General features: G+C 66.2%; 41 protein-coding genes and 1 pseudogene. 14 read left to right on the top strand and 28 right to left on the bottom strand.

Annotated features, from left to right (window positions below; genetic code table 11):
* The 3 genes from hpnD to KGM94_RS04060 form a co-directional block, all read right to left on the bottom strand.
* A partial coding sequence (hpnD, locus tag KGM94_RS04070; protein ID WP_300255229.1) for a presqualene diphosphate synthase HpnD occupies nucleotides 1–763 on the bottom strand: 763 nt, incomplete at its 3' end.
* Nucleotides 753–1,637 (bottom strand): squalene synthase HpnC, encoded by an 885-nt coding sequence (gene hpnC / locus KGM94_RS04065; RefSeq protein ID WP_300255228.1) that lies wholly within the window; start codon nucleotides 1,635–1,637, stop codon nucleotides 753–755. The genes hpnC and hpnD, both read right to left, overlap by 11 nt.
* Nucleotides 1,638–1,816: 179 nt before the next feature.
* Nucleotides 1,817–2,053, bottom strand: coding sequence for a hypothetical protein (locus KGM94_RS04060; RefSeq protein ID WP_300255227.1), 237 nt, complete (start codon nucleotides 2,051–2,053; stop codon nucleotides 1,817–1,819).
* 369 nt (nucleotides 2,054–2,422) lie between these two features.
* Here KGM94_RS04060 and KGM94_RS04055 point away from each other — a divergent pair, with 369 nt between their 5' ends.
* The gene (locus KGM94_RS04055; RefSeq protein ID WP_300255226.1) at nucleotides 2,423–2,917 is read left to right on the top strand and encodes a hypothetical protein; all 495 of its coding nucleotides are present in this window, start codon (nucleotides 2,423–2,425) and stop codon (nucleotides 2,915–2,917) included.
* Between the two features lie 99 nt (nucleotides 2,918–3,016).
* Here the strand turns inward: KGM94_RS04055 and KGM94_RS04050 are convergent, their stop codons facing one another.
* The 4 genes from KGM94_RS04050 to KGM94_RS04035 all read right to left on the bottom strand — a co-directional run bounded on the left by KGM94_RS04050 (nucleotide 3,017) and on the right by KGM94_RS04035 (nucleotide 9,526).
* The gene (locus tag KGM94_RS04050; protein ID WP_300255225.1) at nucleotides 3,017–5,383 is read right to left on the bottom strand and encodes an MMPL family transporter; all 2,367 of its coding nucleotides are present in this window, start codon (nucleotides 5,381–5,383) and stop codon (nucleotides 3,017–3,019) included.
* Between the two features lie 213 nt (nucleotides 5,384–5,596).
* Nucleotides 5,597–6,382, bottom strand: coding sequence for an ethanolamine ammonia-lyase subunit EutC (eutC, locus tag KGM94_RS04045; protein WP_300255224.1), 786 nt, complete (start codon nucleotides 6,380–6,382; stop codon nucleotides 5,597–5,599).
* A 7-nt stretch (nucleotides 6,383–6,389) separates the two neighbouring features.
* Complete coding sequence (locus KGM94_RS04040) at nucleotides 6,390–7,976, bottom strand: B12-binding domain-containing radical SAM protein (RefSeq protein WP_300255223.1); 1,587 nt, start codon at nucleotides 7,974–7,976, stop codon at nucleotides 6,390–6,392.
* Nucleotides 7,977–8,143: 167 nt separating this feature from the next.
* A complete protein-coding gene (locus KGM94_RS04035; protein ID WP_300255222.1) occupies nucleotides 8,144–9,526 on the bottom strand; it encodes an ethanolamine ammonia-lyase subunit EutB in 1,383 nt (460 codons plus the stop codon).
* A gap of 298 nt (nucleotides 9,527–9,824) precedes the next feature.
* On the opposite strand from KGM94_RS04035, the gene KGM94_RS04030 reads away from it, so the two are divergent.
* Entirely contained in the window at nucleotides 9,825–11,564 is a 1,740-nt protein-coding gene (locus KGM94_RS04030; RefSeq protein WP_300255221.1) for a methyl-accepting chemotaxis protein, read from the top strand.
* A 7-nt stretch (nucleotides 11,565–11,571) separates the two neighbouring features.
* On the opposite strand, the gene KGM94_RS04025 is transcribed toward KGM94_RS04030, so the two are convergent.
* From KGM94_RS04025 to KGM94_RS03995, 7 genes are all read right to left on the bottom strand, one after another.
* Nucleotides 11,572–12,789, bottom strand: a complete 1,218-nt coding sequence (locus tag KGM94_RS04025) for an acyl-CoA dehydrogenase family protein (RefSeq protein ID WP_300255220.1) — start codon at nucleotides 12,787–12,789, stop codon at nucleotides 11,572–11,574.
* Between the two features lie 134 nt (nucleotides 12,790–12,923).
* A complete protein-coding gene (locus KGM94_RS04020; protein WP_300255219.1) occupies nucleotides 12,924–13,148 on the bottom strand; it encodes a hypothetical protein in 225 nt (74 codons plus the stop codon).
* 64 nt (nucleotides 13,149–13,212) lie between these two features.
* On the bottom strand, nucleotides 13,213–13,788 hold the full coding sequence (locus KGM94_RS04015; RefSeq protein WP_300255218.1) for an HdeD family acid-resistance protein: 576 nt from the start codon (nucleotides 13,786–13,788) through the stop codon (nucleotides 13,213–13,215).
* A gap of 110 nt (nucleotides 13,789–13,898) precedes the next feature.
* Nucleotides 13,899–15,422, bottom strand: a complete 1,524-nt coding sequence (locus tag KGM94_RS04010; RefSeq protein WP_300255217.1) for an FAD-dependent oxidoreductase — start codon at nucleotides 15,420–15,422, stop codon at nucleotides 13,899–13,901.
* A gap of 30 nt (nucleotides 15,423–15,452) precedes the next feature.
* Nucleotides 15,453–16,079 carry a GTP cyclohydrolase I FolE gene (gene folE / locus KGM94_RS04005; protein WP_300255216.1) on the bottom strand — a complete coding sequence of 209 codons (627 nt, stop codon included), beginning with the start codon at nucleotides 16,077–16,079 and terminating at the stop codon, nucleotides 15,453–15,455.
* 119 nt (nucleotides 16,080–16,198) lie between these two features.
* On the bottom strand, nucleotides 16,199–17,092 hold the full coding sequence (locus KGM94_RS04000; protein WP_300255215.1) for an alpha/beta hydrolase: 894 nt from the start codon (nucleotides 17,090–17,092) through the stop codon (nucleotides 16,199–16,201).
* A gap of 13 nt (nucleotides 17,093–17,105) precedes the next feature.
* Nucleotides 17,106–17,933, bottom strand: a complete 828-nt coding sequence (locus tag KGM94_RS03995; protein WP_300255214.1) for an HD domain-containing protein — start codon at nucleotides 17,931–17,933, stop codon at nucleotides 17,106–17,108.
* A 492-nt stretch (nucleotides 17,934–18,425) separates the two neighbouring features.
* On the opposite strand from KGM94_RS03995, the gene KGM94_RS03990 reads away from it, so the two are divergent.
* Nucleotides 18,426–19,841, top strand: a complete 1,416-nt coding sequence (locus KGM94_RS03990; RefSeq protein ID WP_300255213.1) for a hypothetical protein — start codon at nucleotides 18,426–18,428, stop codon at nucleotides 19,839–19,841.
* A 56-nt stretch (nucleotides 19,842–19,897) separates the two neighbouring features.
* On the opposite strand, the gene KGM94_RS03985 is transcribed toward KGM94_RS03990, so the two are convergent.
* The 4 genes from KGM94_RS03985 to hpaR form a co-directional block, all read right to left on the bottom strand.
* Nucleotides 19,898–21,421, bottom strand: coding sequence for an altronate dehydratase family protein (locus KGM94_RS03985; protein ID WP_300255211.1), 1,524 nt, complete (start codon nucleotides 21,419–21,421; stop codon nucleotides 19,898–19,900).
* A gap of 96 nt (nucleotides 21,422–21,517) precedes the next feature.
* On the bottom strand, nucleotides 21,518–22,294 hold the full coding sequence (locus KGM94_RS03980; protein WP_300255209.1) for an aldolase/citrate lyase family protein: 777 nt from the start codon (nucleotides 22,292–22,294) through the stop codon (nucleotides 21,518–21,520).
* A gap of 126 nt (nucleotides 22,295–22,420) precedes the next feature.
* Nucleotides 22,421–23,509 carry a malate/lactate/ureidoglycolate dehydrogenase gene (locus KGM94_RS03975; protein ID WP_300255208.1) on the bottom strand — a complete coding sequence of 363 codons (1,089 nt, stop codon included), beginning with the start codon at nucleotides 23,507–23,509 and terminating at the stop codon, nucleotides 22,421–22,423.
* Nucleotides 23,510–23,635: 126 nt separating this feature from the next.
* On the bottom strand, nucleotides 23,636–24,157 hold the full coding sequence (gene hpaR / locus KGM94_RS03970; RefSeq protein ID WP_300255206.1) for a homoprotocatechuate degradation operon regulator HpaR: 522 nt from the start codon (nucleotides 24,155–24,157) through the stop codon (nucleotides 23,636–23,638).
* 121 nt (nucleotides 24,158–24,278) lie between these two features.
* Here hpaR and hpaH point away from each other — a divergent pair, with 121 nt between their 5' ends.
* The 6 genes from hpaH to KGM94_RS03940 all read left to right on the top strand — a co-directional run bounded on the left by hpaH (nucleotide 24,279) and on the right by KGM94_RS03940 (nucleotide 30,663).
* Nucleotides 24,279–25,085 carry a 2-oxo-hept-4-ene-1,7-dioate hydratase gene (gene hpaH / locus KGM94_RS03965; RefSeq protein ID WP_300255205.1) on the top strand — a complete coding sequence of 269 codons (807 nt, stop codon included), beginning with the start codon at nucleotides 24,279–24,281 and terminating at the stop codon, nucleotides 25,083–25,085.
* 37 nt (nucleotides 25,086–25,122) lie between these two features.
* A complete protein-coding gene (locus KGM94_RS03960) occupies nucleotides 25,123–25,521 on the top strand; it encodes a 5-carboxymethyl-2-hydroxymuconate Delta-isomerase (protein WP_300255203.1) in 399 nt (132 codons plus the stop codon).
* Nucleotides 25,514–27,055, top strand: a complete 1,542-nt coding sequence (hpaE, locus tag KGM94_RS03955) for a 5-carboxymethyl-2-hydroxymuconate semialdehyde dehydrogenase (RefSeq protein WP_300255201.1) — start codon at nucleotides 25,514–25,516, stop codon at nucleotides 27,053–27,055. The genes KGM94_RS03960 and hpaE overlap by 8 nt, the downstream gene beginning before the upstream one ends.
* Nucleotides 27,056–27,150: 95 nt before the next feature.
* The gene (gene hpaD, locus KGM94_RS03950; RefSeq protein ID WP_300255199.1) at nucleotides 27,151–28,134 is read left to right on the top strand and encodes a 3,4-dihydroxyphenylacetate 2,3-dioxygenase; all 984 of its coding nucleotides are present in this window, start codon (nucleotides 27,151–27,153) and stop codon (nucleotides 28,132–28,134) included.
* 5 nt (nucleotides 28,135–28,139) lie between these two features.
* A complete protein-coding gene (locus tag KGM94_RS03945) occupies nucleotides 28,140–29,009 on the top strand; it encodes a fumarylacetoacetate hydrolase family protein (RefSeq protein WP_300255197.1) in 870 nt (289 codons plus the stop codon).
* A 25-nt stretch (nucleotides 29,010–29,034) separates the two neighbouring features.
* Complete coding sequence (locus KGM94_RS03940; protein ID WP_300255195.1) at nucleotides 29,035–30,663, top strand: thiamine pyrophosphate-dependent enzyme; 1,629 nt, start codon at nucleotides 29,035–29,037, stop codon at nucleotides 30,661–30,663.
* A gap of 31 nt (nucleotides 30,664–30,694) precedes the next feature.
* Here KGM94_RS03940 and alkB read toward each other — a convergent pair.
* From alkB to KGM94_RS03920, 4 genes and pseudogenes are all read right to left on the bottom strand, one after another.
* Nucleotides 30,695–31,345: pseudogene (gene alkB, locus KGM94_RS03935) on the bottom strand (DNA oxidative demethylase AlkB).
* 12 nt (nucleotides 31,346–31,357) lie between these two features.
* Nucleotides 31,358–32,104, bottom strand: coding sequence for a 2OG-Fe(II) oxygenase (locus tag KGM94_RS03930; RefSeq protein WP_300255193.1), 747 nt, complete (start codon nucleotides 32,102–32,104; stop codon nucleotides 31,358–31,360).
* Between the two features lie 78 nt (nucleotides 32,105–32,182).
* Nucleotides 32,183–32,869: a DUF2848 domain-containing protein gene (locus KGM94_RS03925; RefSeq protein ID WP_300255191.1), complete on the bottom strand. Its 687-nt coding sequence runs from the start codon at nucleotides 32,867–32,869 to the stop codon at nucleotides 32,183–32,185.
* On the bottom strand, nucleotides 32,862–34,211 hold the full coding sequence (locus KGM94_RS03920) for an amidase (protein ID WP_300255189.1): 1,350 nt from the start codon (nucleotides 34,209–34,211) through the stop codon (nucleotides 32,862–32,864). The genes KGM94_RS03925 and KGM94_RS03920 overlap by 8 nt, the downstream gene beginning before the upstream one ends.
* Nucleotides 34,212–34,407: 196 nt before the next feature.
* Here KGM94_RS03920 and KGM94_RS03915 point away from each other — a divergent pair, with 196 nt between their 5' ends.
* From KGM94_RS03915 to KGM94_RS03905, 3 genes are all read left to right on the top strand, one after another.
* Complete coding sequence (locus KGM94_RS03915; RefSeq protein ID WP_300255187.1) at nucleotides 34,408–34,821, top strand: OB-fold domain-containing protein; 414 nt, start codon at nucleotides 34,408–34,410, stop codon at nucleotides 34,819–34,821.
* Between the two features lie 6 nt (nucleotides 34,822–34,827).
* A complete protein-coding gene (locus KGM94_RS03910; RefSeq protein WP_300255185.1) occupies nucleotides 34,828–35,967 on the top strand; it encodes a thiolase in 1,140 nt (379 codons plus the stop codon).
* A 146-nt stretch (nucleotides 35,968–36,113) separates the two neighbouring features.
* Nucleotides 36,114–37,028 (top strand): SDR family oxidoreductase, encoded by a 915-nt coding sequence (locus tag KGM94_RS03905; RefSeq protein ID WP_300255183.1) that lies wholly within the window; start codon nucleotides 36,114–36,116, stop codon nucleotides 37,026–37,028.
* Between the two features lie 59 nt (nucleotides 37,029–37,087).
* Here the strand turns inward: KGM94_RS03905 and ppc are convergent, their stop codons facing one another.
* The 6 genes from ppc to KGM94_RS03875 form a co-directional block, all read right to left on the bottom strand.
* Nucleotides 37,088–39,880 (bottom strand): phosphoenolpyruvate carboxylase, encoded by a 2,793-nt coding sequence (gene ppc, locus KGM94_RS03900; protein WP_300255181.1) that lies wholly within the window; start codon nucleotides 39,878–39,880, stop codon nucleotides 37,088–37,090.
* A 295-nt stretch (nucleotides 39,881–40,175) separates the two neighbouring features.
* Complete coding sequence (locus tag KGM94_RS03895) at nucleotides 40,176–40,991, bottom strand: enoyl-CoA hydratase-related protein (RefSeq protein WP_300255179.1); 816 nt, start codon at nucleotides 40,989–40,991, stop codon at nucleotides 40,176–40,178.
* Nucleotides 40,992–41,127: 136 nt separating this feature from the next.
* Entirely contained in the window at nucleotides 41,128–42,036 is a 909-nt protein-coding gene (locus KGM94_RS03890; RefSeq protein WP_300255178.1) for an IS3 family transposase, read from the bottom strand.
* The gene (locus tag KGM94_RS03885) at nucleotides 42,033–42,443 is read right to left on the bottom strand and encodes a helix-turn-helix domain-containing protein (RefSeq protein WP_300255176.1); all 411 of its coding nucleotides are present in this window, start codon (nucleotides 42,441–42,443) and stop codon (nucleotides 42,033–42,035) included. The genes KGM94_RS03890 and KGM94_RS03885 overlap by 4 nt, the downstream gene beginning before the upstream one ends.
* A 105-nt stretch (nucleotides 42,444–42,548) precedes the next feature.
* Nucleotides 42,549–44,096, bottom strand: coding sequence for an acyl-CoA synthetase (locus KGM94_RS03880; protein WP_300255174.1), 1,548 nt, complete (start codon nucleotides 44,094–44,096; stop codon nucleotides 42,549–42,551).
* Nucleotides 44,097–44,233: 137 nt separating this feature from the next.
* Nucleotides 44,234–45,046: a crotonase/enoyl-CoA hydratase family protein gene (locus KGM94_RS03875; RefSeq protein WP_300255172.1), complete on the bottom strand. Its 813-nt coding sequence runs from the start codon at nucleotides 45,044–45,046 to the stop codon at nucleotides 44,234–44,236.
* A 116-nt stretch (nucleotides 45,047–45,162) separates the two neighbouring features.
* Between KGM94_RS03875 and KGM94_RS03870 the strand changes: the two genes are divergently transcribed.
* The gene (locus tag KGM94_RS03870; protein WP_300255170.1) at nucleotides 45,163–46,035 is read left to right on the top strand and encodes an SDR family oxidoreductase; all 873 of its coding nucleotides are present in this window, start codon (nucleotides 45,163–45,165) and stop codon (nucleotides 46,033–46,035) included.
* A 210-nt stretch (nucleotides 46,036–46,245) separates the two neighbouring features.
* The coding region (locus KGM94_RS03865) for an AMP-binding protein (protein ID WP_300255168.1) at nucleotides 46,246–46,973 on the top strand (728 nt) is incomplete at its 3' end.

The following is a 46,973-nucleotide window of genomic DNA, read 5'->3' as shown; positions in this document are numbered from 1 at the left end:
AGCCTCGCTCGAGCAGGAGGTCGAGGATCGCGTGGTAGTATCTCGACATGATCCGCGGCGCACGCACGGCGCGGCGCCTGTTGCGGTCCATGATCTCGTTCGCCTTGTCGAAATGCGCCTTCGCCCGCTGCGCGAGCGGCAGGCAGACTTTTGGCAGCGCGCGCTCGGCGGTCACGCGCATCGGATCGCTGCCGGTGATTCCGGCATGCAGCAGGGCCTCGCGCGGCAGATAGAGCCGCCCGAGCGTCGCGTCCTCGTCGATGTCGCGCAGGATGTTGGTGAGCTGCAGCGCCCGGCCGAGATGATGCGCGAGCTGGATGCCGTCGTCTTCGGGCATGCCGAACACCCGCACCGACAGCCGCCCGACGGCGCTGGCGACGCGATCGCAGTAGAGATCGAGCGTCGCCATGTCGGGGGCGCGGATGTCCTGCGGCACGTCCATCTCCATGCCGTCGATGATGGCGAGGAAATCCTCGCGCTTGAGGCCGAAGCTCTTCACCGAGGCGACGTAGTCGGCGAGCCGGGCCGGCGGACGGCCCCGATAGAGCGCGTCGATGTCGTCGCGCCACTGCTGGAGCGCCGCAAGGCGCTCGTCGCGCGGCCCGTTGGAATCGGCGATGTCGTCGACCTGACGGCAGAAGCTGTAGATCTGGAACATCGCCTCGCGCTGGGCGCGCGGCAGGATGCGCATCGCGGCGTAGAAGGAGCTGCCGGATGCGCTGGTGCCGTATGCGGCGCTGGGCGGCGTCGCCTCAAGCGTCATGCGCCGGCCCCGGATTGGAGATCGCCTTGCGCCCGATGGCACGGCGGCCGATTTCGCCGAGCATGCCGGCGAGGCTGAAGGTGGCGAGTTCGAGCTTGTTCAGATGCACCCGCTCGCGCAGGGGATCGCGCACCTTGAGCAGGCGCACGATGCGGTCGGCATAGGCCTGGATCACCGCGATATCGAGGCCGAGGCGAAGATCCCTCACCTCGGCGCTGAGCGACTTGCTCTCCCCGAGCAGCTGCTCGTTGCGTGCGGCGAGGGCCTGCAGGCATTGCAGCATCGCGGGCGGCGACTGGTCGAGCCCGAGCTGCTCGACCGAAGCACCGCTCGCGGCAAGCGCGTCGCGCGGCAGATAGACGCGGTTGAGCGCACGAAAATCCTTGCCGCAGTCCTGCAGGTGATTGTTGATCTGCAGGCCCGCGCAGAGCGCGTCGGAGGCGGCCCAGGTCGCGGTGCTCTCGCCGTGGACGTCGAGCATGAAGCGGCCGACCGGCATCGCCGAATAGCGGCAATAATGGATGACCTCGTCCCAGGTCTCGTAGCGCAGCTTGGTCACGTCCATCCGGAACGCCACCAGCACGTCGAGCGCATGGCGCGGCGCCATGCCGCGCTCGCCGAGCGCGCGCCGCAGGTTGACGGCCTCGGCCTGGGTGTCGCCGCCTCCGAGCAGCTCGCGCTCGAGCAGGTCGAGAAAGGCGAGCTTCTCCGCGGGGCCGAGCGTGGCGTGGTCGGCGATGTCGTCGGCGGTCCGGACGAAATCGTAGAACGCCAGGATCAGCGCCCGATGACGCGGATGAATGATCCACGACGCGACGGGAAAATTCTCGTCACGGTCGGTCTTGCCGGATCGCAATTCGCTCGCAGAGGCCATCGAGGACGGGTCAACAATCGTCTGAACGGGAAAGGTCTTCCGCTTGCACGGGGTCACGCCGGGCAAGGCCGTCGCGGCCCCCATATAGGGGAAGACGGCCGCAAAACCAATCCTGTCTCTGACATCCCCTGCGGGCCGCGCGACGGACGGCGGAGCCGCCGGGCGCCGGCGCGCAAGGCTTATTGATTGTGGGTCTTCAGGACCTGGTCGCACGCCGGCGAGATCTTCGACCGGTTCTCCTTCAGGCACGCCAGAATGGTGAAATCGCCCTGGTCGATGACGGGCCGGCAGAACTTCTGCACGTCGCGGGTGCAGGCCTTCTGCTCTTCGGGGGTGCCGCTGCGCTGTTGCTGGGCAAACGCCGCCGTCGAGAGCGACGCCGACAGCACGGTGAGAGCGAGGAGAAGCTTACGCATGATGGTCCTTCATTCTGACGCCAGAATCCTCCGCTGCCCGACAGCACAGGCGGACGGCCGGAACGGAATGTTCTGATGAGGTGTGCCGCGACACGCGCAGCAACGAGAAGAGCAGAAGCGCCGGAAAATGCGGCCAAATTGGCCCCGAGCCCGGCAAATCGTACCTTTCGCACCCTCCATTTGCCAGATGTAACAGGTTGATACTACAAGATTATCCGGGAACCCCGCGTTTTGCCATTTACCTGTTGCAGTGATGCATCGCTCGCTCTTAATCATTGAACCTGGTGCGGCACGGGGGACACTAAACTTTCGATGCGGCGAGGCGTTCTTGACTGATGGGAACGTCATTCCAAAGCGGGATATTCTGACATGAAGTTCTTTGGGCGATCTGGACAGGCGATCAAGGCAGCCGGCATCGGCGCGGCACTGCTGTTCTCGGTGTCGGCGAGCCATGCTCAGTCCGGGCCCTTTGCCGGCTTCGACGGCGCGTGGTCGGGCACCGGCACGGTATCGCTGTCCGACGGCTCGACCGAGCGCATCCGCTGCAAGGCGGACTACAAGGTCGGCGGCGGCGGCCTCAGCCTGAAGCAGAACCTGCACTGCGCCAGCGACAGCTACAAGTTCGATCTCTCCAGCGACGTGACGAGCCAGGGCGACCGGATTTCCGGCAGGTGGAGCGAAGCCAGCCGCAACGTGTTCGGCGAGCTGCAGGGCACAGCGGGCGGCGGCCAGATCGACGTGTTCGTCGAGGCTGCGGGCTTCGCCGCCAACCTGACGCTGCGCACCAACGGCAGCAAGCAGACGGTGAACATCATCTCCAAGGGCGAGATCCGCGGCGTCAACATCACGATGGTGAAGAGCTGACGCGCTTTCCCCTTCCGACCAGACTGCAAAGAACCCTGGTTGTTCCGAACCAGGGTTTTTTCTCGTCCGCGATCGGAGGCGCGGCTCGCCCCGGATCGCTCAGATCGCGCGCTTGTCGCTGCCCTGAAGCCGCTCATGCAGGTTGATCAGCCACATCGCCGTCGGGCGCAGGATGAAGAGATCGGCGACGAGCGCCGCGACCATCGAGAAGGCCCCGAGCCAGCCGAACAGGCGTAGTGACGGCAGGTCGGAGAACACGGTCACGACGAGGCCGCAGGCGAGCACCACCGTGGTCAGGATCAGCGCCGGCCCGACCAGGACGGTGGCCCGTTCCACGGCGAGCGCCGAAGAGACACCGGGCTTGCCCTCCAGCCGCAGGCGGTTGAGGAAGTGGATGGTCGCGCTCAGCCCCAGGCCGAAGGAGACCGTGAGCGCCACCACGCTTGCGAATTGCAACCCCTCCCCGAGCGCCCACAGTACGGTGCCCGCCAGCACCACCGGGAAGATGCCGGGCAGAATGCAGGCGAACATCACGACCCAGGAGCGGAAAGCGAGCCCGATGAAGATCGCGACCAGCGCGAATTCCACGGTGAGGCCGCGGTTGAGCTTCTCGATCATGTTTGCCGAGTTGCGCGCGGCGATCGCCGACAGGCCGGTGACCGCGATCTCGTAGCCGGGGTGCGCCTTGCGCACGGCGTCGAGTTCGTGGTCGAGCTTCTCGACCATGGGCAGGATCTGGCTGGAGTCGAGGTCCGGCACGCGGCCCGACACCACGACCGCGTCCTGCTCCTTGTCGATGAAGCGGCGCACCAAGTGCTCGGGGAGCACGTCGACATATTCCTTCAGCGTCGCAACGTCGGTCGAGCCGGCCTTTTCGGCGAGCCAGCGCCGCAAGGTCTCCAGCGACCAGACGTTGCCGACGCCGGCCGCCTTCTCCACGATCGAATGCACCTCGGCAATGGTGTCGAGCGTGCTCTTCGAATAGAGCGATTCGCCCTTGGGGAATTCGATCAGCACGTCGATCGGATTGGCGCCGGTGAGCTTCGCATCGAGCCGGCTGGAGGCCGCGACGGCCTGGCGCTTGTCCGGCACCTGGTCGGCGAGCCGGTAGCGCGGCTGGAGATTGGCGTAGACGACGCCGAGGCTGCCGACGAACAGCACCGCGATCAGGCTGAACAGGCCGGGCCGGCCGACCATGCGCACCGCGATCCAGTAGCAGAAGTTGCGCAGCGCCTGCACGCCGGCGTCCGCGCTCTGGAACTTGACCGCGAAGACCCTCTCGTTGCGTACGAACAGCACGCCGAACACCGGCACCAGCGACAGCACCGCGACGAGCGCGATCATGGTCGCGGCCAGCCCCGCCTCGCCGAACTTGCGGATCAGGTCGGAATCGGAGAACTGCAGCGCGATGAAGGAAATGCCGGCGGTGCCGTGCGTCAGCACGCAGGCCGGCCCAACCACCAGCACGGCGTTCCTGAACGCGGTATACTTGTCCTGCCCCGCGATCAGCCGGTCGCGCGCTGCGAAGGTGAGCTGCATCGAGTCGGAGAAGCTGATCACCATGATGAGCGGCGTCATCACGTTCAGGAACATGTTGAGATTGAAATTGGCCCAGCCGAGCCCGCCGAGCGCCAGCAGGATCGCGATCATGGGCGGGAACGCCGCCGCCACCATGAAGGAGATCTTGCGGAAGAAGATGATGGCGATGATGCAGCCGGCGAGAATGCCGAGGATGTTGTAGGTGAGCCCGTCGCGTTCGACCGCGTTGCGGATCTCGAGCTGCATCACCGGCACGCCCGAAAGCTGCACGTTGAGCCCGGTGTCGCCGAGATCGTCCTTCATCAGCTTGCGGATGTCGCCGATGGTCTTGCCGAGATCGTTGCTCGCGACGACCTTGGGATCGAGCGACAGCACGATCAGCGCCAGCGTGCCGTCCTCCGACAACAACTTGCCGCGGATGATCTCGTTGCTCTTGACGGTCGCGATGAACTTGTCGTAGGCGGCGCCCGTCGGCAGCTCCTGTGGGAACAGCGCCGCCGGCAGCCGGCCCGGCGCCGGCGCCTGCCGCGCCGAGAACAGCGACACCAGGCCGCGGGTGCCGTCGACGAGCTGGATGTCGGTGACGAAGTCGCGCAGCTTCTCGAGATTGTCGCGCGCGAGCAGCGTCTTGCCCTCGACCACCACCAGCACGTCGAACTCGGTCGCCGGGAAGCGCTTGGTGACTTCCTCGTACTGGCGGAATTCCTTGGTGTTGGAGCGGAACAGCTGCGACAGCGAATCGTCGATCTTGATGCGTTCGATGCCGAAGATGGCGACGACGATCAGCGCGATCAGCACGAGGCAGGAGACGACCGGCGCCTTGACGGCGATCAGCCCGAGGCGCTCCAGCCCGAAAGCGATGGAGGAAGCCGGTCCCTGCTCGACCTTGTCGACATGAACCTCACTCTCGCTGTGCTTTTCGAGCATGCCTTGTCCAGTTCCTGAAATCGACTCGCCTGTCGAGCTTATCGCGCACCGCTGATGGGCCTGAAAACGCCCTGGAGATGGGAGGCTTGCCCTTTGAAAACACGCGGGAAAACGCCGCACGGGTTTAGCAGGTCCGCCCCTCCCCTCGCAAGCAGGCGGCAGCGCGCCGAAACAGTCAAGATGCCGCGATCCAGGCTCTTGATGCCGGAAGAGTCATTCGGGTGGGTGGGTACCGATTCGACGCGGCGCCCGCTCGCCGCTGTCGTCCTTCAACGCCACGCCGGTGACCTGCCGCGCCAGCCCCTCGCGGATCAGCCAGGCGATCTTGACCGCGGCCTCGTCATGGCTCAGCCCGGCGCCGTGGATATTGGAGACGCAGTTACGTTCGGCGTCGGTGCGTCCGGGCCTCGGCGCGAAGGTCAGGTAGGCGCCGAGGCTGTCGGGGGCCGACAGGCCGGGCCGCTCGCCGATCAGCATCAGCAGCATGCGGGCCCCGAGAATGGCGCCGACCTCGTCGCCCAGCGCGACGCGCGCGCCTGACGCGACAATGATGTGGCCAATCGCGACGGCCTCCGCGCCCGACAACAGCGGCAGCAGGCGCTTCAGCAGCGGCGCCGCGTGCCGATGCACCGCGGTCGGCGACAATCCATCGCCGATCACGATTGCAAGCTCGCAGGACCTCGCCGTCCCTACCGAAAGACAAGCCGCGGAGGCGGCATCGAGTTGCCGGCCGAGATCCGGCCGGCGCAAATAGTCCCGGCGATCGACGGCGCGGCTCCTCGCCGCGGAGACGGGAAGCCCGAACGCGGCGAGATCGTCCACGATCCGCTCCGCCTCGAACGCCGCATGGACGGCATCGCGGGCGCGGGCATGGTCCAGCGTGAAATTCAGCAACGATCCGGTCGGCAGGCTGGCGCCGCAGCGGCCCAGCGCCACGCGCGCGGGCGTCAGCGCCCGCAGGTCCAGGGTCGGGCGGGCCGGGGCTGGCGGGCCGGACATGGCACGGTTACTCGGCAGGAACGGACGCCTCGCGCAGCCGGATCGAGTAGTTCGACGCGTTCTGATGGCCGCGGGACGCCGCGCGGGTGAACGTGATCAGATGGTGTGCGATCATGGTGCAGCCGATCAGCCCCTCGAGGTCTCCCTGCCTGATCCGGCCCAGCGCGAACTTCCAGAACACACGCTTGTAGTCGCCGAGCACGCCGACCTTCCAGAAGATGTTGCGCAGCATGATCAGGGCGCGCTTGGCGTGAGCCCAGGTCTTCATCTCCTCGGGCACCGGCACCTTGACGCGGTTGCGATAGGTGTGGGTGCACTGATATTCGCAGCGCGCGAAGACCTTCGCCGGCGCGTAGGCGATCTCCATGCAGCGCTTCCACGAGGCAACGACATCCTCGTAGGGCAGCAGGAATTCGACGTTGGAATCGCGGCTCTCGTCATGGACGAGCCGCCCCTCGCGCTCCAGCCGGTCCCACAACGGCGTCTTCGGCAATGCCTGGAGCAGGTTGATCGTCAGCAGCGGGATGCGCGACTCCTCGGCGAAATCGATCAGCGCTTCCGCGGTGTTCGGGCCGTCGGTGTCGAGCCCCATGATGATGCCGGACACCACTTCAATGCCGTAGGAATTGATGGTGCGTACGCCCTCCAGGATCGGGACCATCATGTTGTGGTCCTTGTGCATCGCGTGCAGCGCGTCCGGGTCGGGCGTCTCGATGCCGCAGAAGACGGTGACGAAGAAGGCTTCGCGCATCTTCTCCAGGATTTCCGGGCGCTTGGCGATGTTGAGCGTCGCCTCGCAGGCGAGCCTCACCACATAGCCGGTCCGCTTCTGCCATTCGACCAGATGCGGCAACAGGTCCATCGCCGCCTTGCGGTTGCCGATGAAATTGTCGTCGACGAAGTAGATCGTGTCGGTCATGCCGCATTCGCGCTGGCGGTCGAGCTCGGCGATGATCTGCTGCGGCGTCTTGATGCGCGGGTTGCGGCCGTAGAGGCCGGGGATGTCGCAGAACTCGCATTGATAGGGACAGCCGCTGGAATACTGGACGCTGCCGAGGAGATATTTCTTGATCTCGACGAGCTCGTAGGCGGGAATCGGAAACTCCGTCATCGGCACACGGTCGCCGGTCGTCAGCACGACCTGCCGCGGCGGACGCGAGACGTCGCGCGACAGGGTCTCGATCAACTGGTTGGTGGCGTCGCCGAGCTCGCCGACATGGAGATAGTCGAAGGCGGGATAATAGTCCGGGCAGGCGCTGACCGAAGGACCACCGAGGGCGACCGGAAGGTCGAACTCGTGCGCGCGGCGGCAAATGTCGTTCATCTGCTGGCGCTGGATGTGCATGCCGCTGACGAACACCGCCTCGGCCCACTCGAAGTCCTCTTTCGAGGCAGGACGGATGTTCTCGTCGACGAAACGGACCGGCCAATCCTTCGGCAGGTAGGCCGCGATCAGGAGCAGGCCCTGCGGCGGCATGAACGCCTTGACGCCCGCGGTCAGCGGATAGGCGTGTTCGAAGGTGCCGAAGGAGGAGGTGTAACGCGGGAAGACACAGAGAATGTGCCGGATCGTTCCGTTGCTCTGAACTCGCATCGAACTTTCCTCACGCGACGAGCCCGCAGGGGCCGCAGGAACAGACACAGTGTAACGCTGGGCCCGAAATTCCTCAATATTGTGACACGGCCTCAATCCCCGAGAGGTGCCGATGGTTTCCGCGGTTCAGGCCCAAGCCGTGGACTTTCGCGCGCTTTTGTTCCGGATCACGCGATCAGCCGCGAGGCGAAATCCGGCAGCAGCCCGGCGTCGCGAGCCAGGCGGAAATCGCTGCAGGCAATGCCGGTCTGCGCCAGCCAATCGTCGAACTCCGGCGCCCGCCGCAGCCCGAAGACGTCGCGGACATAGAGCGCGTCGTGGAACGAGGTCGACTGGTAGTTCAGCATGACATCGTCGGCGCCCGGAACCCCCATGATGAAGGTGACGCCTGCCGCCGCCAGCAGGGTCAGCAGGTTGTCCATGTCGTCCTGGTCCGCCTCGGCGTGGTTGGTGTAGCAGATGTCGACCCCGAGCGGCAGGCCGAGCAGCTTGCCGCAAAAATGGTCCTCGAGGCCGGCGCGAATGATCTCCTTGCCGTCATAGAGATATTCCGGGCCGATGAATCCGACCACGCTGTTGACCAGCAAGGGATCGAAGACGCGGGCGACCGCATAGGCACGTGCCTCGCAAGTCTGCTGGTCGACGCCGTGATGGGCGTTGGCCGACAGCGCCGAGCCCTGCCCGGTCTCGAAATACATCACGTTCCGCCCGACGGTGCCGCGTCCGAGCGACAGACCCGCCTGCCGGGCCTCCCGAAGCAGCGCGAGATCGACGCCGAAGCTGCGGTTGGCGGCTTCCGTGCCGGCAACCGACTGGAACACCAGATCGACCGGAACCCCCTGCCCGATCAGCGACAGCGTCGTGGTCACGTGAGTGAGCACGCAGCCCTGGGTCGGCATCTTCAGCTTCGCGATGATCTCGTCCAGCAGCCGCAGCAGCTGCGCGATCGTGGCGGGATCGTCGCTCGCCGGATTGATGCCGATGCAAGCGTCGCCCGCGCCGAGCAAGATGCCGTCGAGGATCGAGGCGGTGATGCCGCGAGCGTCGTCGAAGGGATGGTTGGGCTGCAGGCGCGTGCTCATCCGCCCCTTCAGGCCGATGGTGTTGCGGAAGGCGGTGACCACCTCGCATTTGCGCGCCGCCAGGATCAGGTCCTGGTTGCGCATCAGCTTGGACACCGCGGCGGCCATCTCCGGCGTGATGCCGCGCGCGAGCCGTCGCAATGCCTCCTGCGTGGCGGCATCCGAGAGCAGCCAGTCGCGGAAGCCGCCGACGGTCATGGCGGCGACCGGCGCGAAGGCGCGCGCGTCATGGCCGTCGATGACGAGCCGCGTCACCTCGTCGGCCTCGTAGGGGATCACGGCCTCCTGCAAGAACCGCGCGAGCGGCACGTCGGCGAGCGCCATCCGCGCCGCGATCATCTGCTCGGCGCTGTCGGCTGCGATGCCGGCAAGTCGGTCGCCCGCGCGCGGCGGGCTCGCCTTGGCGAGCAAATCCCGCAAATCGGCGAATGTGTGGGTCGTGGCGTCGATCGTATGGCGGTAGGCCAAGAACTGCCCTCCGGATGGGTCGGATAGCGGCGGAGGCCGCAATCTAACCCGGCATCATGCGCCCTTGGCAGTCGTGACGCGGGCCCACCTTCGCAGACTGTCCGAACATGGACATCGATCTCCGAATCTTGTGATTGAATTTAAGTTATTGATATTACGTCATATTTTTATATGAACGCGCAGCCGCGGAGCCTTCTGGCGTTAACGGCGTGTCCATCTTCATCCTGCATGATTTTGCATTAATTCTATTCGATCGCGCCTGCGGCCTCCGCCGAGGCGACTTGGACCCCTGACAGCCATGACAACACGTCGTTCTGGGAATGCCGCTGGCCTGGCAGGCCGTTTCACCCTCGCAACGAGGCTCTATTCGATCTTCGCGCTGTTCGCGCTGCTGACCGCGGCCATCGCGATGCTGTCGGATTACAACAGCCGCAGGGGCGCCGAGTTGACGAGCGCGATCGCAACCGCCAATGCGGCGGCGCTGAACGTCGAGCGCGTCAATTCGCTGGTCTACGCGGTCGTGATGGAGTCCCGCGGCGTCTACATGTCGACCGACCCGGCGGTGGTGAAGAAATACGGCGAAGGGTTGCTCAAGTTCAACGGGCAGATCCTCGAGGTCGTGAAGCGCTGGGAGACCATCGTCAAGGCCGACGACGCCGAGCAGTTCTCGACCTTCAAGAAGCGCATCGAGCAGTTCGTCGAATTCCGCAAGGAGCTGGTCCGCCGCGCCAACGAGGTCAGCCCGGCCGCAGGCCGCGAATGGGGCGACAATGACGCCAACCGCAGCGTGCGCTCGGCCCTGAACAAGGATCTCGAGGCGCTGTCGAAGGTCTATGCCGAGCGCGCGCGTCAGATCGCGCAGCAGACCGAGACCAACCGCCAATTGTCCTTCGTCCTCACCTGCCTCGGTGGCTTGGCGCTGGCGCTGGTCGCGATCGGCATCGTCATCATCGCCCGCTCGATTGCCCGCCCGCTCTCCGTCATTACTGCCACCATCAAGCAGGTCGCCGACGGCGCCGAGAACGTCGAGGTACCCCATGCGGAGCGCGCCGACGAGATCGGTGCGCTGGCGCGCGCGATCCAGATCTTCAAGGACGCGATGGACCGCAACCGCAACCTCGCCTCCCAGGTGTCGCAGGACTCTTCCTCGCGCGAGCAACGCACTCGCCACATCGAAGTGGCGGTCGAGCAGTTCCGCGACGCGATCGGCGCGGTCATGCGCGGTCTCACCGACAATGCCGCCGTCATGCGCGAAACCGCGCAGACCATCAGCCGGGTCACCTCGGACGCCAACAACCGCGCCGGCACGGCGGCCAGCGCCACCGAACAGGCCTCCCACAACGTCTCGGCGGTGGCGAGCGCCGCCGAGGAGCTGTCGGCCTCCGTCGAGGAGATCGGCCGCCAGGTCCGGCAATCGGCCGGCGCGGTCGAGCAGACCGGGCAGCGCACCGAAAAGTCGATTTCGGAAATCGAGAGCCTGGCGGCTGCGACCCAGCGCATCGACGGCGTGCTCAACCTCATCCAGGCCATCGCCGCACAGACCAACCTGCTGGCACTCAACGCCACGATCGAGGCAGCGCGCGCCGGCGACGCCGGCCGCGGCTTCGCGGTCGTTGCCCATGAGGTCAAGGCCCTGGCCGGCCAGACCGCCAAAGCGACCGCCGAGATCGGCGAGAACATCAGCCAGATCCAGACCTCGACCCGCAACGCGGTGGATGCCGTGCGCGACATCGGCGGCGCGGTGCGCGAGATCAACGACGTCACCACCAACATCGCCACCGCCATCAGCCAGCAGGACGCCGCGACCCGCGAAATCTCCTCCAACGCCCAATCGGCGGCGCAGGGCAACGAGACGCTGGTCTCCAACATCGCCTCGCTGCGGGACGCGATCGGGGAGACCGACACGGCGGCCTCCTCCGTGCTGACGGCCGCCAGCAGCCTCACCGCGACCGCGGAGACGCTGTCGCGCGAGGTGGAGAAGTTCTTCCAGAACCTGCGCTCGGGCGCGACGGACGGCCGCGCGGCCAAGGCCGGCTAGACCGGCCTCACGCGGTAGCGATCCCGCCGCGTTTGATCAACTCCTTGCCGACCGCGGCCAGATGCACCTGGTCGGGCCCGTCGCCGATGCGGATGAAGCGGGCATAGACGTAGGCGCGCGCCAGGAACGTGTCCTGCGACACGCCGGCGGCGCCATGGAGCTGGATCGCGCGGTCGATCACGCGAGCCGCCATGCTGGGCACGACGATCTTGGCCGCTGCGATCAAATCGCGCGCCGCCTTGTTGCCCTCGCGGTCCATCTTGTCGGCCGCCTGCAGCGTCAGCAGTCGCGCCTGGGCGATCTCGCAGAAGGAGTGGGCGATGTCCTCCTTGACCGAGCCCTGCTCGGCGAGCGGCTTGCCGAAGGCAACCCGCGACACCGCCCGCTGGCACATCAGCTCCAATGCCCGCTGGGCGCAGCCGATCAGCCGCATGCAGTGATGGATGCGACCCGGCCCGAGCCGCCCCTGCGCGATCTCGAAGCCGCGGCCCTCGCCGAGCAGGATGTTCTCCGCGGGCACCCGGACGTTGTCGTAGACGATCTCGGGATGGCCGGCCGGCGCGTCGTCATAGCCGTAAGTGAGCATGTCGCGCACGATCCGCACGCCCGGCGTCGCCTTCGGCACCAGGATCATCGACTGCTGGCGATGGCGGTCGGGATGATCGGGCGCGGTCTTGCCCATCACGATCAGTATCTCGCAATCCTCATTCATGGCGCCCGAGGTGAACCATTTGCGCCCGTTGATGACGTAGCCGTCGCCGTCGCGCCTGATCTCGCACTGGATGTTGGTGGCATCGCTGGAGGCGACCGCGGGCTCGGTCATCGAGAAACCCGAACGGATGCGCCCCTCCAGCAGCGGCCGCAGCCAGCGTTCCTGCTGCGCCGGCGTACCGTACTGGGCCAGCACCTCCATGTTGCCGACGTCGGGCGCCGAGCAGTTGAAGACCTCCGGCGCCCACAGCACCCGGCCCATGATCTCCTTGACCGGCGCATAGTCGAGATTGCTCAGCCCCGGGCCATGCTCGCCGGCCAGGAACAGGTTCCAGAGGCCCTGCTCGCGCGCCAGGCGCTTGAGGTCCTGCAACACTTGCGGAGTCTTGCAGCGCGCGGCTTCCGGCCTGACCTGCTCGTAATAGAGCTCCTCGACCGGCTCGACATGCTGCCGCATGAACTGGCGGACGCGATCCTGCAACTCCAGCGAACGGTCGGAATGCCTGAAATCCATGGATCCTCCTGTGCGCCGCCATGACGGCGCGCGTCGGCGCGATACGAAGAGACGGTCAAGCACTCACACCAACCGACTCCAGTTTTCCGGTCTTGCGTCGAGCGGCTGAGCCACAGATTGGGGCACCCGGTCGGTCATTGGATGAACCGGCGCGAACCTTCATAGGATCGCCGCAGCAGCGCAAACAGGCTGCCGCCGGTGGCGGCACCGAGCAGGTAGACGACGATGGTCAGCAGCGCGAGCGGCGCACTGATGTCGAGCCTGAAGAACGTGATCGTGACGGTCTCGAAATTCTGCACGGCGAAGACGACGACCGCTGCGGCAAACAGCACGATGACGGCAAGATAGACCCAGCGCATGACGAACTCCTGCGGCCGGGCACCATTGTCCGGCACCTGCGTGATCAGCCCTGTGCCAGCCCGCTTACCGGCGGCGACGCAGGCTCAAGCCCAGCCCGACCCAGCCGCCGCCGGCCATGACCAGATCGATGCCGAGGAAGATGCCAAGGATATAGACGCTGTTGACGGGCCAGCGTGCCAGGATCAACAGGCCGAGCAGCAGCGTGATGACGCCCGACAGCGCCACCCAGACCCAGGGGCTTTCGCGCTTCATGCTGAAGGCCAGGAACAGCCGCACGACGCCGGATACGAGCAGCGAGGCGCCCAGGAACAGGGTCAGCAACACCGCCGCGAACAGCGGATTTTCGAACGTCAGGAAGCCCGCGACGACGTAGAGCACGCCGAGCAAGGCCCAGATCAGGAACTTGCCCCAGCTCTTCATCTGAAAAGCGCCGAACACCTCGGCGACGCCGGCGACGATCATCATCGCGCCGACCACGAGCACGCTCGCCACCGTCGCCAGCACGACGCTGCCGAGCGCGACGAAGCCGGCGATGAGGTAGACGACGCCAAGGGCGACGATCCATCCCCATTTCGCATGCAGCGCCGCGCTGCCCGATCCCAAACCGGAATTTTGTGACGTATCCGAAGCACTCGTCATGACGGCACTCCCAACTGATGCGGGGCACGCGTCAGGATAGCACGGACGGACGCCGTCAGAAATCCCTGCCGGGCGACGCGCAAGGCAGAAGTTGGGGCCGACGGTCGAGGCTACGCGCGTTCGCGCTCCATCGACAGTTCGGCCTCGAGACTGTCGAGGTCGCGATAGATCGAGGCGACCGCAAGCACGCGGCCGCCGCGCCGGTACTGCAGCAGGCAATCCTTGCCGGCAACGCTGCCGTCGAGCCTGATCTCGTCCCATCCCTCGGCGTGGCCGACATAGTTGATCGGCACGTCGTAGTGCTGGCTCCAGAAGAACGGCACGGCCGTATAAGGCTCGCGCCGGCCGAGCATGTTGCGCGCCACGGTCTGGCCCTGCCGTTCGGCGACCACCCAATGCTCGACACGGATGTTGGCCGCCGAATGCCGATCCGGCCAGCGTGCAATGTCGCCGGCGGCGTACACGCCGGGCGCGCTGGTCTCGAGGAAGGCGTTGACGAGGACGCCGCGATCGGTCGCCAGCCCCGCCTGCTCGGCGAGTCCCGTGCGCGGCCTGACGCCGATGCCGACCACGACGAGGTCGGCCTCGATGGCGCCGCCGCCCTTCAGCATGGCGCGCTTGCCGTCGAACCTCTCCACGGTATCCTCGAGATGAAAATTCACACCGTTCTCTTCGTGAAGCGCGCGGACGAAGTCCCCGATGTCGCGGCCGAGGACCCTCTCCATCGGCCGCGCTTCGGGCGCGACGACGTGGACCTCGAGCTTGCGCGCCCGCAGCGAAGCCGCGACTTCCAGACCGATGAAGCTTGCCCCGATCACCAGCGCGCGCTTGGCGCTACCGGCCGCGGCGATGATGGCGCGGCTGTCGGCAAGCGAGCGCAGCGTGTGGACGTGCGGCTGGTCGGCACCTGGAATCTGCAGCCGGACCGGTTCGGCGCCGGTTGCGAGCAGCAGGCGATCGAACGGCAGGACATCGGCATTGCCGAGAGTGACGCTGCGGCTGCGAGGATCGATCGCGGCAACCTTGGTGTTGAGCCTGAGATCGATGCCGGCGTCCCCGTAATACGCCTCGGGCCGCAGCGGCACCCACTCTTCCGGCGCATTGCCGGCCAGATAGTCCTTGGACAGGTTCGGCCGGTCGACCGGCGCGGCGCTGTCGTCGCTCAGCATGGTGACGGCGCCGGAAAATCCTTCGCGCCGAAGCATATCGGCCGCGGCAAAGCCGGCCGCGCCGCCACCGACGATGACGATCCTGTCCGGGTCCGTCGCGATCCGCCGCAGTGCGGGCTTCGCAGGCTCGCGCTTGCCGCGCACGATGATCCTGTCCCGCTCGCGAACCACCTCCCATACCGCCAGCGCAGTCAGCGCCGGTGCAACCAGGGCTTCGCCCGTGCGCAGCGAGAAGCAGGCGTGATGCCAGGGGCAACGGATGGTGTCGTCCACCACCAGCCCTTCAGCCAGCGGACCGTGGTAGTGGCTGCAAAAAGGCTCGATCGCCATGACCTCCGTGCCGAGCTTGACCAGCAGCACGTCGTCATCCCCGACGTGGCCGAGCAGCTTGCCGTCCTTGAAATCGGCAAGCGATACGCCTTGCGTCAGGTCCGGCCCGCTCGGCTGCTTCTTCTCATCGGTCATGGCGTCGCCTCCGTCGCGGAGAACCGCGGATCAATCGTCCGAATTGGCAAGACCCAGCAATTCCTGGCGCGTCAGGGCGTTGTCGCGAAACACGCCCAGCATGCGGCTGGTCACGAGGTCGGTGCCCGGCTTGTGCGCACCGCGCGTCGTCATGCAATGATGCGTCGCCTTGATGATGACGCCGACGCCTTCGGGCTTCAGCACCTCGTTGATCGTGTTGGCGATCTGCGCCGTCATCTTCTCCTGGATCTGCAGGCGCTTGGCATAGATGTCGACGACGCGCGCGAGCTTGCTGATGCCGACCACGCGCCCTTGCGGGATGTAGGCGACCCAGGCGCGCCCGACGATCGGCGCCATGTGGTGCTCGCAATGGCTCTCGAAGCGCACGCCGCGCAGCACGATCATCTCGTCATAGCCTTCGATCTCCTCGAAGGTCTTTTGCAGGATTTCGGCCGGGTCCTGCGCGTAGCCGGCGAAATATTCCTGGAAGGCCCGCGCCACGCGGTCCGGCGTCTCGCGCAGACCGTCGCGCGCGGGATCGTCGCCCGCCCAGCGGATCATGGTTCGCACGGCTTCCGCGACTTCCATGCGGCTCGGCCTCGCGGCGGGTTGTTCGGCGATCGCGACGCGCTCCAGCGCGCGCACCTGTCGGCTCATTGACGTCTCCCTCGAACCAGGCGACGGGATATCGCGTGGCAGAGATTGGACGGCGCCGATCGCAAAAGGTTCCCGGGGTGGCGAAAAATCAGGCCGGCAGGCTCGCCGCGGCCCCGCCGCTAGCCGAGCGCCGCCTTCCGCACGTCCAGCACGGCCTGCGCCCATTCGGCGGGGCGCTCCTGCGGCAGATTGTGGCCGGCATCGCGGAATACGCGCCGCTCGAAATGGCCCTCGAACTTGCGGGCGTGGTGGGCGGTGCCGGGATTGACGCCGTCGGAATCCCCGTCGATCGCAATGGTCGGGACGCGTATCTGCGGCTGCGCGGCGAGCCGCTGCTCGATCGCGGCACAGGCGGGATCGCCGGCGACCAGGCCGTAGCGATGCCGGTAGGAATGGATCACGACGTCGACGAAGTCCGGATTGTCGAAGGCTTCCGCGCTGCGCGCGAAGGTCGCGTCGTCGAACGCCCATTTCGGCGACCACATCGACCAGAGCTGGCGAGCGAAGCCGCGCGGGTTGCGTTCAAGGGCGCGGCGGCCGCGCTCGTTGTGGAACAGGTACTGGTACCAGAGCGCGGCCTCCTCCGGCGGCGAGGCCGGCTCCATCGCGCGGGCGATGTCCTGGATGTTGTAGGAATTGCCGGAGACGAGACCTGTGGCACGCTCGGGATGCAGCGCCGCGACGATGCAGGCGGCACGCCCGCCCCAGTCGTAGCCGCCGAGCACCGCGCGACCGATTCCGAGCGCGTCCATGAAGGCGAGCAGGTCGGCCCCGAGCGCCGCCTGTTCGCCGGAGCGCGGCGTCCTGGCGGAGCGGAAGCGCGTCGGCCCATAGCCGCGCAGCCACGGCACCAGCACGCGCGCGCCGGACTGCGCGAGCACGAGTGCCACTTCGGCATAGGCGTGGACGTCGTAGGGAAAGCCGTGGCCCATGATGCAGGGCCAGCCGTCCGCAGGGCCATATTCGCGATAGGCGACATCGAGGACGCCTGCGGTGACGATCTTCGCCTGCATGCTTGCGAAAGAACTATCTCTGCGGGCCGGACAGCGAGATATCGCGCTCGGCACGGAACACGTTGCTGTAGAGGTTGGCGATCCACTGCCGTCCGATCTCGGTCTTGTTGAGATAGCCGATCTCGGTCTGGATGTGCGGGGCGACGCTGTCCCAATAGAATTGCGGATAGCGGTTCACGATGTCGGCGGGCGAGTCATAGCCGAGCTGCCGGTTCATGCCGACCTCCTCGAACTCGTAGTAGAGCGCGTTGGATTTGCGCAGGTAGTTGGGATCGCCGAGCTGGCCGATCAGATCGGCGGCGCGCAGGATCGAGGCGTCTTCGCCGAAGTCCTGGCCTTCCCTGGCGGGAAACCGCGTCCCTTCGATCGCGCGGGCGATGCGCTCCCGGTCGAGGCCGGGAATGGGCTCCAGCCGCTGCATCACGTACAGCTTCGAACGGTCGACGTGATAGGCCATCAGGCTGGCGTCGGACGCGCCGCGCGACAGCGCAATCTTGGTGCCGGCCTCGTCGATCACAAAGCCGTCCTCGTCGTCCTCCTCGAACAGGCCGCGGACATAGCCGATGTCGTGGGCGAGGCAAGCGATCAGGATATGGGTATAGTCCTCCGCCGAGAGGTGGGCGTGCAGCCCGCGGCCGCGCAGGATGGCCTGTCCGGCCAGCGTCACCAGCATCGTGTGTTCGATGTTGTGATAGAGCGCGTCGCTGTTGCCGATGCATTCCAGTGCCATGCGGGCGCCGATTTCGACCATCTTGGCATGATGCTCGTCGAACCGGCGACGCATGAACGAGCCGAGAAACTCCTCCAGGGCGTCTGCCGCCAGTCCCGGTAACGTCATCATGGATGCAGCCCCGTTGTCGGTCGTATCCCGCGCAACTTCTGACGTCTCGCCGTTCTCGCCGTGGACCATCAACCAGCATAGCCCATCTGGGGTCGGCTGACCAAACCCGCAAAGCCCTCCAAACGCGGATACGCGGTACCATGCTGCAGCCTCCCGTCACGTCTTCGATCATCTGCGCGGCATTTCAGGTGCTTGACGCGATGCAGACCCCTGGGGCGTCAAGCGCAAACGGGCGATCGGCTCCGCCCAACTGACTGCATCACGTGCCGCAAGCCCCATCGCGGGGCGGCGGCCGGATCGCCTTCCGCTCCCGTCTGTGCAGTGCGGCAAGCCGCCAACCAGTCGGGGTACCCCTGCCCCACCCGTGAGGCCCCCCTCGCCGCAACGGCGCGGGTCGCTGACAGTGGAGGATGCGGCTTGGGGAACTTGATCTTGGGCGGGTTCCCAAATAGCAACGGACGGACGGATAGGTCGCGAAGTGAGGAATTCACGATGTGGCTGTTTTTCGTGCTTGTCTGGATAGGCCTTCTGATCGTGATCGCGGCCTTCGCACAGCAGGCCTTCGGTTACGATGTCGCCCACGTCTCCGCCCTGTTCTCCGCGCTGCCCCCGGCGCAGCGATATGCCACCAGCGCCATCCTGAGCATGACGGCGGTGCTGATCGGCGCCTCCGTCTTTCAGGCCTACCGGCTCTCCCGCCAGGACAGGAGCCTGAGGAGCCTGCGCGACCGTCTGAAGAACACCCGCGAGGACGTGGTGGTCGCCCATGCCCTGCAGAACCACCTCGACGCGACCGTGCAGCATCTGATCGAGAGCGACCCGCGGGAAGCCGTCTCCTCGCTCCACGCCAAGCTGGGCGATGTCGAGAAGCGGGCCGTTCTGCAGCAAAGCCGCAACCAGTCCACCGACATGCACGACCAGCTCGCCGAAATCCGGCGCCGGCAACAGGATCTTCGCGAGATGGTCGGCAAGGTTGCCGCCGAGCGGCGTGCGATCGAACCCGTCTTCACCGAGATCAAGGATCGCCAGCACCAGATCGAGCGAGCGCTGGTCGATATCGAGACCGACGACAGGAAGAACAATCTCGGCGATCGTCTCAGGGAATTGGACCGCGACGCCTCGGCGCTGCTTGCGCGGGTCAATACGGTCCAGGAGTCCTTCGCGACGCTGAACCGGTTCAGGGAGGAACTGGTCAAGTCGCAAGCCGAGCTCGTCCCCCTGCGGGCGCCGGAAGCCGGCATCAACGCGCTGGTCGGCGAACTGCGCCTCGGCCGCGACGCGCTCGCCAAGACGCTCGACGAGATCGAATCGAGCGGCGACGATGCGCTGAACGCGAAGGTGGAAGCGCTCTCCAGGAGCAAGCTCGAGATCGAGCAGCGGGTCGCACGCGTCGAGGACAGTTTCAATATCCTGGACGCGATCCGGCTGGATTTCGAGGAGCTGAGGCAGCGCCAGGCGCGCCTGGAGCGCTCACTCGCCGACGTCGAGACCGACGCCGGCGGCAAGAGCCTGATCGATCGCCAGAATGCGCTGAACGAATTCGTCGTTCAGTCCCGCTTGCGTCTCGGAGCATTGCAGGAGTCCTTCGCGACGCTGAACAGGTTCAAGGAAGAGCTCGCCAAATCGCAAGCCGATCTCATCCCCCTGCAGGCGCCGGTGTTCGGCATCGAAGCCCTGATCGCCGAAGTCCACACCGTTCGCGATCTCCTGGTCAAGACGATCGAGGAAATCGAATCGAGCGGCGACAGGGCGCTCGGCGCGCAGGTCGAGACGCTGTCGCGGAGCAAGCGCGAGATCGAGGGCAGACTGAGCCAGATTTTCGAGAATTTCACCACGCTCGACGCGCTGCGAAAGGAGATCGGCGGGATCTTCGCGACCATCCGGAACACGCTCAACCGGATCGGGTGAAGGGATGCAGGCAGGCTGACCGCCGGCGAGCCGAGCGCAGCGCGCGGCCCGTCTTGCTACATCGTCGCGCCGAGCACCCAGGGCGCAAACTCGGCGCCGCCGAAATCGAAGCTTTCGCTCTTGGTCGGCTGACCGGAGGCCGTCTTCAGGATGAGGTCGAAGATGCGCTGGCCGCACTGCTGCACGCTCTCCTCGCCCTCGAGGATGGTGCCGCAATTGACGTCCATGTCGTCTTCCATGCGCTTGTACATCGGCGTATTGGTCGCGAGCTTGATCGACGGCGCCGGCTTGCAGCCGAACACGCTCCCGCGGCCCGTGGTGAAGCAGACGAGGTTGGCGCCGCCCGCGACCTGCCCCGTCGCCGCGACCGGGTCGTAGCCCGGCGTGTCCATGAACACGAACCCCTTCTTGGTGACGGGCTCGGCGTAGTGCAGCACATCCACGAGATTGGTGGTGCCGGCCTTGGCCATCGCGCCGAGCGATTTTTCGAGGATCGTGGTGAGACCGCCGGCCTTGTTGCCGGGGCTCGGATTGGCATTCATCTCGGCGCCTTCGCGCTGCGTGTATTCCTCCCACCAGCGCATGAGATCGACGAGCTTCTCGCCGACCTCGCGGCTGACCGCCCGGCGCGTCAGGAGATGCTCGGCGCCGTAGGTCTCCGGCGTCTCGGACAGGATCACGGTGCCGCCGTGGCGCACGATGAGATCGCTGGCGGCACCCAGCGCGGGGTTGGCGGAAACGCCGGAATAGCCGTCCGAGCCGCCGCATTGCAGCGCCACGGTCAGTTCGCTCGCCGGCACGGTCTCCCGCTTCACCTTGTTGGCATCGGTCAGCGCCTCACGCACGAAGGCGACGCCGGCTTCCACCGTCTTGCGGGTGCCGCCGACCTCCTGGATGTCCATGGCACGCAGCCGGCCCGCGAGCTTCTGCTCCTCCATCAGGCCGCCGATCTGGTTGACCTCGCAGCCGAGCCCGAGCACGATCACGTTGGAGAAATTGACGTGCCGCGCATAGCCGCCGAGCGTGCGGCGAAGCAGCGCCAGCGGCTCGTCCTGCGTCATGCCGCAGCCGGTCTTGTGGGTGAGCGCGACGACGCCGTCGACATTGGGAAAATCGGCCAGCGGATTGTCGCCGGTGAACGGATTCTTCTTGAAGACGTCGGCGACGAGGCCAGCGACGTGCGCGCTGCAGTTCACCGAGGTGAGGATGCCGATGTAGTTGCGCGTGGCGACGCGGCCGTCGGGCCGGCGGATGCCCTCGAAGGTGGCGGGCAGATCGAAATTCGGCGTCGGCTTCACGTCGACGCACCAGGCATAGTCCTTGGCGAAATCGCCCATGCCGCAGTTCTGCGTATGCACGTGCTGGCCCGGCGCGATCGGCTGCGTCGCGAAGCCGATGATCTGGCCGTAGCGCCTGATCGGCTCGCCCACGGCGATCGGCTTGATCGCGACCTTGTGGCCCGAGGGAATCCGCTCGACCGTGCTCACGCCCTCGGCCACCACCGTGCCCGGCGACAAGCTCGCGCGCGCGATCAGCACGCCATCATCGGGATGCAGGCGGATGACGGGAGCCGGGGTCATGGGGTTCTCCTTCGGAGGCGAGTAGCGAATGGGGAGTGGCGAATAGGGAACGCGAGTAGCGCTATTCGCTACTCCCTATTCGCCATTCGCGGCAGCTTACGCCTTGCCGCCGGAATCCTTCCGGGTCTGGTTGACCTGCATCTTGGCGTAGGTCGCCATCAGGCCGACCTCGTTCGACAGCGTCACCAGCTTGAAGCCCATGTTGATGGCGCGCGCCGCGCCTTCGGCGCCGCTGCAATGGATGCCCGGGTTGAGCCCGCGCTTGCCGCACTCCTTGATGATCTTGTCGTAGATCGCGAGGATCTCCGGTTCGGTGCGATCGAGCTTCGGCTCGAGGCCGTAGGAGAAGCCGAGATCGGACGGCCCGATATAGACACCGTCGATGCCCTCGACGTCGAGGATCGCTTCCATGTTTCCGACTGCGGTCTTGGTCTCCATCATCGGCAGCAGCACGATCTCGTCGTTCGCCGTCTTCTGATAGGAGCCGGCGGTGCCGTACATGCCGGCGCGGATCGGTCCGTTGGAGCGCACGCCCTTCGGCGGGTATTTTGAATAAGAGACGAGGTTCTTGGCCTCCTGCGGCGTGTTGACCATTGGGCAGATCACGCCATAGGCGCCGCCATCGAGCACCTTGCCGATGATGCCGGGCTCGTTCCAGGGCACGCGCACCATTGGCGTGATCGGATGCTTGTCCATGGCCTGGAAGCACTGGACCATCGACAGATAGTCCTGCACGCCGTGCTGCATGTCGACGGTGACGCTGTCGAAGCCGCATTGCGCGACCATCTCGGCCGAGAAGCCGGAGGGAATTGCGAGCCACGCGTTGACCACGGCCTTGCCCGACTTCCAGATCTCTTTGACTTTATTCGCCACGTTGCCTTCCTTCCCTGTTGGCTGGTTGCGCTGTCATTGCCGAGCCATAAAAAAGCACCCGAGACCGTCTCCGGAGAGGCAATCTGGATTGCTCCGTTTGCGAACGCTCCTCGCAATGACGAATTCTCATGAAGCCGTGGCCCGCTGGATGCTGACCTCGCTGACGCCGACCTCGCGGGCGGTATTCACTATCGCCGCCCAGGTATCGTCCGGCAAGGGCACGCCGTTCCTGGTGCGCTCGGCCCGCGTTTTTCGCTCGGGATCGCCGGGGATCAACACCTGCTCGACGCCGGCGATCGGTTTCGTCGCCCGGATGAAATCGACGTAGCGAGAGACCTCTGCGTCGAAAATCCTGCTGGTGTCGACGACCTTGGGGTCGACGTAGAAAGCCAGCATGCCGTTGGCGAAGCGGCGGCCCGAAGAGGTCGCGCCCGTTCCGGTGAGCGCGCCGCCCAGAAGTTCGCACATCAGCGCAAGCCCCGAGCCCTTGTGCTCGCCGAAGGCGCGGATGGCGCCCGTTCCCTGGGTGTGATCGCGCGGACCGTCGGGCGTGTGGGGCCCGTAGAGCACGGCCGGATCCTCGCTCAAGCTGCCGTCGGCATCGACCAGCGCGCCCTTGGGCAGCTTCTTGCCGCCGCGGCTTGCGACCAGCACCTTGCCCTCGGCGACGATCGAGGTGGCGAAATCGAGCACGATCGGATCCTGCCCCGGACGCGGAATGCCGACGCAATAGGGCGCGGTCGACAGCCGCTTCTCGACGCCGCCGAACGGCGCGACCAGCAGCGAGCCCGCGGCATTGACGAAATGCACCGATACCAGTCCTTCGGCGGCCGCCATTTCGGCCCAGTCGCCGACGCGGCCGATATGGCCGGCATTGCGCAGCGCGACCGCGGCGAGCCCGGCCTTCCTGCATTTTTCCATGCCGATCCTCACCGCCTGCGGCGTCACCGTCTGGCCGTAGCCGAACTTGCCGTCGACCACCGCGAGCGACGGCGTGTCGAGCACCACCTCGGCGGTCTGGTTCGGCACGACCGAGCCCATCTTCTTCCAGCGGATGTAGACGGGCACGCGGATCACGCCGTGGCTGTCATGGCCGGTGAGATTGGCGGTCGTAAGGTAAGTTGCGATACGCCTGGCTTCCTCCGGCGAGGACTCCGCATGCGCGAAGACGTCGGCGACGAAGTCGATCAGCTTCTGAACCTGGATGGTGACCATAGCGGGTCTATCTGCCTCTACCTTGTTCCCGTCGCCGGTTTTGAACAGACCGGCTTGATCGGCACTTTGAGCGAAAAAAAGCCGCGCTGTCCATGGCCCGCGGCGCGCGCCCGCGCATATCTGCTCTCACTCCTCGGCGCTTGCCTCGTCCGCGCCGCCGAGGCCGGCGAGGCTCTGCTCCAGTTCGCCCAGCATCTCCTGCAGCTCCGCGAGCTTGTGGGCGCCGAAGTGCCGCGTGATCTCGGCATAGATGGCTTCCGAATTCGGCGCCACCGATGCCATCAGCTTCACGCCCTTCTCGGAGATCGAGACCATGCTGCGCCGCTGATCCGCCTTGGCCGTCCTGCGCTCGATCAGGTGGCGCGCCTCGAGATCGCGCAGGATGCGCGAAAGGCTCGGACCCAGCAGAAACGCGGTGCGGGCGAGTTCCGTGACCTCGACGGCATCGATCGCCGCGAGCGCGCGCAGGATTCGCCATTGCTGCTCGGTGAGGCCGTGCTGGCGGAGCGAGGGACGGAACTGCCGCATCACGGCCTCCCGCGCCCGCAACAGCGACATCGGCAACGAGCGGGAGAATTCGCGCATCGGCACCTGCCGGGCGGCCGACGGGTTTCCGTTCGCAGGATCGGCCGGTTGCTTCTTCGCCATCGCCAAACGCCTCGTGCTCTCAAAGCCAAATCCGGTTGCGCTGCAACACGAACAGATTCGGTTTGACGAATTCACTTAACATGTTAATTATCTCGTTACGACCTCAATTTGCAAGCATCCCATGGCGCTGTCCAACGACGATATCCAGAGTTGCGCGAACCGCCTGCATCAGGCGGAGCAGACCCGCACGCAGATCCGCCAGCTCTCGCAGGACTATCCCGCGATCACCATCGCGGATGCCTACGCGATTCAGAAGGCCTGGGTCGATATCAAGCTCGCGGAGGGCCGTATCGTCAAAGGCCACAAGATCGGCCTGACGTCGAAGGCGATGCAGAGCGCGCTCGACATCGACGAGCCGGATTCCGGCGTACTGCTCGACGACATGTTCTTTGCCGATGGCGGGCTGGTGCCGTCGGACCGCTTCATCGCGACCCGCGTCGAGGCCGAGCTTGCCTTCATCATGAACAAGCGGCTCGCGGGGCCCGACTGCACGATGTTCGATGTGCTCGACGCCACCGATTTCGTCGTGCCGGCGTTGGAGATTTTGGACACGCGGGTCGAGCGCGTGGACCAGGAGACCAAGGCGACGCGGAAGATATTTGACACCATCGCCGACAACGCGGCCAATGCCGGCATCGTGCTCGGCGGCCGGCCGATCCGGCCGCTGGACACCGATTTGCGCTGGATCGGCGCCCTATGCTTCAAGAACGGCCAGTTGGAAGAGACCGGCCTTGCCGCCGGCGTGCTCAACCATCCCGCCACTGCCGTGGCCTGGCTCGCCAACAAGATCGCGCCGCTGGGCCTGGCGCTCGAGCCCGGCCAGGTCGTGCTGGCCGGCTCCTTCATCCGCCCGATCGAGACCCGCAAGGGCGACACAATCCAGGCCGACTATGGTGCCTGCGGCTCGGTGAGTTGCTACTTCGCCTGAGCGGCGCGAACGCGAACGATGAGGGAGTGAAACCGCCATGCCGCATTTCACGATCGAATATTCGGCCAATCTCGATGACCGCCTCGACATGGGCGCGGTGTGCGAAATCGTGCGCAAGGCGGCGGCCGAGACCGGCGTCTTTCCGGTCGGCGGCATCCGCGTCCGCGCCATCAAGTGCGAGCATTATGCGATCGCGGATGGGAGAACCGACTACGGCTTTCTCTCCATGCTGCTGCGCCTCGGCGAAGGCCGCGATCTCGCCACCCGTAAGAAGGCCGGCGAGCACGTCTTCCGCGCCCTCTCCGGCCATCTCGATCCCGTCTTTGCCGCGAGCAAGTTCGCGCTGTCGTTCGACATGCAGATCAACGACAAGGAGACGAGCTGGAAGCGCAACAACATCCACGATGCCCTGAAGGCGGAGGCCGCCCATGGATAAGCCCGCGCCGAAGCCGGCCGAAATGTTCCAGGCCAACCGCGACCGCGCGGCACCGCTCCTGAAGAAGCTGCGCGCCGACGGCATCGGTCACAGGATCGACGGCAAGGTCGTGCCGTCGATCTCGGGCGAGACCTTCGAGACGAATTCGCCGGTCGACGGCGCGACGCTCGCAAGCGTCGCCCGCGGCAATGCCGAGGACATCGACCGCGCGGCGACCGCCGCCGCGCTCGCCTTCAAGTCCTGGCGCGACATGGGACCGGCGATGCGGCGCAAGCTCCTGCACCGGGTGGCGGACGCGATCGAGGATAATGCCGACGACATCGCCGTGCTCGAATGCATCGATACCGGGCAGGCCTACCGCTTCATGGCGAAGGCCGCGGTCCGCGCCGCCGAAAACTTCCGCTTCTTCGCCGACAAATGCGCCGAGGCGAGAGACGGCCTCAACACGCCGAGCGACGAGCACTGGAACGTCTCCACCCGCGTGCCGATCGGCCCCGTCGGCGTGATCACGCCGTGGAACACGCCGTTCATGCTCTCGACCTGGAAGATCGCCCCTGCCCTCGCCGCCGGCTGCACCGTGGTGCACAAGCCCGCCGAATGGTCGCCGATCACCGCCGATATCCTGGCAAGGCTCGCCAAGGAGGCAGGCCTCCCTGACGGCGTGCTCAACACCGTGCACGGTCTTGGCGAAGAGGCCGGCAAGGCGCTGACGGAACATCCCGCAATCAAGGCGATCGGCTTCGTCGGCGAAAGCGCGACAGGATCGGCGATCATGAGGCAGGGCGCGCCGACGCTAAAGCGCGTGCATTTCGAGCTCGGCGGCAAGAACCCGGTGATCGTGTTCGACGACGCCGATCTCGACCGCGCGCTCGATGCCGTGGTGTTCATGATCTACTCGCTCAACGGCGAGCGCTGCACCTCCTCCAGCCGCCTCCTGATCCAGCAGAGCATCGCCGACAAGTTCATCGAGAAGCTCGCCGCACGCGTCAAGGCACTGAAGGTCGGTCACCCCCTCGATCCCGCGACCGAGATCGGGCCGCTGATCCACGAGCGGCACCTGGCAAAAGTCTGCTCCTATTTCGACGTCGCGCGTCAGGACGGCGCGGTCATCGCGGTCGGCGGCAAGGCCCATGACGGCCCGGGCGGCGGGCACTATGTGCAGCCGACGCTGGTGACCGGCGCGACGGCCAGGATGCGCGTGGCGCAGGAGGAGGTGTTCGGACCGTTCCTCACGGTGCTCTCCTTCCGCGACGAGAAGGACGCGATCGAGATCGCCAACGACGTGCGCTACGGGCTGACCGGCTATGTCTGGACCAACGACATGGGCCGCGCGCTTCGCGTCGCTGATGCGCTGGAAGCCGGCATGATCTGGCTCAACTCGGAAAACGTCCGCCACCTGCCGACGCCGTTCGGCGGCATGAAGGCCTCGGGCATCGGCCGCGACGGCGGCGACTACTCCTTCGACTTCTACATGGAAACCAAGCACGTCTCGCTGGCACGGGGCACGCACAAGATTCAGAAACTGGGAATTTGAACAACCGTCGTCCCGGGGCGCGCGCAGCGCGAACCCGGGACCTGGAGATTGCGGGTTCGCGCTACGCGCCCCGGAATACCAAGCCGAGGAAACCAATGCCCGTTCCGCAACACGTCTTCGAGCCGCCCTTCAACATCATCCGCTCGAGCCACGCCGTGCTCGACGTGACCGATCTGAAGCTCAGCCGCGAATTCTACGAGACCACGGTCGGCCTGCATGTGGAGGCCGCCGACGACAGCGCGGTGTACCTGCGCGGCTTCGAGGAGCATCAGCATCACTCGCTGGTGCTGCGCAAGGCCGCCGTGCCTGCCTGCAACCGGCTCGGCTTCAAGGTCGGCAACGAGAAGGATCTCGACGAGGCGGCCGCCTTCTTCTCCGAGAACGGCATCGCCCATGCCTTCGTCAAGCAGCCGTTCCAGGGCCGCACCCTGCAATTCACCGATCCTTTCGGCTTCCAGATCGAGCTTTACGCCGCGATGGAGAAGCGGCCGCATCTGTTGCGCCGCTACGATCTCTACAAGGGCTGCCACCCGCAGCGGCTCGACCATTTCAACGCCTTCGCCCCCGAGGTGCAGGACACCGTGGACTTCTACGCCCGCCTCGGCTTCCGGCTGAGCGAATATGCCGAGGAGGACGGCGCCAACGGGCGCATTGCGGCAGCCTGGATGCATCGCAAGGGTAACGTTCACGACTTCGCCTTCACCAACGGCAAGGGACCGCGGCTGCACCATTTCGCCTATTGGGTGCCGACCGCGATGAACATCATCCACCTCTGCGACGTCATGGCCTCCTCCGGCTTCGTCAAGAACATCGAGCGCGGACCGGGGCGCCACGGCATCTCGAACGCCTTCTTCCTCTATGTCAGGGATCCCGACGGCCATCGGCTGGAGCTCTACACCAGCGACTATTTCACCGGCGATCACGACCACGAGCCGCTGCGCTGGTCGCTGCGCGATCCGCGCCGGCAGACGCTGTGGGGCGCGCCCGCGCCGCGCTCCTGGTTCGAGCAGGGCTCGCCGTTCACCGGGCAAGCTGTGCGCGAGCCGCGCTTCGTGGCCGACGTGCTGGTGGCGGATTGAATCTCATGACCTCCCCTCGCCTCGCCACCTACGCCGTCAAGGGCACGACCAGATACGGCGCCGTCGTCGACGGCGGCCTCGTCGATCTCTCGGCGCGCCACGGCAAGGACTATCCGACGCTGCGCGACGTGATCGTCGCAGGCAAATTGCTGAAGTTCGCCGAAGAAGCCGCCGGCTGTGCACCAGATCATGCCGTCGGCGACATCACCTGGCTGCCGCCGGTGCCCGCCCCGGAAAAGATCATCTGCATCGGCGTCAACTATCCCGACCGCAACGCCGAGTACAGGGATGGCCAGGACGCGCCGAAATATCCGAGCATGTTCATGCGCAGCCCGCGCTCCTTCGTCGGCCACGAGACGCCGCTGGTGCGCCCGCGCGCCTCGCACCAGCTCGACTATGAAGGCGAGATCGTGTTGGTGATCGGCAAGGCCGGCCGCCACATCCCGGAGAGCAGCGCGCTCGATCACATCGCGGCCATCACCCTGTGCAACGAGGGTTCGGTGCGCGACTGGCTGCGCCACGCAAAATTCAACGTCACGCAGGGCAAGAATTTCGATTCCAGCGGCAGCCTCGGCCCGTGGCTCGTGCCTTACACGAATGAGGCGCAGATCGCCGACATCCGCCTGACCACGCGGGTCAACGGCGAGTTGCGGCAGGACGATCGCACCAGCCGGCTGATCTTTCCCTTCCGCTATCTCCTGCACTATATCTCGACATTCGCAACGCTGGTGCCCGGCGATATCATCGTCACGGGCACGCCGACCGGCGCCGGTGCGCGCTTCGATCCGCCGCGCTATCTCAAACCCGGCGACGTCGTCGAGGTCGAGACCGACGGCATCGGAACTTTGCACAACGGCGTGGTCGACGAAGCCTGAACAACAACGCGAACGGAATATTGCAATGACTTCCCTCACCGGCGGCGAAGCGATCGTAAGCGGCCTTGTCGCACATGGCGTCGATACCGTGTTCGGTGTGCCCGGCGCACAGATCTACGGCCTGTTCGACGCGTTCCAGCAGGCGCAGCTCAAGGTAATCGGCGCCCGCCACGAGCAAGCCTGCGGCTACATGGCGTTCGGCTTTGCCCGTTCGAGCGGCAAACCCGGCGTGTTCAGCGTGGTGCCGGGCCCCGGCGTGCTCAATGCGAGTGCAGCGCTGCTCACGGCGTTCGGCTGCAACGAGCCGGTGCTCTGCGTCACCGGCCAGGTGCCGACCGCATTCCTGGGCAAGGGCCGCGGCCATCTGCACGAGATGCCGGACCAGCTCGCGACGTTGCGCACCTATGTGAAGTGGGCCGACAGAATAGAATATCCCGGCAATGCGCCCACGGTCGTCGCGCGCGCCTTCCAGGAGATGATGTCGGGACGGCGCGGCCCGGCCTCGGTGGAGATGCCCTGGGACGTGTTCACGCAGCGCGCGGATACGGCGGCGGCCAAGGTGCTCGCACCCCTGCCCGCGCCGCAGCCCGATTCCGACCTGATCAAGCAGGCGGCAGCGCTGGTCAAGGCCAGCAAGGCGCCGATGATTTTCGTCGGCAGCGGCGCGATCGAGGCGCGCGAGGAGATCCTCGAGCTCGCCGAGATGATCGATGCGCCCGTGGTCGCGTTCCGCAGTGGCCGCGGCATCGTCTCCAACGCGCACGAGCTCGGGCTGACGATGGCGGCGGCGTACAGGCTGTGGCCGACAACCGATTTGATGATCGCAATCGGTACCCGCGCGGAGCTGCCGGCATCGGGCTTCCGCTGGCCGTATCAACCGAAGGGGCTGAAGTCCGTTCGGATCGATATCGATCCGGCAGAGATGCGGCGGCTAACCTCCGATACGGCCATTGTGGCCGACGCCAAGGCCGGGACGGCCGATCTCGTCGCAGCGGTGAAGAGGGGCGGCTATGCGAGGACCAGCGGCCGCCGCGCCGCGATCCGCGAGGCGACGGCCGCCGCGCAGCAGGAGATCCAGCGCATCCAGCCGCAGATGGCGTATCTCGACATCCTGCGCGAGGTGCTGCCGGCGAATGCGATCGTGACCGACGAATTATCGCAGGTCGGCTTCGCCTCCTGGTACGGCTTTCCGGTCTACGAGCCGCGCACCTTCATCAGCTCGGGTTATCAGGGCACGCTCGGGTCGGGCTTTCCGAGCGCGCTCGGTGCGAAGGTCGCCAATCCCGACAGGCCGGTGGTGGCGATCACCGGCGACGGCGGCTTCATGTTCGGCGTACAGGAGCTCTCTACCGCCGTGCAATTCAACATCGGCGTGGTGACGCTGGTGTTCAATAACAACGCCTACGGCAACGTTCGCCGCGACCAGCGCGAGCGCTTCGACGGCCGCGTGGTGGCCTCCGATCTCGTCAATCCGGATTTCGTGAAGCTCGCGGAGTCCTTTGGCGTGGCGGCGTCGCGCGTGACCTCGCCGGATCACTTCAAGGCGGCGCTGGAGAAGGCGCTGAGCCACGGCGGCCCGTATCTGATCTCTGTCGAGGTGACCCGGGATTCCGAGGTCAGCCCGTGGGCGTTCATCCACCCGCCGAAGCCGTGAAGCTTGGACCAAGGTAACCGGAGGAAACGCGTCAGCGCGCCCTGCGGAACGTCAGGTTGACGCGTTGCCGACCCAACAGCGGGTGCTCGCCATCGGCAAGCGGCGCGACGCCGTGATAGGCAAGCCGCGACGGTCCGCCCCAGACCACGACGTCGCCATGGGCGAGCCGAAAGCGCCGCGGCTTGTCGGCGCGCCTCAGGCCGCCGAACAGGAAGATCGCGGGAAGCCCGAGCGAGACCGAGACGATCGGCGCGGAAAAATCCCGCTCGTCCCTGTCCTGATGCAGCGACATCCGCGCGCCGGGCTCGTAGCGATTGATGAGACAGGTATCGGGCGCGAAGCCGGCAAAGCCGCCCTCCTCCGCCGATCGCGCCGCAAGCTCACGGAACACATCCGGCATCGCCGGCTAGGCCTTTCCGGATTGCGGATCGGCGGCATCGTAGCGATAGCCGCTGCGATCGGTGACCCAGCCGCAATCGCCGCAACTGGTCATCGCCACCGACATCTGGTGGCCGCCCGGCGTGAACATCCGCCGGAACGGCGCCTGGGCGACGATCGCGCGCAAGGCCGCGAGCAGATCGTTCTCGATCGGCCTGACGAACCCGCGCAGCAGCACCGCGCCATCGGCGATGTCCTCGCGCGGCGGCTGCGTTTCGGCGACGCGATCGAACAGGTCCGTCATCGATGAATGGGTTCACTTGGCGTCATGGAAGATCACACCGAGTGTGTGGCGCCGCCCCGAGCGGATCCGGCTGACGCCATGCCGCAAATTCACACGATAGGTGCCGCGTGTCCCCTGCACCGGGCGGTGATGCACGGCAAACGCCACCGCATCGCCCTGCGCCAGCGGCACGACCTCGGCACGCGACTGCATGCGCGGGCGCTGCTCGGTCAGCACGAACTCACCGCCGGTGAAGTCGCGGCCCGGCTCGGACAAGAGGATCGCGACCTGCAACGGGAAGACGTGCTCGCCGTAGATATCCTGATGCAGGCAGTTGTAGTCGCCGGCCTCGTATTGCAGCAATAGCGGCGTCGGCCGGGTCTGGCCCGCCTCATGGCAGCGCTTCAGGAACGCCGCGTGCGCCGCGGGATAGCGGATGTCGATCCCCATCGCCTCGTTCCAGCGGTTGGCGATGCCTTGCAGATGTGCGTAGAGCACCGGTCGGAGCTCGGCGATCAGCTCCGGCAACGGATCGGAGAAGTACTTGTACTCGCCGCGGCCAAAGCCGTGGCGACCCATGACGACGCGGCTGCGGAAGCGGGAGTCGTCGGGATAGAGCGCGGCGACGGCACAGCATTCGTCGGCCGTGAGCAGGTCTTTCAGGACGGCGCAGCCCTGCGCGTCGAGCTCGCTCGTGATGCTCGTCCAGTCGAGCGCATCGACGCGGGTGGCGGGATTGGCGGCAAGGGATTGAGCTGATTTTCGTGCAGTCGCCGTCATGGCCGAAACCTTCGCAAAACCACACGCACGTCGCCACCCGATTTCCGTCGTCTCCGCCATCATTGCAATGACGACAAATCACCCCAGCACCGGCAGCGCGATCACATCATACCCATGCCGGATCGTGCGCTTCAGCACGGGGTCCTCCAGCTCGAACTCGAAGCGGTCGGCGGGCCGGATGCCGCCCTTGGCGGCGAAGGTGCCGCCAAACATGGCGCAGCCGTCCGGCAGGCGTTTTTCCGCAAAGCCGCGCGCGATCAGTTCGTCCACGGACAGCATCGCGTCCAGCGTACCCTCCTGGTAGAGCACGCGCGCGCCGTCGATCCAGGCATGCGCCCGCAAAATCATCCGGTCCCAGTGGCCGGCGACGTCTTCGAGCTCCCACAGCACCGGCGCCACCACCTTGTCGCACATCTGCTTCGACACCGTCACGTTGTAGGCCTCGACCTTGCGGTCGGTGTGGTCGGAGCCGCAGCCGACGAAGATGCGGCCCTGCCAGCCGATCAGCACGAACTCGACCTCGCCCGAGGAATCGCCGCCGCAGACCTCGATCGCGTCAGCCATGGTCAGCCGCCGCGCCGAGACGCGGTAGTAGATCGGCGTCGTGGCCGGCCGTGCGATGCCGACCGCCTCCAGTTCCGCAATGTGCCTGTCGCGGGCGACGGGATCGCGCCCGGTCCAGCCGGCGATGACGGCCCGATCGATGGCAAGCGTCAGCGGCGTCGTCGTCCCCTTCGCGTCGACGGTGAACGTCAGGTCAAACACGGATCACCGCCTCCATGCCGGCGGCGAGCTCGAAGATGCGCCGGTCCGATCCGCCGGCGCCCGCGAGCATCAGACCAACCGGCATCTCGCCCTCGCGGTGCGCAGGCAGCGAGATCGCGCAGCCGTCGATCATGTTGATCAGGGTGCAGTTGCGCAAGGAACGCAGATTTGCCGTGGTGAACGCCTTGTCGTCGGCGAGATCGGCGATCCTCGGCGGCGTGTTGGCCGTGGTCGGCAGCACCAGCGCATCGTAGGGCGCAAGCCGCGCGTTGACCCGCGCGATCAGCGACCGGCGCTCGTTGATGAGATCGATATAGTCGGCCGCGCTCTGTGCTTCGCCGCGCATGATGCGCACCGCGACGCGCGGATCGTAGACCTGCCCCTTGCTGGTGATGAGATAGCGGTGCCAGGCAAAGCTCTCGGCGGCGGCGAAGCCGCCCTTGGCGTTCATCGGCCCGATGTCGTGGAGCTCCGCCATCTCGATGCGTTCGATGAAGGCGCCGTGGCTCGACAGCGATTTCAGCGCGCGTTCGAACGTTGCGGCGACCTCGGCGTCGAGATCGTCGAGCGCGATCGTGGTCGGCAGCGCAAGCCGCATGCCCTGCACGGGACGAGGTCTTGGCGCGACGATCGGCTCGTTGGCCAGCACCGCATCGAGCACGGCGCAGCAGCCGACCGAGCGCGCCAGCGGCCCGATGCTGTCGAGCGAAAACGACAGCGGCACCGCGCCGTCCAGCGGCACGCGGCGCTGCGTCGGCTTGTAGCCGACGATGCCGTTATAGGCCGCCGGAATCCGGCAGGAACCGCCGGTGTCGGTGCCGAGCGCGCCATGCGCCATGCCGTCCAGCACCGATACCGCGGCGCCCGAGGAGGAGCCGCCGGGAACGTGGCCCGCGGCGCGGTTCCACCCTCCCTTGGGCGTACCGAAATGCGGATTGATGCCGATGCCCGAATAGGCGAACTCGGTCATGTTGGTGCGGCCGATCAGCACGAAACCGGCCGCGCGCAGCCGCGCCACCGTGGCCGCATCGTGTTCCGCCGGCGGGGAATCGTCGAGCGCCCGGGAGCCGGCGCGCGTCACCTGGCCCTTGATGTCGAAGAGGTCCTTGATCGAGATCGGAATGCCGGCATAGCGCGACGGCGCCGCGTTGACCTTGCGCAGGCCGTCCATGGCCTCGGCCGCGGCAAGCGCTGCCCCCTTGTCGACATGGACGAAGGCGCGCCGCCCCTCGCCGGCAGGATCGGCGATCCGGGCAAGGCATTCCTCTACCAGCTTGCGGGATGTCGTACGGCCGCTGTCGAGGTCGGCGGCCAGCGTGGCCAGCGTCGGATGATTGGGCATGTCTGTCTCGCGGAATATTTGGTGTCGGCAATCTATCGCGCTTCCGGCGCGATACAAGCTTGGCCGCCTCGATTATGCGCGTCAGGGATGCATCCATGCGCGCGCCTTGCTGGACCGTTGACGGAGAATGGTCAATTGTCGCATCAAGACCGGAACGAGCGGGCGATCGGTCCGCACCTTTGGAGGACCCGCCGAGATGGCCGAACCGCAGCGCGCGCGACCGAAACCGACGCCGGAAACACAGCACTTCTGGGACGGCACGAAAGCCAGCGAACTGCGCCTGCAGCGCTGCGACGCCTGCGCCCATGTCTATTTCCCGCCGCGCCCGTTCTGCCCGTCCTGCGCGCACCGCAAGGTCACCACCTTCAAGGCCAGCGGCAAGGGCACGCTCTACAGCTACGTCATCAATCATCGCCCCGCTGCGCCCGGCTTCACCGCGCCTTATGCGATCGCCGTGGTCGAACTCGAGGAAGGGCCGCGCATGATGAGCAACATCATCGACTGCCCGCAGACGCCGGAGGCGCTCGCGCTCGACATGAAGCTCGAGGTCGCCTTCGAGCAGCTCGACGACAAGATCACCCTCCCCGTGTTCCGTCCGGCGAAGGGGTAAGCGGCGATGCGCAGGAACCAGGTCGCCGTCGTCGGCGCGGCCGAAACCACCGAGCTCGGCGTCATCCCCAACATGTCGCAGATCCAGCTTCACGCGGATGCGGCGCTGAATGCCATTGCCGATGCCGGGCTGAAACTGTCCGACATCGACGGTTTTGCCACCGCGGTCGAGAGCCCGCAGCAGGTCTGCCACTATCTCGGCATCAAGCCGACCTGGGTCGACGGCACCTCGGTCGGCGGCTGCTCGTTCATGCTTCATGTCCGCCATGCCGCGGCGGCGATCGAGGCGGGCCTGTGCAAGACCGTGCTGATCACGCACGCCGAGAGCGGCAAGTCGATGATCGGCAAGCTGCCGCGCTCGATCCCGGCCGACAGCCTGCAGGGCCAGTTCGAGGCGCCGTTCGGCGTCTACGGCCCGCCCAGCATGTTCCCGATCCCCGTGCTGCGCTTTATGAAGACCTACGGCATCACCCATGAGCAGCTCTCCATGGTCGCCGTGGTGCAGCGGGAATGGGCGGCGAAGAACCCGCGCGCCATGATGAAGGACCCGATCACGGTCGCCGACGTGCTCAACTCGCGCATGATCGCCTATCCGTTCCGGCTCCTGCAGTGCTGCCTCGTCACCGACGGCGGCGGCGCGCTGATCCTGACCTCGGCCGACCGCGCCAAGGACTTTCCGAGGAAGCCGGTCTACATCATGGGTACCGGCGAGAGCGTCGAGACCCCGATGGTCAGCCAGATGGAGACCTTCAACTCCTCGCGCGCCTTCAAGGTGGCGGGCCCGCTCGCCTTCAAGGAGGCCGGCATCGCCCACAAGGACGTCGATCATCTCATGATCTACGACGCGTTTGCGCACCTGCCGCTGTTCGGGCTCGGCGATCTCGGCTTCATGCCCCATGAGGAGACCGGCAAGTTCATCGCGGACGGCAACACGCGGCCGGGCGGCAAGTTGCCGCTCAACACCAATGGCGGCGGGCTCTCCTACATGCATTCGGGCATGTACGGCATGTACGCGCTGCAGGAGAGCGTGCGGCAGATGCGCGGCATCGCGCCGGCGCAGGTGCCGAACGCGAAGATTTCGGTGTGTCACGGCGTCGGCGGCATGTTCGCCGCCTCCGGCACGATCATCTTTACGAACGAGAGGTGAGCGGCATGAGCAACGCACAACCGTCATTGCCGGGCTTGACCCGGCAATCCATCCTCTTCTGAAGGTGGATGGATGCGCGGGTCAAGCCCGCGCATGACGGGAGGTGCTTGGCTCTGCCGCGAGGAACAACAACACAAGAGGGTATCATGGCAAAATCACTGCAGGACAAGGTCATCATCGTCACCGGCGCGGGCCGCGGCATCGGGCGCGAGATCGCGCTGCTCTGCGCGGCCGAGGGCGCCAAGGTGGTGGTCAACGATCCCGGCGGCGCGGCGGACGGCGCCGGTTCGTCGGCCACTCCCGCCGAGGAGGTGGTCGAGGAGATCAAGAGGCGCGGCGGGACGGCCGTGCCGAACTTCGAGTCGGTGGCCGAGGCCATTCCCGCGAGCAAGATCGTCAAGACCGCGACCGATCATTTCGGCCGGCTCGACGGCGTGGTCAACAATGCCGGCATTTTGCGCGACATGATCTTCCACAAGATGAGCGTGGAAGCCTTCGAGGCCGTCATCAAGGTGCACCTGATGGGCTCGTTCTACGTCAGCCACGCGGCGGCGCGGATCTTCCGCGAGCAGGAGAGCGGCTCCTTCGTGCATTTCACCTCGACCTCGGGCCTGATCGGCAACTTCGGCCAGGCGAACTACGCCGCCGCCAAGCTCGGCATCGTCGGGCTCTCCAAGTCGATCGCGCTCGACATGGGCCGCTTCAACGTGCGCTCCAACTGCGTATCTCCCTTCGCCTGGACCCGCATGATCGGCACCATCCCGACCGAGACGGACGCCCAGAAGGCGCGCGTCGAGAAGATCAAGCAGATGGGCCCGGAAAAGATCGCGCCGGTCTGCGCCTATCTGCTCGGCGATCACGCCAAGGACGTCACCGGGCAGATCTTCGGCGTGCGCATGAACGAGATCTTCCTGTTCAGCCAGAACCGTCCGCTGCGCTCGGTGCACCGCGGCGAAGGCTGGACGCCGCAGAGCATCGCCGAGCACGGCATGCCGGCGCTCAAGGACTCCTTCTACAAGCTCGACCGGTCGGGCGACATCTTCTCCTGGGATCCCGTCTGAGCGCGAGCAGCGAGTGGCGAATGGCGAGCGATTCCATTCGCTGCTCGCCATTCGCCTGGCTACCCCGTATTCCGCAAGCCCGCCGAGATGCCGTTGATGGTGAGTTGAATGCCACGCAGCACGGCCTCATCAGGGCTTTGCGCGCGATGCTCCTTCAGGAGCTCGACCTGCACGTGGTTGAGCGGATCGAGATAGGGGAAGCGGTGGCGCACCGAACGCTCCAGGAGCGGGTTGCCCTGCAGCAGCCGGTCGTGGCCCATGATGGCCAGCAGCGTCTCGATCGCCGAATGCCATTCGCGGCGGATGCGGCCGAAAATCTTCTCGCGCAGGGCTTCGTCCGGCACGAGTTCGGCATAGCGCGAGGCGATGGCGATCGAGCTCTTGGCGAGCACCATGTCCATGTTCGACAACAGCATGCGGAAGAACGGCCAGTCGCGGTAGAGCTCTTTCAGGAACGGCATGCCCTTGTCGGGGTGCGCGGCGATCCAGGCCTCGACCGCGCTGCCAAAGCCGTACCAGCCCGGCAGCATCAGGCGGCATTGCGCCCATGAGAACACCCAGGGAATGGCGCGCAGATCCTCGATGGCCCGGGTCTTCTTCCGCGAGGCCGGGCGGCTGCCGATGTTGAGCGTCGCGATCTCGTTGATGACCGTCGACGACCAGAAATAGTCCACGAAGCCCTCGGTCTCGTAGACGAGGCCGCGATAGGCCCTGAAGGCGAGTCTCGACAGTTCGTCCATCGCGGTCAGATACTCGCGGCGCGGCGCGCTCTGGCGCGGATGCAGCAGGCTCGCTTCCAGCGTGGCGGCGGCGAGGACCTCCAGATTGCTGCGCCCGACCTCGGCATTGGAATATTTCGACGAGATGATCTCACCCTGTTCGGTGATGCGGATCTGGCCGTTTACGGCCCCGCCGGGCTGCGCGATGATCGCGTCATAGCTCGGCCCGCCGCCGCGGCCGACCGAGCCGCCGCGACCGTGGAACAGGCGCAGGCGCACGCCATGGCGCCCGAACGCCTCGACGAGGTTGATTTCGGCCTTGTAGAGCTCCCAGCCCGAGGTGACGAAGCCACCGTCCTTGTTGCTGTCGGAATAGCCGAGCATCACCTCCTGCACCGCGCCGCGGCTGTCGACGAGGCGCCGGTAGTCGTGCAGCGACAGCATGCGGTCCATGATCGCCGATGAGGCCTGCAGGTCCTCGATGGTCTCGAACAGCGGCACGATGTTGATGGCGCTGCGCCCGGAGGGATGGATCAGACCCACCTCCTTCAGCAGCACCGCCACCTCCAGCATGTCGGACATGCCCTTGCACATGGAGATGATGCATTGGGGGATCACGTCCGAGCCGAACGTGGCGTGCGCTTCCGCCGCCGCGTGGAACACCGCGAGCTCGCCGAGCGTCTCCTCGCTGTACTTGACGAAGGGCGACACCAGCGAACGGGGGCTGCGCAACTCGCCGGACAACAGCGCAATGCGCGCCTCCTCGCCGAGCGCGAGATAGGACATGCCGGGATTGGCGGAATCGACTAGCTCGGCGATGGTGCGCTCGTGCACCGCCGAATTCTGACGGATGTCGAGCCGCGCCAGATGGAAGCCGAAGCAATCCACCGCGCGCCGCAACAGCCGCAGCCGGCCGCGGGCGATGACGCGGGCGTTGTTGGAGATCAGCGAGCGGTGCAGCACGTCGAGATCGGCCTGCAGCTCCTTGACGCTCGCGTACGGCGTCCCCTGCCCCACGGGCCTGCGCGTGATCTCGACCTGGAGCTTCTCGGCAGTCGCGGTGAGGCGCGCATAGATGCCCGACACCGCGAGACGATAGGGCTCGTCGCTCCGGTGCGGCGAGGTATCGGGCGAGCGTTCGGCGAGCGCGCGCAGCTCCTCTGAGACGTCGGCAAGGTGCGCGGCAATCGACAGCTCCGAGCCGAGCACGTGCAGCTCCTCGAGATACAACTGCATCACCCGGCTCGACTGCAGCCGCAGCGTGCCGCGCATGACGTCGGCTGTGACGAAGGGGTTGCCGTCGCGGTCGCCGCCGATCCAGCTTCCCATGCGCAGGAACGAGGCGAGCTCGCCCGCCGCCTCGCTGCCCTCCTCAAGCCGATCCTCCAGCGCGTTGATCAGCCGCGGCACCTCGTGCAGGAAGGTGTAGTCGTAGAACGACAGCCCGTTGGCGACCTCGTCGAGCACGTTCAGCTTGGTCCGGCGCAGGAGGTTGGTCTGCCACAGCGTCAGCACCTCGCGGCGCAGCTGCTCATCGGACGCGGCCGCCTCGTCAGACGTCAGGTTGACGCGCTCGCGGCGGTCGAGCAGCGCGGCGATCTCCATCTCGCGGTCCATGGTGCTCTTACGGCGGACCTCGGTCGGATGCGCGGTCAGCACCGGGCTGACCAGCGCGTCCCTGAAGAAGCGGCGCAGCTCGTCGGAGCTGAGGCCCGCCCTTTTCGCGTGGGCAAGCGTCTCGGCCAGCACGCCCGCCCCGCCGCCCTTCGTGTCGCTGCGCGCGCGCATCTGGCGGATGTTGTTCTGGTCCTCGGCAATGTTGGCGAGGTGGGAGAAGTAGCTGAAGGCGCGGACGATGCGGAGCGTGTCGGCGATCGACATGCCGTCGAGGATCTCTTCCAGCTCGCCGCGCGCGAGCCGGTCCTCGTCGCGATGGAACCGGATCGAGGTCTGCCGGATGCGCTCGACCAGGTCGAACACGTCGGCGCCCTCCTGGTTGCGCACGGTGTCGCCCAGGATGCGCCCGAGCAGGCGGATGTCGTCCCTGAGCCGCGCCTCGGCTTCCAGCGCCTGCGCCTCCTCGGCGCGGCTGGGACGGTCGGCGGCGTCGGTCGGCATGGTCTGGAGGGACATGAGTGAGCGCCTCCCGTGGCAGTCCCGGCCCGGCCGAGTGTGCAAGTTTTTTGCCGCGGTGCAAGATGAAGTTGGAGGCTCCTCTTTTTGAGGTTCAACCCCATGCACAGTAGATATTGGGGCCAAGGCAGGCGAAGCGATACTCGATGTCGTAGGTGATTGGCGCGGATGTCGTGTCGCTCACCGGCACCGTCGGCTGGTAGCCCGTATGAAGCGAAGCGGAATACGGGACGGCACCGGCCCCGGATTTCGCTCCGCTTCATCCGGGCTACGCGTGCTGAGTATGGGGCCCGCCCTACCGTCCCTCGAATTTCGGCGCGCGCTTTTCCATGAAGGCCTTCATGCCCTCGGCCATGTCGTGGGTCTTGAACAGCGGCAGGAGCTGCAGGTAGACGTGATGGACGTGGTCGGGGAAGGTCTCGTCGAGGCCCATCCGCATCATGCGCTTGGAGGCTTGCACTGCGAGCGGCGCGTTGGCGGCGATCTCGCGGGCGAGCATCACGGCGCGGCCCATCAGCTCGCCGTCCGGCACCACCTCGTTGGCGAGGCCCCATTCCAGAGATTCGCGCGCGCTGAGGGTACGGCCGGTGAAGATCAGCTCGGAGGCCTTTGCCCAGCCGAGCATGCGGGGCAACAGCCAGGTGCCGCCGGATTCCGGCACCACGCCGCGCTTGACGAAGGCGGCTGCGAGCTTTGCCGATTCCGCCATGATGCGGATGTCGCAGCCGAGCGCGGTGTCCATGCCGTAGCCGGCGGCGCCGCCGTTCACCGCGCAGATCGTCGGCTTGTCCATGGCGTGCAGCACGGTCGGCGGCGTGTTGCGCAAATTGAGCGTGGTCGGCGAGGACGCCGCGCTCAAGCCGTTGCCGTCGCGCTCGCGGCGCAGATCGAGGCCGGCGCAGAAGGCGCGGCCCTTGCCGGTGAGGATGACGCAGCGGACGTTCGGGTCCTCGTTGGCCACGATCAGGATCCGTGCCAGCTCGTTGAGCATCGGGCCGGAGATCGTGTTCATCCGCTCGGGCGCATTCAGGGTGACGACCGCGATGTGGTCGGCGACCTCGCAGAGGACTTCCTTCGTCTCGGCCTTGCCTGCGGCTGCCGCATCACTCATGAAAACCTCCTGGTCGTTATCGGAACTTGTAGCCCGGATGGAGCGCAGCGTAATCCGGGACAACTGCATGTGCTCGTACTGGAGTGCACCCCTATCGTGAGACACGATAACGGGGGGACAGGTTGGGTCCACCGCCCTAGGCCGGCTGGACAGGTTGAGCGATCGGGGCCGCTCTGCGGGGCTGCTGCGCAGCAGCCCCGCAGAGCGGTAAAATTTCTTCGAACTCGGCGGGGGGCCGGTAGGCGAGCGCCGAGTGCAGGCGTTGTCGGTTGTACACCTCCTCGATGAAGTTGCCGATGGCATTTCTGGCATGCTGCGCATCGCGGTAGGTCTGGCCGTTGACCTCCTCCGTTTTGAGAGTCTTCATGAAGCTCTCCGCCTTGGCATTGTCGTAGGGATTGCCGACCCGGCTCATGCTGGCGACAATGTCGTGCTGCTGCAGCAGTTCGGTGTAGTCGGCGCAGGCATATTGGGTACCGCGGTCGGAGTGGTGGACCAGGCTGCCGGGCGTCGGCCGACGCGCCTCGATCGCCATCGCGAGTGCTGCGATCGCAAGGCTTGCCTCGAGGTGCGTTTCCAGCGCCCAGCCGATCACGCGCCGGCTGAAGGCATCGATCACCACGGCGAGATAGACGAACTCTTCTCCCAGCCGGATGTAGGTGAGGTCGGCTACCCAGAGCTGGTCGAGACCGTTTGGCACCATGCCGCGGGCGAGGTTCGGCACCACGCGCCAGCCATGGTGCGAGTCCGTCGTGACGGGCACGAACGGCTTTTGCCGCAGGCACAGCAGGTTATCCCGCCGCATCAGGCGCAGCACGCGTTTGCTGTTCACCGCAAAGCCTTCCCGGCGTAGCAGAGCCGTGATCCGGCGATAGCCATAATGCCGGTGCGCCAGCGCCAGCCGCTGGATCGCGTCCCGCACCTCGGTCTCTTCCGCACGCGGGGCGGAGGCTGCCCAGTGACGGTAATAGCCGGCACGGCTGACGCCCGCCAGGGCGCACATCCGATCGATCGTGAGTTCGCCTTGCGACAGGGCGGCTGTCATCGCTTGGATGACCGCGTAGATCCCGTCGCGCCAGGTCCGGCGGTCGGCCGCCGTGCTTCCCTGACCCGCCGCAAGGCTTGTCGAAAAAAATCCAGTTCGATCTGCTGCTGACCGACCTTGCGTTCGAGCTCGGCAATTCGCTCGGCCGCGGCGGGATCACTAGTCGCGATCTCGCGCGCCCGCTTCTTCACTTTCGCCGTCGCGACGCCATCGCCCTTGCGAGGCCTACCCAGCGGGCGCAGCGCCTCTGCCCCGCCCGCCCGGAACAGCTTTCGCCACGAATAGAGATCTTTGCGCAGCACCTTCAGCTCCTCTGAAAGTGCTCTGACCGTCTCGCCCGCCAACAGCCGGCGGACCGCCTCAAGCTTGAATTCTCGATCGAACTTACGGGGGGATTTGTTGGGCATCCGTTCTCCTTTAGAGAACTGTCCCCGGTTTTTCTTGTCTCACTTTTGGGGTGCACTCCATACGCCGACCCGGATTTCGCTGCGCTCCATCCGGGCTACGTCTTGTCAGATCTTCCGCCCGGCATGGTCCCAATAGGGATCGCGCAGGCGGCGCTTGAAGATTTTTCCGGAATCTTCCCGCGGCAGGTTTGTGCGAATCTCGACGTGCTTGGGCACCTTGTAGTCGGCGAGATGCGCCTTCAGCTGCGCGCGGATGGCGGCCTCGTCCAGCGTGACGCCCGCTTGCGGCTCGACCACCGCCATCAGCGCCTCGCCGAACTCGGCGTCGGGGATGCCGAACACCGCGCAATCGTGCACGCCGGGCACGGCGTGCAGCACGGATTCGATCTCGGCCGGATAGATGTTGACGCCGCCCGAGATCACCATGTCGCGCTTGCGGTCGCAGATGAAGACGTAGCCGTCGGCGTCGATGTAGCCGACGTCGCCGGAGGTGATGAAGCCGTCGCGGTCGATCTCGGTCCGCTTCTCCGGCTTGTTGTGGTAGGTGAAGTCGGCCATCTCGCGCATGCGCGAATAGATCTCGCCGACCTCGCCCGCCGGCAGCACGCGACCGTCCTCGCCGAGGAAGCGCAGCTCCGCGCCGGGCGAGATCTTTCCGACCGTGCCCGGCTTCTTCAGCGCGTCCTCGGAAGTGGCAAAGGTCACGGCGCCCGACTCGGTCGAGCCATAGAATTCGTAGATCACCGGCCCCCACCACGCGATCATGGCGCGCTTGACGTCGGGCGGACAGGGCGCGGCGGCATGAATGATGTGGCGCAGCGAGGAGACGTCGTATTTCCTGCGCACCGCCTCGGGCAGCTTCATCAGGCGAATGAACATGGTCGGCACCATGAAGATGGTGTCGATCCGGTAGGTCTCGATCAACTGCAGGAACTCCTCGGGCTCGAAGCGCGGCATCAGCACCAGCGCGCCGCCGAGCTTGCCTGCGCGCAAGCCGAACGAGTTCGGCGCGGAGTGATAGAGCGGGCCCGGCAACAGCGCGCGGGCGCCGGGCTTCAGCCCATAGACCATCGCACGCATGCGCTCGCCGGCGGCGGTCTGCTCCGCCGTCGGCGCGGCACGGCGCACGCCCTTGGGATGGCCCGTGGTGCCCGAGGTGTAGATCATGTTCGTGGGCTGCGGCACCACCGGGCCGTCGTAGGGCGGGTGCTGCGCGAGCCAGGCGTCGAAGTCGATGGCGAAATCCGGCGTCGCCAGACGGGCGGGATCGATCTTGTAGGTCTTCAAAATCTCCGGCGGCGTCGGCACGCTGAGCACGGTGACGTCCGCCGGAATCGCCTCGCGCAGGCCATGCAGCATGTCGGCGTGGCCGATCAGCACGGACGTCGCGGAGTCCTTCAGGATGTACTCGATCTCCTCCGGCTTGAAGTGCCAGTTGATCGGCACGCCATAGGCTCCAAGCCGCATCGCCGCATAGGCCGCCTCGATGAAGGCGATGTCGTTGCGCATCAGCATGCAGACGCAATCGCCCTGCCCGACGCCGAGCCTGCTCAGGCCGCTCGCGATGCGGTCCGCGCGCTCGGCGACTTCGGCATGGGTGCGGCGGCGGTCACCGGAGACGACGCCGAGGAAGTCTTGGGACGGTTCGGTCATTGTTGTCTTTGTTGTTGCCTTGCGACGCTGTTGGTTTTCGTCATCACCGGGCTTGTCCCGGTGATCCACGTCCTTCGTCGCCGCACGCAAGAAGGTGGATGGCCAGGACAAGCTCGGCCATGACGCTACGCGTGGACTCACACGTCCGCAAATCTCGGCGCGCGCTTTTCCATGTTGGCGCGGACGGCTTCGGTCTGGTTCGGGCTGCCGATCAGCTTCTGCTGCTCGACGGATTCGGCGAGCAGCGCCGGACCCGGATCGAGCGAGAGATTGTTGAGCATGCGTTTTGCGGCGCGGATCGCATCGGGGCTCTTGCCCGCGATGTCGCGCGCGACCTCCAGCGCAGTGGCGCGCGGATCGTCGCAGATGCGGGTGGCGAGGCCGAAACTCATCGCCTCCTGCGCCGAGAAGATACGGCCCGTATAGGTGAGGTCGCGCAAGATGTCGTCGCGCACGAGCGAGGCGAGGATCGGCGTGCCCGCCATGTCGGGCACGAGGCCCCATTTGATCTCCATGATCGACATCCGCGCATCCGCCGACAGGAACCGCATGTCGGCGCCGAGCGCGAGCTGGAAGCCACCGCCGAAGGCGACGCCGTGAATGGCGGCGATCACGGGCACCGGCAGCTGGCGCCAGCCCCACACCGCCTGCTGGGCGAAATTGGCCTTGCCGTGGCTGCGCACGGTCAGGTCGCGATTTTCGCCGCCCGGAATTCCGTTCCCGCCCTTCTCCTTCATGGCGGCGAAGCGCCCCATGTCGAGACCGGCGCAGAACGCCCGGCCCTCGCCGGACAGCACCACCGCGCGCACGCCCTTTTCCCGGGACAGCCGGTCGGATGCCGCGACAAGCGCCTCGAACATGGCCTGATCCAGCGCGTTCATCTTGTCCGCCCGCACCAGGCGGACGTCGGCGACGCCCTCCGAAATCGAGATCGAGACGCGCTCTTCCATGGACCAATTCTCCCCTGTTCTTGCCTGTTCCTGACCGGTTGCCGCTTTACAGGACGCCGACGGCCGGATTTAGTCAATCGACCAATTAACTGACAATCCCTACGGGGGAAACACCCATGTTCAAGGAAAATCTTCTGGCCGGCCGGCGCATCCTGGTGACCGGCGGCGGCACCGGGCTCGGCAAGTCCATGGCGGCGCGCTTCCTGCAACTCGGCGCGGAGGTGCACATCTGCGGCCGGCGCAAGATCGTCTGCGACGAGACCGCGACCGAGCTGATGGACCTGCATGGCGGCCGCGTCACCAGCCACGGCGTCGACATCCGCAACGCGCTCGCGGTCGAGGAGATGATCGACAACATCTTTCGCGAGGCGCCGCTCACCGATCTCATCAACAACGCCGCCGGCAACTTCATCTCGCGGACCGAGGAACTCTCGCCGCGCGGCTTCGACGCGGTTGCCAACATCGTCATGCACGGCACGTTCTACGTCACGCATGCGGTGGGCAAGCGCTGGATCGCCGCAAGGCAACCCGGCAACATCGTGTCGATCACCACGACCTGGGTGCGCAACGGCTCGCCCTACGTCGTGCCGTCGGCGATGAGCAAGTCCGCGATCCACGCCATGACCATGTCGCTCGCGGTCGAATGGGGCAAATACGGCATCCGCCTCAACACGATCGCGCCGGGCGAGATCCCGACCGAGGGCATGAGCAAGCGCATCAAGCCCGGCGACGAGGCCGGGGCGCGCACCAAGGCGGTCAATCCGATGGGTCGCGTCGGCACCATGGAGGAGCTGCAGAACGTCGCGGTGTTCCTGATCTCCGGCGGCTGCGACTGGATCAACGGCGAGACCATCGCCATGGACGGCGCCCAGGCGCTCGCCATGGGCGGCAATTTCTATCAGCTGCGCGACTGGAAGGACGACGACTGGAACAAGGCGCGCGAGAGCATCAAGGCGCAGAACGAGAAGGACCGCGCGGCACGGGGGTAGTGTCGCTCTCAGCCGTCGTCCCCGCGAAAGCGGGGACCCATAACCCCAGGGAGAAGTTGCGGCGCGAAGCTTTAACTCCGAGTCCCGATAGCCACATCTGCCCGTGGTTATGGGTCCCGGATCGGCGCTCCGCTTCGCTGCGCTTGTCCGGGACGACGTCCTGAGAAACGTCATGAGAAACGCAAACAGAACAAGATCCACGGGAGAAACATGTCCAGCCTGCAGCCGGTTGCCAACCTCGCCGACATGGTGCGCGAACGCGCCACGAGCCGCGGCAACGCCGTCGCCTACGAGTTCGAGGGCCGCACCACGAGCTTTGCCGAATTCGACGTCAGGACCAACAAGGTCTCCAATGCCTTGACGGCGATGGGCCTGAAGAAGGGCGACCGCATCGCCTATCTCGGCAAGAACAGCGACATCTATTTCGAGCTCTTGCTCGGCGCGATCAAGGTGGGCGTGGTGATGGCGCCGGTGAACTGGCGGCTCGCCGGTCCCGAGGTCGCCTTCATCGTCGAGGACTGCAAGGCGCCGGTGCTGTTCGTCGGACCCGAGTTCATCACGCTGGTGCGCCAGATCAGGGACAAGCTGCCGGGCGCGCGTACGATCGTCACCACCGAGGGCGGCGCAGGCGAATGGCCGGATTTCACGCCCTGGCGCGACGCCCAGAGCGGCGATGACGCGAAGGTGCCGATCAGCCCGAAGGACATTGCGATCCAGCTCTATACCTCAGGCACCACCGGCAAGCCGAAGGGCGCGATGCTGTCGCATTCGAACTTCAAGAGCCTGCTCGAGGCCGGCGGCGCCGAGGACACCCCCGATTGGAACAGGTGGACGACCGACGACGTGTCGCTGGTCGCGATGCCGATCTTCCATATCGGCGGTTCCGGCTGGGGCGTGGTGGGGCTCGGCCACGGCGCGCGCAGCGTGATCGCGCGCGA

This window comes from Bradyrhizobium sp. (assembly GCF_028868675.1).
GTDB lineage: Bacteria > Pseudomonadota > Alphaproteobacteria > Rhizobiales > Xanthobacteraceae > Bradyrhizobium.
Note: the sequence above shows the minus strand (reverse complement) of the source record. Positions and strands in the feature narration are given on the sequence as shown.

Bases quoted from the DNA above. Each gene is read 5' to 3' on its own strand.
- ppc (WP_300255181.1), bottom strand. From the start codon at position 39,880: ATGTCCCTCCAGACCATGCCGACCGACGCCGCCGACCGTCCCAGCCGC.
- KGM94_RS03975 (WP_300255208.1), bottom strand. From the start codon at position 23,509: ATGGTCACCATCCAGGTTCAGAAGCTGATCGACTTCGTCGCCGACGTC.
- KGM94_RS03940 (WP_300255195.1), top strand. From the start codon at position 29,035: ATGACTTCCCTCACCGGCGGCGAAGCGATCGTAAGCGGCCTTGTCGCA.
- eutC (WP_300255224.1), bottom strand. From the start codon at position 6,382: ATGTCCGGCCCGCCAGCCCCGGCCCGCCCGACCCTGGACCTGCGGGCG.
- KGM94_RS03915 (WP_300255187.1), top strand. From the start codon at position 34,408: ATGGCCGAACCGCAGCGCGCGCGACCGAAACCGACGCCGGAAACACAG.
- KGM94_RS04025 (WP_300255220.1), bottom strand. From the start codon at position 12,789: ATGGATTTCAGGCATTCCGACCGTTCGCTGGAGTTGCAGGATCGCGTC.
- KGM94_RS03910 (WP_300255185.1), top strand. From the start codon at position 34,828: ATGCGCAGGAACCAGGTCGCCGTCGTCGGCGCGGCCGAAACCACCGAG.
- KGM94_RS03985 (WP_300255211.1), bottom strand. From the start codon at position 21,421: ATGACCCCGGCTCCCGTCATCCGCCTGCATCCCGATGATGGCGTGCTG.
- KGM94_RS03870 (WP_300255170.1), top strand. From the start codon at position 45,163: ATGTTCAAGGAAAATCTTCTGGCCGGCCGGCGCATCCTGGTGACCGGC.
- KGM94_RS04040 (WP_300255223.1), bottom strand. From the start codon at position 7,976: ATGCGAGTTCAGAGCAACGGAACGATCCGGCACATTCTCTGTGTCTTC.
- KGM94_RS03990 (WP_300255213.1), top strand. From the start codon at position 18,426: ATGTGGCTGTTTTTCGTGCTTGTCTGGATAGGCCTTCTGATCGTGATC.
- KGM94_RS03945 (WP_300255197.1), top strand. From the start codon at position 28,140: ATGACCTCCCCTCGCCTCGCCACCTACGCCGTCAAGGGCACGACCAGA.
- KGM94_RS04030 (WP_300255221.1), top strand. From the start codon at position 9,825: ATGACAACACGTCGTTCTGGGAATGCCGCTGGCCTGGCAGGCCGTTTC.
- KGM94_RS03995 (WP_300255214.1), bottom strand. From the start codon at position 17,933: ATGATGACGTTACCGGGACTGGCGGCAGACGCCCTGGAGGAGTTTCTC.
- KGM94_RS04010 (WP_300255217.1), bottom strand. From the start codon at position 15,422: ATGACCGATGAGAAGAAGCAGCCGAGCGGGCCGGACCTGACGCAAGGC.
- KGM94_RS03890 (WP_300255178.1), bottom strand. From the start codon at position 42,036: ATGACAGCCGCCCTGTCGCAAGGCGAACTCACGATCGATCGGATGTGC.
- KGM94_RS04020 (WP_300255219.1), bottom strand. From the start codon at position 13,148: ATGCGCTGGGTCTATCTTGCCGTCATCGTGCTGTTTGCCGCAGCGGTC.
- KGM94_RS03885 (WP_300255176.1), bottom strand. From the start codon at position 42,443: ATGCCCAACAAATCCCCCCGTAAGTTCGATCGAGAATTCAAGCTTGAG.
- hpaE (WP_300255201.1), top strand. From the start codon at position 25,514: ATGGATAAGCCCGCGCCGAAGCCGGCCGAAATGTTCCAGGCCAACCGC.
- hpnC (WP_300255228.1), bottom strand. From the start codon at position 1,637: ATGGCCTCTGCGAGCGAATTGCGATCCGGCAAGACCGACCGTGACGAG.
- KGM94_RS04060 (WP_300255227.1), bottom strand. From the start codon at position 2,053: ATGCGTAAGCTTCTCCTCGCTCTCACCGTGCTGTCGGCGTCGCTCTCG.
- folE (WP_300255216.1), bottom strand. From the start codon at position 16,079: ATGAGCCGACAGGTGCGCGCGCTGGAGCGCGTCGCGATCGCCGAACAA.
- KGM94_RS03920 (WP_300255189.1), bottom strand. From the start codon at position 34,211: ATGCCCAATCATCCGACGCTGGCCACGCTGGCCGCCGACCTCGACAGC.
- KGM94_RS03905 (WP_300255183.1), top strand. From the start codon at position 36,114: ATGGCAAAATCACTGCAGGACAAGGTCATCATCGTCACCGGCGCGGGC.
- KGM94_RS04000 (WP_300255215.1), bottom strand. From the start codon at position 17,092: ATGCAGGCGAAGATCGTCACCGCAGGCGTCCTCGATGTCGCCTATCGC.
- KGM94_RS04050 (WP_300255225.1), bottom strand. From the start codon at position 5,383: ATGCTCGAAAAGCACAGCGAGAGTGAGGTTCATGTCGACAAGGTCGAG.
- KGM94_RS03930 (WP_300255193.1), bottom strand. From the start codon at position 32,104: ATGACGGCGACTGCACGAAAATCAGCTCAATCCCTTGCCGCCAATCCC.
- KGM94_RS03880 (WP_300255174.1), bottom strand. From the start codon at position 44,096: ATGACCGAACCGTCCCAAGACTTCCTCGGCGTCGTCTCCGGTGACCGC.
- hpaH (WP_300255205.1), top strand. From the start codon at position 24,279: ATGGCGCTGTCCAACGACGATATCCAGAGTTGCGCGAACCGCCTGCAT.
- KGM94_RS04015 (WP_300255218.1), bottom strand. From the start codon at position 13,788: ATGACGAGTGCTTCGGATACGTCACAAAATTCCGGTTTGGGATCGGGC.
- hpaR (WP_300255206.1), bottom strand. From the start codon at position 24,157: ATGGCGAAGAAGCAACCGGCCGATCCTGCGAACGGAAACCCGTCGGCC.
- KGM94_RS03875 (WP_300255172.1), bottom strand. From the start codon at position 45,046: ATGGAAGAGCGCGTCTCGATCTCGATTTCGGAGGGCGTCGCCGACGTC.
- KGM94_RS04055 (WP_300255226.1), top strand. From the start codon at position 2,423: ATGAAGTTCTTTGGGCGATCTGGACAGGCGATCAAGGCAGCCGGCATC.
- KGM94_RS03960 (WP_300255203.1), top strand. From the start codon at position 25,123: ATGCCGCATTTCACGATCGAATATTCGGCCAATCTCGATGACCGCCTC.
- hpaD (WP_300255199.1), top strand. From the start codon at position 27,151: ATGCCCGTTCCGCAACACGTCTTCGAGCCGCCCTTCAACATCATCCGC.
- KGM94_RS03895 (WP_300255179.1), bottom strand. From the start codon at position 40,991: ATGAGTGATGCGGCAGCCGCAGGCAAGGCCGAGACGAAGGAAGTCCTC.